This is a genomic window from Rhodopseudomonas palustris (genome assembly GCF_003031265.1).
Lineage (GTDB): Bacteria > Pseudomonadota > Alphaproteobacteria > Rhizobiales > Xanthobacteraceae > Rhodopseudomonas > Rhodopseudomonas palustris_H.
The window spans coordinates 4,918,771-4,975,131 of sequence record NZ_CP019966.1 but is presented as its reverse complement, the minus strand read 5'-3'; the positions used below and the strand labels follow the sequence as shown (position 1 = coordinate 4,975,131).

Genomic DNA, 56,361 nt, shown 5'->3' with positions numbered 1-56,361 from the left:
AGCGCGTGCGGTCGCCACCGCCCGAACAGATCGTCTGCGACGTAGATCGACAGCGTGTCGGAATAGCCGCCATCGTTATCATCGTCGCGAGTGGCGCCGAATAGATAATGCAGCCCCTCGTGCTGCAGGATGGTGGCGTCGGCAAGTTCAACGCCGGATAGCAGCGTCGCGTGGCGCTCCCAGCGCCCCGGAAACTCGACGCAGCGATAGATCGACACGGTCTTCTGCAGGCTGCTCTCCGGGATCATCCAGAGCTCGTCGTCCTGCACGATGAGGAACGGGTAGGACAAATGCCACGGCTCTTCGAGCACCGGCACCGCTTCGCTGATCGGGCCGGTCTTGCCGAATTCGATCGCGGAAATCGTGCCTTTGCCGACGCGATGGTCGAGATCTTCGAAGAAAACGAAGGTGCGGCCCTTCCAGGTCACCGCGAATGGATCGGCATAGAACCGGTTCGCCGGGCTCGGCAGCGCATGCCAGTTTGGTCCCGACAGATCGCCGGAGCTCCAGATCCCGGCATCGTCGGTGTAGCGCCAGCCGATCCGCCAATGCGGCGCATAGCAGCACAGCCGGTAGATTGCTTTGGCGATCGACATCGCGAGGTTGCGGGCTACAAAACCTGCGGCGGAGTGCGCGTGGCCGAGATGAGGGCCGTCGTGGCGGACGCCTTGTGCTCGCGGACCGCTTTCGAGGACGCCCCTCAGCAGCGTTCCGGTACGTGCCATGGTGGCGCCGAGCGCGCCGCCGAGGCCGCTGGCATTCTCACCCGACGGCTTTCCTGACCACACCACCGCGCCGCTGATCTCGTCCCGGATATCGATCACCGGCAGATCGCCTGCGAGGATGGCGGCCAGCGCGGCGTCTTCACCGGGCTGGCCATCGAACAGCGGGCGCAGATACAGCCGGGCAGGGCAATCAGGTTCGCGGGGCGCCGTGGTGAAGTCGATCACCACTTCGGGTGAGCCATAGGAGGCGCGAGAGGTTTCGAGCAGCGCCGGCTCGCGATCGCCGCCGCAGCGCTGGCCACGCCGCAGCAGCATCCGTTCGAGGTCGAGCAGCGTGTCGAGTCCGGCCGGCCGTTCCCCGGATGTGGAGATCCAGCTCACCTGCAACGTTCGGCCACTACCCGCCAGCAGATCGAGCAGATGGCGCATCCATGCTCGAGGTCTTTGCTGGTCGAAACGAAGCTCAACAATCATCAGACAATCCGTCAAAAAAACTATATCGCCTGTTCGAGAATGCGGACGTATTCATCGACCATGGCGTCGACAGAGTATCTATTCATCAGACCTTCGCCACTGCGCTGGAGTCGCACCCTGAGCGCAGGGTCGTTCAGCACGGCACTGATCGCGGCGCCGAGCGCGGTCGCGTCTGCAGCATCGACCAGCACTGCCGCCGGTTCGCCCTGATACGACAGCACCTCGCGTAGAACCGGCAGATTGTTGGCAACCACGGGCACCCCGGCATGGGCGGCCTCGACGGCGGCGAGCCCGAAGGTCTCGGCCAGCGACGGGAACACGAACACGTCGAGGCAAGCGAGGAAATCGGCGACCTGCTCAGGCGTGATTTCACCGACGAAGAACACCCGATCGGCGACACCGAGCTGGTCGGCGAGCGCGCGGAGCCGCGCTTCGTCCGGTCCGTGCCCCGCCAGCGCCAGCCGCCAAGTCGGATGCGCCGGCAAAACCCGGATGCTGGCGTCGAGCTGCTTCAGCGGATGCAGCCGCGCCGCGGTGCCGAGAACGACGCCGTCGACCGGCAAGGCGAACCGGCGTCGCGCGTCGGCTTTCGCCAGCGTTGAGTGCTTGCGATCGAAGCCGTGCGGAACATGGGTGAGGCGCCTACGGTACGAATCCGGATAGCGCGAATAGTCGCGCAGCATGTCTTCAGAATTCACCGTAATGGTGTGGAAGATGCCGAGCCGCCCCATCATCAGGTCGAGCTTCTGCAGCCAGCCCGGCATCGTCAGCCGCGCCGATACTTGATTGGCGATCACCGGCGCCGGGCTCACCAGCCGCGCGATCGCACCGCCGATAGCATTGCCATAGTGCTGAAACGTCAGGATGGCGTCGGGGCGGGCGGCGTGGATCTGCTGGCCAAGCGCCACCAGGAAGCGGAGGAACGACAGCGGATTGCCGGGACGCTGCGGGGCGCAATAGACGGTGTTCGCGGGCTCGTCGAACCCGCGCGATTGCCGGAAGAAGAACAGGTTCGCAACGTCGTAGCCGCGCGCCGCAAGGCCGGCGCCGACAAGACGAGAGATTTCCTGCGCACCGGCGTTCTCGGCCTGGGTCTGGATCAGAAGAACGCGACGACGGATTGATTTCGCCGACGCTCCGGCGGAAGCCTTCGGTACACGCGAGCTCGCAGTGCGTCCGCCGGTGACGAACGCATGCTCGGCTCGAGTGATCTGTTCGTTCACGTGCCTCGTCTCCCCGTGCGCTTTCCGTCTTGTTGAGCTTGCTGCAGGTGTGACGGTTAACGAAAAGTGCACGTCCTGACCGGGTCATTGTACACTCTCGCGGCCGCGCCTGGTCGATTTCGTTGTGGCGCGGTTAATTGATGCGGAAAGCACCAAGCGAGTTAGTCGCACTCACGCTTCGTCCGTATGGTTCCTTAATCATTTGGTAACGTTCCGTTCGGCTGGACTGGAGTAACCACGGATTAACCGTAGATATTTACTTTGTCCCGGTGGTGACGCAGGCGGTTCGTGTGGAGTGTGCGTATGTCGGGTAGCCAACCAGGCCGGGACAAGGCGGTCCCCGCCCCGCGTCCGACTGCGGACATCTGGGAGAGCCCTGATCAGCTTCCGACCGATCGAGGAGACCTGATCAAAGCCAAGCTGACGCCCGCCGTTATCAGCAAGTTCCTGCGTGACAATCTCAAGCGGATCGTGCTGCTTGCCGGTGCGCTGTTCGTGCTTGGCATGATCGTGCTGTGGCTGCTGCCGGTCCGCTATGCGGCCACCGCATTGGTGATGGTCGATCCACGTGAGCAGCGCGTCACGACCGATCAGGAGGTGCTGCCCGGGATTGGTCAGGACGCCGCTGCGCTGCAGAGCCTGATCGAAATTGCGAAGTCGGATGGTTTCCTGCGGCCCTTGGTCGAGAAGCTGAAAGTTGCCGAAGATCATGAGATCGCCGGCAGCGAGACCGATCCGGCCCGCGTGCTGGAGCGGTTCCGCAAGCATCTGGAGATCGCGCGGCGCGGCCTGACTTACGTGATCGAGATGACCTTCGTGGCGAAGGATCCGCAGCGCGCGGCGTATTATGCCAACGCGGTCGCCGAAGCGTTCGTAGCCAGTCAGACCCAGGTGCGCGCTGTTGCCGCCGACGAGGCCGCCGGCTGGCTCAACAGCCGCCTGAAGACGCTGAACGAAAAGCTGAGGGCGTCGGAAGACGCTGTCGCGGCGTTCAAGACGCAGTACCGCATTGTCGATGCCGGCCGCGAGAGTACGACGCGTCAACTCCGGGTCACCGAGCTGACCCAGCAGGTGTCCGCGGCGCGACTGCGCACCGAGGAAGCCAAAAACCGCTACGAGCAGGCGCAGCGCGACCTGAAATCCGAGGTCGATGGCTCGACCGGATCGAAGTCCGACCTCGTCAGCGTGCTGCGCACCCAGCGCACCCAGCTCAACGATCAGATCGCTCAGAAGCGCGCTGTCCTCGGGGATCGCCATCCGGAGCTGGTGATCGCCTATAATCAGCTTGCCGAGCTTAATCGCCAGATCGAGGCCGAGCGCAAACGCAACATCGCCAGCGCCAAGTCCGACTATGAGGCGATGCGCGACCAGCAGAAGGCGCTGGAACAGCAATTGAAGACGCTCGAGACCGAGATGCTCGGCGACGACCAGGCTTCTGTGAAACTTAAAGAGTTGCAGCGTGAGGCCAACGCCAATCGGGCGATCTACGAGCAATTCCTCGAGCGCTACAACGCCACCAATCAGCAGCGCCTGCTGCAGGCGAGCCAGACCAAGGTGGCTTCGTTTGCGACGCCGCCGACCCGGCCGACCCGCCCGCCGCTGCTGGTGCTGATCGCCGCCATCCCGGTGGCGTCGATCCTGGTGTCGATCGCCGTCACCGCAATTTGGGCGTCGATGTCGAACCAGCCGGAGCGAGCCGACAATTCTCGTCCGCCGGAAGGCGCGACCGCGCCTGTGCCGGTCGAAGCCGCAGCGCCGCAGGTGGAAGACAAGAAGCCCGCTGCCGACTATGCCAGCCTGCCGATTGTTGCGCGGATTCCCGATCTATCGGGCGGCCGCACCCTCGGCGGCAAGCTCGCGATGCTGGGCGGCGAGCGGCGGCTCGATCCCTACGTCGTCGGGCTGCTCGATGCGATCGGTGTTAAGCCATCGCAGCATGGCAAGGTGGTGCTGGTGACGTCGGTCGATCCCGGCGCCGGCAAGAGCTCGGTGGCGCGTGCGCTGAACGCGATCGCGGTGGATCGCGGGATGCTGAGCGTCGTCATCGAAGTCGCAGGGCAGTCGCGCACCGCGCCCGCTGCGCCGTCGAATCGCGCAGAGTCGGATGGGGGCGCTCTCGTTCGCGTGCTGAAGACGACCATCCCGTCCGTCGTCCGTCTGATCGCCGCGGCACCCGACGTAACGGTGCAGAACGATGTCCGCAGCGAGTTCGACCTAATTCTGATCGACGCCCCGGCGCTCGCCTCGCAGCCGGAGGTGGCCGAGATCGCTGCTCATACCGATCTCAATCTGCTCGTGATCGACAGCGCCGTGACCGAGGCTGGCGCCGCGCTGGAAGCGCAGGCGTTGCTGTCGCGGAGTGGCCACGCACCGGCCGGCGTGGTCGTCAACAAGGCCAGCGCGCAACCGGCCCCCGCCGCGGCGACCATCACCGCGCGGCTGGCGAGCTGACCGGCGTACGGCGCGTGCTCACCCGAGGTGCGATCGCTTGCACCGCCGTGGTGCTCTTCGCAATGTGCTGGAGCGCGCAGGCCGATGCGCAGGGCCGCTGCACGGGCCCGACATCCGGCGTTCCGCCTCAGACCATCGCCGCGCTGGCTCGCGGCGTGAATGTCTCGAATTGGACAGAGAACGAGCGGCTCCAGGCTCCGAGCCTTGAGTTACTCCGCGCCGTGCGTAGCGCGGGCTTTACTCATGTGAGGCTTCCGGTCGCCGGCGATCTGGTGATGCGGGCCTTCAGTCCGCGGGCCACGATCGAACGACAGCTCGCCGGCGTCGATACGGCGCTCACCGAACTGATCGGCCTGGGCTTTCATGTGTCGGTCGACCTGCATCCCGGGGATGGCTTCGGCCGCCTCCACCGCGACGACCCGAAGGCCGCGATGGCGGCGCTCACCGACGCGTGGAGCAGCCTTGCGACGGTGATCCGCAAGCACCCGGTGGAACGGGTGTTCGCCGAACTGCTGAATGAACCGGATATCGCGCCGGACCGATGGCAGAGTGAAGTCGAACAACTCGCTGCCTTTGTGCGGGGGCAGTTGCCGCAGACCACACTGATCGTTGGCCCGACCTATTGGCAACGCGCCGATTCGCTGCCGCAGTTCAGGCCGCTCGCCGACCGCAACGTCGTCTATGCGTTGCATTTCTACGATCCGATGGTGTTCACCCATCAGGGCCATTGGGATTCGGCCAACCCATCGAGCCGGATTCACGATCTACCGTTCCCGCTTGTCGCCGACGATCCCGCCGTAGAGCGACTGCGCAGCGAGCTGACGTCGCGCGGCGACAATGAAGCGCTGCAGGAACTGGACAACGCGATCGCGCAGGCCGGCTCGCCAAGCTATGTGGCTCGGCAGTTGATTCCGGCGGTCGCCTGGCAGGAGCGCTACGCGCGGCCGTTGATCATCAACGAATTCGGCGTATTCAAACCGGCGGCGCCGCGCGACAGCCGGCTCCGCTGGCTGGAGTCGGTGGTGGATTCGGCCGAAGCGAATTGCTGGGGCTGGACCTATTGGGAGCTGGATCAGGGATTCGGTCTGGCCGATCCGCGTACCGGCAGGTTGGACGCCGGTGTGATCGGTGCGCTGATGCATCCGCGTTAAGCGGAGAAGGAAAGGTCAGCGCGACCGCGTCAACAGCAGGTACATCGCGTACGGGTTGGTCTTCAGATAGCGCACCCCGAGGCGTCGCGGCTCCAGCGCCATGCGCCACAGCCATTCGAGGCCGATCTTCTGCATCCATTGCGGCGCGCGCGGCTTCGAGCCCGACAGGAAGTCGAACAGGCCGCCCGAGGTCTTGATCACGCCGACGGTGGTCAGGCGATGGCGATTGCGCACCACAAACGCCTGTTCGCGCGGCACGCCCATCGACACCCACAGGATGTCCGGCGCGAGCGCGCCGATCTCTCGGCACACTGCGATTTCCTCGGCCTCGTCGGCGAAATAGCCGTGGCGATGGCCGACCAGGCGCAGGCCGGGATAGCGGCGCTGCACGCGTTCGACCGCGCGGCGGTTGGAGTCTTCGTTGGCGCCGAGCATGTACATGGTCGCGCCGCGCTTGCTGGCTTCGCGCGCGACCTCGTGGAAGAGATCGGTGGTGGCGACGCGTTCAGGCAGCGATTGGCCGCAGCGGAATCGCGACACGAACACCAGCGGCATGCCGTCCGCATGGATGGCATCGGCCTCCGTCACCAGCTTGCGCTCGGTTTCGTCGACCGCGCAGCGATACGTCACTTCGCCGTTCGCAGACGTCATGTAGGCCGGATAGCGCCAAAGCCCGCGACGCTGCAGCGCTTCATCGACCATCGCGCGCGCAGTCTCGGTCTGGTCGCTGACGACGATCGGCAGTCCGCCGAGCACAACACGCGGCCACTGCCCGAACCGCTCGCGGCGGCGATCGCCGGAAACGCGGCGCTCGCCGTGCGGCAGATTTTGCTCGAACGGAATCCAAAACGCAGCTTTCCTGCGATCCGACTTGCGCCGTTCGGCACCCGTCGGCGCATTCGGCTGTTCGCCGCTGTCTTGCGTGTTGGACATTCCACTTCCTCTCGACCGTCAAGGTCGATCGACTTTGCGGCGGAACAATCGATCATTCGACTAATGGAAGCAACCTTTTGCCAACCGCCTCCATCCAACAAGGTAAAGTGGTTAAAGCCGCATCGCCGCGATCGTAGAAAGGCGGCCGTAGCTGTTCTGCGAGCGTCCGGTCCTGTACCGATCTGGTGCGTCGTCCCGCGGTGAGACAGCGGGCTGGCCGTGCTGTCTCAGCCGAGACGGCGCTCCCAAGCGAGCGCGTCGCGCACGATCTGCTCGAGATCGTCGTAGCGCGGCGTCCAGTTCAGCGCGGTCCGGGCGCGTTGGTTGGCCGCAATCAGCGCCGCGGGATCGCCGGCGCGCCGACCCTTGATCCGCACTTCGAAATCGACGCCCGACACCCGCTTCACCACCTCGATCACATCGAGCACGGAGTAGCCGTTGGCATAACCAATGTTGCAGGTGATGCTCGGCTTGCCGGCACGCAGATATTCTAGCGCATCGAGATGCGCCTGGGCCAGATCCGACACATGCACGTAGTCGCGGATGCACGAGCCGTCCGGGGTGAAATAGTCGGTGCCGTAAACGTCGAGGCCTGGACGCTTGCCGAGCGCGGCTTGCACCGCGATCTTGATCAGATGGGTGGCGTTCGGCGTGGATTGTCCGGCGCGGCCTTGGGGGTCGGCGCCGGCAACATTGAAATAGCGCAGCGCCGCGTAGCTGAACGGATAAGCCTGCGCGACGTCGGCCAGCATCCATTCGACCATCAGCTTGGAGCGGCCGTAAGGGTTGATCGGACGGGTGGGGTCATCCTCTTCGACCGGCGTACGGTCCGGCTCGCCATAGACCGCTGCGGTCGAAGAGAATACCACATGCGGCACGCCGCGCTTGACCGCACAGTCGAGCAGCGTGCGCGTGTTTGCGGTGTTGTTGCCGTAGTAGGCGAGGGGCTGGGTGACCGATTCCGGCACAACGACGCTGGCGGCGAAATGAATGATCGCCTCGATCGGGTGCTCGTCCATGATCCGGCCGACGAAGTCGGCGTCGCCGACATTGCCCTCGAAGATCGGCACCTCGGGTGGCACGATCGCGCGCGAACCGGTAGAGAGGTTGTCGATCACCAGCGGCCGCTCGCCGGCGCCGAGCAGGGCCAGCGTCATGTGGCTGCCGATGTAGCCGGCGCCGCCGGTCACGAGGATGTGGCGTTTCGTCATGCGCTGCTTTCGATGCTCTGTGGCGGGCCGTCAGCCCTCGGAAACGACCGGACTGGACTGGCCGCGTCGGAACCGAGTGCTGGCGATCGCCAGGCTCCAAGTCAAGCCCACCAGCATGAAATAGTGCCGCCAATGGTCGGTATCGATGATGAAACTCTCGAGTAGCGTGACCACCATCGCAGTCACCACGACGATCGTGACCCGCTGCCACGGCGTACGTACAAACACGTTGCGCAGCCCATAGGCCGCTGTCACGAACACCAGAGCCGGATACAGCGTGCCGCTGATCCAGCCGCCGGACATGAAAGCGTTGAGGAACGAGTTGTGAGTGTCCTCGGGGAAGAACCGCCTGAATTGCAACGGACCGATGCCGGTCGGATGGTCGAGCGCCATCTTGGCGCCGAGCAGATGCCGGCCGAACCGGCCGAACCGGCCGCTGTCGTAAGGCTGCGACAGGCTGGCACGCTCCTTGAACAGCGCGTCGATCTGGTCAAACGACAGCAGCACCGCAATCGTCGCGGCGAGCACGATCAGCGCCAGTGCGGCGAGGACGACGATCCGCAGCCGCCGCTGCTGCGTCGGCGCGGTGATGAACATCAACGCCACGGTGAGCAGCGATGCGCCGGCCAGCATGCCCCAGGCGGCGCGCGAGAAAGCCAAGAACACCGCAAGCGAAATGATGCCGAACGCGATGCCGTTGCGCACCATCGTCCAGAACGAACCTTCGATCGCCCGCTGCAGGCTGTAGATCGCCGGGAAGATCAAAAACGCGCCGAGCACGTTCGGATCTTTGAACGTGCCGCGCGCGCGCCCCACATAGGTCAGCAGATCCTGCCCGCCAGGCAGCAGATTGAAGTAACCAACGATGCCGGCCAGTGCCGCGATGAGGCCGCCGACCAGATAGCCATGGGCGATCGCTTCGGCGCGCTCGCGGGTGTCCTGCAGGCACACCATCGCGAAGAACATCGCGGTCACCGCCATGTACCACGAGGTCAGGATCCAGTTCAGAATGATGGGGTCGTCCATCAAGCCGACCGCGCCGATGCTGTAGCCGAGTTCGATGCCGATCAGCAGTCCGATCGGAACGATCAGCGCCGGCGCAAGTCGGAGCCCGCCGGTGACGGCGAGGACTCCCAGCGCCAGCACGATGGCGATTTCATAGGGGCTCGGCTCGATGAACACGATCGCGCCGCTGGCGCCGACCAGCCACAGAAGGCCGAGCTGCAGGGCTTTGAGACGGGGCGGGCTGGCTCGAACAGCGTCCTGCGGCGCGAGGGCAAAGTCGGTCATCGGTTCAACCTTGCATCGCTCGGTCTGTAAGGTCTCGTTAACCTTGCCGCAGGTGTGCCGTGACTCCGGCGCAGAACAGTTGGGCATATGGAGCCCGCCGGGCGAGTATGAAGCGGCGGAATTAACGACAACTTATCGCTAATCCCGAAGAACGGCGCCTCGCCGTTCATGCGCCTTTACCACGATCGCGGTCCGTGCATGCGCGAGGCGGTTCGTCTGCGCTATCGCAGTGTCCAGCGGGATTACATGGAGGACGCGATGACGATCAGCAGGAGAGCATTGCTTGGGACGGCGGCAGGCGCGGCGATATGTGCCGCTGGTGCGCGGCTGGTCGCGCCGGCGCTCGCGGACGCGGCGGCGTATCCGAATCGTCCAGTGAAGTGGATCGTGCCTTATGCGGCCGGCGGCGCCACCGACGTGCTGTCGCGCCTGGTGTGTCAGTATCTGTCCGAGAAGCTCGGTCAGAGCTTCGTCGTCGAGAACAAACCAGGTGCCGGTAGCACGATCGGCACCCAGGCGGTAATCAATTCGCCGGCTGACGGCTACACGCTGCTGCTGACCAGCACCGCGAATGCGATCAACGCCTCGTTCGACCGCGCGTTGCTGTTCGACTTCGCCAAGAGCATCACACCGGTCGCCGGCATCGCCCGCATTCCGCTGGTGCTGGTGATCAACAATGATATTCCGGCAAATAACGTCGCGGAGTTCATCGCCTATGCCAAGGCGCATCCGGGCAAGATCAGCGTCGGCTCGTCGGGCATCGGGACCTCGCTGCATCTGTCGGGTGAGTTGTTCAAGTTGATGGCCGGCATCGAGATGGTGCACGTGCCATATCGCGGCTCGGCGCCTGGCCTGACCGACCTGATGAGCGGGCAGATCCAGGCGATGTTCGACAATGTCACTTCGTCGTTCGCGCTGGCGCAGGCCGGCAAGATCCGCGCGCTCGGCGTCACCAGCCGCGAGCGCTCGGCGGTGCTGCCGGATGTGCCGCCGATCGGCGACACGCTGGCTGGTTACGATACCAGCTCGTTCTATGGCGTCGGAGCGCCGCACGGCACGCCGCAGCCAATCGTCGATCTGCTCAACCGCGAGATCAATGCGGCGCTGGACGAGCCGACGATCAAGCAGCGTATTGCCGATCTCGGTGCCATTGCGCTGCATGGCGACGCCAAGCAGTTCGGCGCGATGCTGGCGGCGGAGACCGAAAGCTGGCGCAAGATCGTCGAGGGCTCGGGCGTCCATAAGGAGGGCTGAGCCTCGGTCGGCCGGCGCTCCTTGCCGCCGTCCGCGGCACGGTGACGCTGGCTTGCAAATCGTCCCCAAGGCCCCGATATTTCCGGTTGCACGCGGTGTTGCGCAACAGGAGACGCCGGATGCCTTCGCTCCCCGAATGGAATGTCCCGGCCGCGATCCGGCCTCGCTCGTCCGATTTCGGCTTCGATCTCGATCGCGCACTGTCCGCGGTGGTCGGGCTGCACGCGATCATTCCGGCTGATGCCTATACGGCCGGGACGCTCGGCACCGAGCGTGCCGGCAACGGCGTGCTGATCGATGACGGCCTCGTGCTGACCATCGGCTACCTGATCACTGAAGCCGAAACGGTATGGCTGCATCTCGGCGATGGCCGCGTCGTCGAAGGCCATCCGCTTGGCTTCGATCAGGAGAGCGGCTTCGGCCTGGTCCAGGCGCTCGGCCCGATCGACCTGCCGCCGCTGCCGCTCGGCCGCTCTGCTTTTGCCAAGGCGGGCGAGCGCGTCATCATCGGCGGCGTCGGAGGGCGCACCCGTTCGGTCGCGGGGCGCATCGCCGCGCGCCAGGAATTCGCCGGCTATTGGGAATATCTGCTCGACGACGCGATCTTTACCGAGCCGTCGCATCCGAACTGGGGCGGCACTGCGCTGTTGTCGGCGACCGGCGAGCTGATCGGCGTCGGCTCGCTGCAGATCGAGCGCAGCGGCTCGAATGAGCATTACAATATGAGCGTGCCGATCGATTTGTTGCCGCCGGTGCTGAGCGACCTGCGCAAGTTCGGCCGACCGAACAAACCGGTGCGGCCTTGGCTTGGGCTGTATTCAACCGAGATCGAAGACAAGGTCGTGGTGGTTGGGATTGCGCCGAAGGGGCCGGCGGCGCGCGCCGAGCTGAAGACCGGCGATGTCATCCTCGCAGTTGCGGGCGACAAGGTGACCAGCGAAGCGGAGTTCTATCGCAAGGTCTGGGCGCTCGGCACCGCGGGCGTCGAGGTGCCGCTGACGCTGTTCAGCGGCGGCGCCACCTTCGACGTGGTGCTGCATTCCTCCGACCGTGCCAAGTTCCTGAAGGCACCGCGGCTGCATTGAGGAAACCGACCGACGCGACAGAAGTTCGTGTCGATCTTCCTGCGCCGTCATTGCCGGCTTGACCCGGCAATTCATCGTCCTGAAGTGAGTCAGCGTGCTGTCGCGCAAGATGGATACGCGGGGCAAGCCCGCGTATGACGTCAGCATCGGGGAAATGTGCTGCTCTCCTCTCCCGCGGTGAGTATCTGACTCACTTCCCCGGAATCTTGTCGTCGATGCCTTTGACGTAGAAGTTCATGCCGCGGATCTGGCCGTCGTCGAGCTGATCGCCGCCTTTGCATTCGACCTCTTTGCCCTCCTGATCGAGGATCGGGCAGGCGAACGGCTTGATGGTGCCGGCGGCGATACCGGCCTCGGTGTCGGCGGCGAGCTTCTTCACGTCGTCCGGCATGTTGGTGTAGGGCGCCATCTGGATCATCTTGTCCTTCAGGCCTTCCCAGACATCCTGCGACGCCCAGTTGCCGTCCATCACCGCTTTGACGCGCGACACGTAGTACGGCGTCCAGTTGTTGATAATGGCGGTGAGCTGCGCCTTCGGTCCGAACTTGATCATGTCGGAGTCCTGGCCGAACGCGTGGATGCCGCGCTCGTTGGCGATCTGCACCGCTGCGGCACTGTCGGTGTGCTGCATGATCACGTCGGCGCCCTGATCGATCAGCGCCTTGGCGGCGTCGGCTTCCTTGCCGGGATTGAACCAGGAGTTCACCCAGACGATCTTGACCTTGATGTTCGGATTGATCTTCTGCGCCGCCAGGATAGTGGCGTTGATGCCGGAGATCACTTCGGGCACCGGGAACGAGCCGATATAGCCGAGCACGCCCTTTTTGGAGATCTTTGCTGCGATCGTGCCCTGGATGGTGCGGCCTTCGTAGAACCGGCCCGCATAGGTCGAGACGTTAGGCTCGCGCTTGTAGCCGGTGGCGTGCTCGAATTTCACATCCGGATACTTCTTGGCGACCTTGATCACCGAATCCATGTAACCGAACGAGGTGACGAAGATCAGCTTGTTGCCGGCGCGGGCGAGCTGTTCGATCGAGCGCTCGCCGTCCGGGCCTTCGCTGACCTTCTCCAGGTAGGTGGTCTCGACCTTGTCGCCGAATTCCTTGACGATCGCCTGGCGCGCCTGATCGTGCTGATACGACCAGCCGAAGTCGCCGACCGGGCCGACATAGACGAAGCCGACCTTCAGCTTGTCCGGTTTGCTCTCCGGCTTGTCCTGCGCGCTCGCCACCGACAGCCCGGCGCAGCTCGCCGTCAGCACCAGCGCCGCCATGATCGCCTTGTTCATCCGAATCTCCGCTTCATCGCTCGGGGATCGTCCTGTGCGAGTCCCGCGCCCCCGCCGCGCGGCTCTCGGATCTCGTTTCTAGCGCTCCGGCACGAAGGCGGTTCCGAGCGCCGCCGGCGCCACAGACCCGCCGCGGCGGACGCGCGAGATCAGCACCAACACCAGCACCGTGGCAAGATAGGGCAACGCCGACATAAGTTGAGATGGCACCCCGAGACCGATCGCCTGGGCGTGCAGCTGCAGGATCGACACCGCGCCGAACAGGATGGCGCCGGCCACCAGCCGGCCCGGTCGCCACGACGCAAACACCACCAGCGCCAGCGCGATCCAGCCGCGCCCCGCCGTCATGCCGGGCGCGTAGAACGGCGTATAGGCGAGCGTCAGATAGGCACCGGCAAGCCCCGCGCAGCCGCCACCGAACAGCACAGCCCGCGTCCGGATCGCCGCGACGTTGTAGCCCAGCGCATGCGCCGAGGCCGGATCGTCGCCGACCGCGCGCAGAATCAATCCTGTCCGCGTGCGGGCGAGCACGTAGGCGATCGCGGCGATCAGCCCGATCGATAGATAGACGAGGGCGTCCTGGCCGAACAGCAGCTTGCCGATCAGCGGGATGTCGGTGAGCCACGGCAGCCACAGATGCGGTGCGGCGGTGATGTTCTCGCCGACGAACGGCGCGCCAATCAGGCCTGCGAGACCGGTGCCGAGGATCGTCACCGCCAGGCCGGCCGCGACCTGATTGATCGCAAGCCCGATCGCTGCCGCTGCGAACAGCGCCGAAAGCGCGACGCCGGCTGCGATCCCGCACAGCGCGCCGATCGCGGTAGACCCGGTCGCCCAGGCGCCGGCGAAGCCGCACACCGCGCCGATCAGCATCATGCCTTCGACGCCGAGGTTGAGGACGCCGGCGCGCTCAGTGATCAGCTCACCGCTCGCCGCCAGCAGCAGCGGGGTCGAGGCGGTGACGATCGACAGCAGGATGGCTTCAAAGAGGCCCATGCAGCGCCTTTCGTTGCGGGCTGCGCCAGCGGATCCGGTACAGAATCAGCGAGTCGCAGGCGAGCACGTAGAACAGCAGGATGCCCTGGATCACGCCGGTCATGTCCTGCGGCAGTTTCAGCGCAATCTGCGCCTGCTCGCCGCCGATGAAGGTCAGCGCGAGGAACAGGCCGCTGGCGAGAATGCCGAGCGGATTGAGGCGTCCGAGAAACGCCACGATGATCGCGGTGAAGCCGTAGCCCGGCGAGATATCCGGCTGCAAACGCCCGATCGGTCCGGCGACTTCGATGATGCCGGCGAGGCCGGCCAGGGCGCCGGAGATCGCAAACGTCGTCAGCACCAGACGATCGGCGTTGAAGCCGGCGAACCGTGCGGCGCGCGGGGCGGTGCCGACCACGCGGATTTCGAATCCTTTCAGCGTGCGGCCGAGCAGAACGGCGGCGGCCACGACTGCAATCATCGTCAGGATCAGGCCGGCATGAACGCGGCTGCCGGCAATCAGCAGCGGCAGCGTCGCTGCAGGGTCGAACTCGGCGGTGGTCGGAAAGTTGAAGCCTGCCGGATCGCGCCACGGCCCGCGCACCAGATAGTCGAGCAGCAGGCCGGCGACATAAACCAGCATCAGGCTGATCAGGATTTCCGACGCGCCGAACCTGACCTTGCAGAGCGCCGGAATCAGCGCATAAGCGGCGCCGGCCAGCGCTCCGACCAGCAACATCGCTGGCATCAGCCACGGGCCGGGATTTGTCCCGTGCGTCATCACCGCCAAGCCGCTGCCGGCGATGGCGCCGATCAGCAGTTGTCCTTCTGCGCCGATGTTCCAGGCGTTGGCGCGGTAGCACAGCGCCAGCCCGACCGCGATCATGATCAGCGGCGAGGCCTTCACCGCGATCTCTTGCAGCGAGTAGCCGTCGGTCAGCGGCGTGATGAAGTACACCGCCAGCGCCGCAGCCGGATTTTTGCCGAGCGCCACGAACACGATCGTCAGGGTCAGCAGCGTCAGCGTGATCGCGAGCAGCGGGGATAGAAGCGCAATCGCCACCGATCGTTCGCTGCGCCTCTCAAGCACCAGCGACATCGCGCACCTCCGTCGGCCAGCCGCTTCCGCCCATTAAAAGTCCCAATTGATCGCGGCCGATCTCGCTGACGGCACGCGGCGGCGACAGCCTGCCGTGAAACATCACCGCGACGCGATCGGCGATCTCGATCAGTTCGTCCAGATCCTGACTGATCACCAGCACGGCCGCGCCGCGCGCTGCGAGATCGAGCAGCGCCTGACGGATCGCGCTGGCCGCGCCGGCATCCAATCCCCAGCTCGGTTGATCGACGACCAAGAGACGCGGTTGCCGCAGGATCTCGCGGCCGACGATGAACTTCTGCAGATTGCCGCCGGAGAGCCGTGCAGCTTCCGGATCACGGCTGGCTTTGCGCACGTCGAAGGCATCGCTGACCTGATCGACCAGCGCCAGCGCGGCGCCGCGGTCGACCAAGCCGAACCGCGTCAGTCCCCCGGTCGCATGCCCGGTCAGCAGCGCGTTGTCGGACAGGCTCGTGGTCGGCACGGTGGCATGGCCGAGCCGCTGTTCCGGCACGAAAGCGGCGCCGAGCTGGCGCCGCTGGTTGATCGAGAGGCTTCCGACGGCCTCGCCGACAATCTTGATCGCGTCCGATTGTCCGATACTCGTCTCGCCGGACAGTGCCGCGAACAGCTCGTCCTGGCCGTTGCCGGCAACTCCTGCGATGCCGACGATCTCGCCGCTACGGACTTCGAGGGAGAGGTCGCGGAGCGTGACGCCATGTGGATCGTCGGGAAGCAGCGTCAGACCACTGACGCTCAGCAACGGGCCACCGATCGAATGGCTGGATTGCTTCGGCGCCGTCACGTCGCTGCCGACCATCATCCGCGCCATCGAAGCGGCGCTTTCCTGGCGCGGGTCGCAGCTGCCGACGACGCGGCCGGCGCGCAGGATGGTGGCGACGCCGGCAAGCCGCTTCACCTCGTCGAGCTTGTGCGAAATGTACAACAGCGCGCGGCCGTCCGCTTTCAGCCGCTCCAGCACGTCGAACAGCCTGTCGGCTTCGGCAGGTGTCAGCACCGCGGTGGGCTCGTCGAGGATCAGAAGCTGTGGGTCTTGCAGCAGTGCGCGGACGATCTCGATCCGTTGCCGCTCGCCGACCGACAGCCGCCATACTTCGCGCTTGGGATCGAGCGGCAGGCCGTAGCGCTCCGAGATCTGCTCCAACTCCGCCGCCAGCTTGCCGACCGAAACCCGGCGATCGAGCCCGAGCGCGACATTCTCGACCACGGTGAGATTGTCGAACAGCGCGAAGTGCTGCGACACCGCGGCAATGCCGCAAGCTCGCGCTTCCGCCGGGCCTGCGAACGCGATCGGCGTCCCGCGCCAGATCATCCGGCCCTCGTCCGGCTGCAGCAGCCCGGTGATCATCTTCACCAAGGTCGACTTGCCGGCGCCGTTCTCGCCGAGCAGCGCGTGAACTTCGCCGCCGGCGATGTCGAGATTGATCGCCTGATTGGCGACAAAGCTGCCGAATCGCTTGGTCAGCCCGCGGCCCTGAAACAGCGGCGGCGACGGCTCGTGCGGATCGGAATCAGAAGGGGGAGCCATTCACCATCACATCGGCGGCAGGGTAATTCCGTAAGGTCCACGACCGGGCAGGGACGCCCGCGCGCCGATAATGTAATGGAAATCCGCCGTGGCGGCGATCCGTCATCCGTTCGTCGACTCCACGGCGTAGGTCGTCCTCTGTACCCTGGAAACCATCATGGCCGTCCGTTTGATCATTGGCTGGGTGCTGCTCGCCGCCGCCGTCGGGTGGGGCGCTTGGTTCGTTGCGCGCGCGTCGCGCCAGGCGCTGTGGCTGAGAGTCGCGATCGCGGCGATCATCGTCGCCGGTTGTGCGGCCTCGTTCTGGATGTACGGCGACCACCTCGACAAGACGCTCGGCGCGGTGGTCGGCTATTTTCTGCTGTGGGGCTCGGTTTTCGTCCTGTCCGGCGCCTGCGTCGGCGTGGTCGTCGGCACGCTGATCGCGCTGCTGCTCGGCTAGAAGCTGCGGCCGAGGGCCGATGAAACCGAACGCCGGCAGGATCGTTGTGCAAGACCCGCGCGGCGGGGTTCTGCGCCGCTTGCTGTCGTTCGTCCTCCGGAGGCCCTCATGACCTTTCGTTTCGCCGCTCCCGCCCTCGCCGCCGGCTTTGCTGGTGCGCTGCTGCTCGCGCCCACTGCGGGTGTGGCCGCGGGGGCTTTCGACGGTTTGGCCGGATACTGGGCGGGCAATGGACGGGTGCAGATGTCGGACGGCTCGGCCGAGCGGATTCGCTGCCAGGCGTCTTACGCGGTTGGCGGCGACGGCCGTCTGATGCAGCAGAAGCTGACCTGCGCCAGCGACAGCTACAAGTTCGACATTTCGAGCAACGTCGAAGAGACCGGGGGACGCCTCTCCGGGACCTGGAGCGAGGCGACGCGCAACGTCACCGGCAATGTGTCGGGCACGGTGCGCGGCGGCAACATTTCGGCGCAAGTGGCGGGACCGGGCTTCAATGCCTCGTTGTCGGTCGCGTCCCGCGGTGCGGCGCAGTCGGTCACGATCGTGCCGCAAGGCAATGACGTGCGGCAGATCTCGGTCTCGATGAAGCGCCGCTAAGCGAGCAGGAGACGGCGTGTGCCAGCGCAGACGCCGTCACTCTCGCATGTGAGCCAATTTCGCATTTGATCTGCCCTTACAGAATCGTAAGTAAGCACCGCGTCTTCCATTTCTCTCCGCGCGAAACGTCCCGGTCGGTGCTCGCGTGCGCGTGATAGCATCTTGCCGAAGATTAATATCCGGCACAGCTCGCCGTAAGGTCGCTCTCCTATATTCGGTCTCATCGTTTCACGCTCACGATCGACCAGATGGAGACCACGTCATGCAAGGCGACCAGTTCGACCACGTATCAGCTCAAACCGAGGCTCATATCCGCAAAGTGTTGAGGCCGCGGCGTCTCTCGCTGCTGGCTTCCGCTGCCGGCTTGAGCATGGTGGTGGCGCTCGGCGGCGCCGGCTATCTCACCCGCGAGATGCCGTCGCTGACGTCTCCGGCCTACGCGGCCGAGAACGGCAAGCCGGCGCCGGCCGGGTTCGGCGATCTGGTCGACAAGGTGAAGCCGGCGGTGATTTCGGTCCGGGTCAAGATCGATGACGATCGCCAGACCACGCCGCTGGTGCGTGACGATGGTGACGGCGACCAGATGCAGATGCCGCGCGGCCTCGCGCCGTTCCAGCAGTTCGAGCGTCAGTTCGGCTTCCGCGGCCCTGAAGGCATGCCGAAGCGGCACCAGATGATCACCGGCGAAGGCTCCGGCTTCTTCATCACCGCCGACGGCTACGCAGTCACCAACAATCATGTGGTCGATCACGCCAAGTCGGTGCAGGTGACAACCGATGACGGCACCATCTATACCGCGAAGGTCGTCGGCACTGACGACAAGACCGACCTGGCGCTGATCAAGGTCGACGGCAAGACGGACTTTCCGCACGTCAACTTCGCCGATGCGCCGGCGCGAGTCGGCGACTGGGTGATCGCGGTCGGCAATCCGTTCGGTCTCGGCGGCACGGTGACGGCCGGCATCGTTTCGGCGCGTGGCCGTGACATCGGCTCGGGCCCCTATGACGACTACGTGCAGATCGACGCGCCGATCAACAAGGGCAATTCCGGCGGCCCGGCGTTCGACACCAATGGCAATGTGATCGGCGTCAACACCGCAATCTATTCGCCGTCGGGCGGCTCGGTCGGCATCGGCTTCGATATTCCGGCCGCGACCGCGAAGCTGGTGGTGTCGCAGCTCAAGGACAAGGGCTACGTCACCCGCGGCTGGCTCGGCGTCCAGGTACAGCCGGTGACGGCGGAGATCGCCGACAGCCTGGGCATGAAGCAGGCCCGCGGCGCCCTGGTCGACAGTCCGCAGGACGGCAGCCCGGCCGCGAAGGCCGGCATCAAGGCCGGCGACGTGATCACCGCGGTCGACGGCAAGGAGGTCAAGGACTCCCGCGCGCTCGCCCGCACCATCAGCACGCTGACGCCGGGCTCCTCGGTGAAGCTTGACGTGCTGCACAACGGCCAATCCAAGACTATCGATCTGACGCTCGCCGAAATGCCCGGTGATCATCAGAAGGTCGCCGACAACAGCGGTGATCGCGACGGCGCTCGCCCGTATCTCGGCCTGCGCGTAGCGCCGGCCAGCGACGTCGATGGTGCCGGCAAGAACGGCGTGGTCGTCACCGGCATCGATCCGGACGGACCTGCCGCCGACAAGGGCCTGCGTACCGGCGACGTCATTCTCGACGTCGGCGGCAAGGCGGTGACCAACACTGGCGACGTCCGCAACGCGCTGACCGAAGCCAGCAAGGACGGCAAGAAGACCGTGCTGATGCGGGTGAAGACGGCGGACTCGGCTGCCCGCTTCGTCGCGGTGCCGATCGCCAAGGGCTGAGCCACACGGCATCCATCTCGTGAACGATGACAAGGGACGGCTCAGCGCCGTCCCTTGTTCGTTTGCGCCGTCGTTGTGAGCCGCCTGGCCGAGATTTCACCTTCGGCAGAGCAACCTGGAACGTTGCTGCCGCGTTGTTGGGACAAATCGTCTTTGTCCGGATCGCAAAGGGAGTTCTGATGACCAGGCGCGACGTCATCGAAACGGTGGTGGTGACCGGCGCCAGTGCGGGCGTCGGCCGGGCGATCGCGGTGGCGTTCGGTCGCCGCGGCTGCAAAGTCGGCCTGATCGCGCGAGGGCGCGAAGGACTCGAAAGCACCCGGCGTGAGATCATTGGCCTCGGCGGCGAAGCACTGGTGATCGAGGCTGATGTCGCCGATGCCAATGCGATGCTCGACGCTGCCGCGCGCGTCGAGGCCAAGCTCGGTCCGATCGACCTTTGGGTTAACAACGCGATGGTGACAGTGTACGGCGCGAGCGTTGACCTGACGCCCGACGAATTTCACCAAGTCACCACGGTCAGCTATCTCGGCCAAGTGTACGGCACGCTGGCGGCGCTGCGTCACATGCGTCCGCGCAACCGCGGTGCGATCATCTCGATCGGTTCGGCGCTGGCGTATCGCTCGATTCCATTCCAGGCACCGTATTGCGCCGCCAAGGCTGCAACCCGTGGGTTCATCGACTCGTTGCGCAGTGAGCTGCTGAACGAGAACAGCGCCATCACCCTCACCATGGTGCATCTGCCTGCGGTGAATACGCCGCAGTTCGATTGGGCCCGCAACAAGTTCGATCGCAAGGCGGCACCGGTGCCGCCGATCTGTCAGCCTGAAGCAATTGCAGAGGCGGTGGTTCGCGCCGCCGAGCGGGCGCCGCGCGAATATTGGGTCGGTTCCTTCGCCGTCAAGGCGATCGTCGCGCAGATGCTGATGCCATCCGTCGCCGATCGCATTTTGGCGCGTGCCGGTGTCGACAACGAGACCAGCGACGCGCCGGAGATGCCGAACCGGCCTGATAATCTGTTTGCGGCCGGCCGCGGTGATCCCGGCGCGCATGGCAGGTTCGACCGGCAGGCGTCGCCGCGGGTGTTTCCATTCAATCCGGCTTGGCTCCGCGCCGGCTTGGCCCTGGGGGCGCTGGCAGCCGGTGCGGCTCTGCTCACTGCCGCTGCCCGCGCCGAGCGGCGAGGGAGCGGTGGCGTCCGAGCTATTCCGCCGCCTGTTGCGGCGCGGCGCTGATCGATATCCCCGCATCGGCGGCGCGGATCGCGACCGGCTGCGCATCGACCATCTGCTGGCGGTTACGCTTCCTCACGTATTTCGAGTCGCCGGGGACGCAGCGTTGCACCCGATGCAGGCAAAGGAACTTGATTGTGTGCGGTGGCGGCCCGCGCACTCCGTCGCAGCCAAATATCGGAACGGTCGGTGGTACCAGCCGTTGTCGGAGCAGACCGTCTGCGCAGCCGGCTCTCGGAGCGCCGGACGATGTCGAACGGATTTCGAGAAACAGGGAGAGTTCAATGATGATATCGCGCATGTTGCCCGCAGCCGCGCTGGTGCTGGGTTCGCTCGCCGTGGCGTCCGCGCCTGCGGCCGCCGCTCCGATGATGCCCGGTGCCGCGTCACAGCAGGCGCCGGCCGCCGTTCAGCAGGTGCAATGGCGCCATCATGGCTACCATGGTGGCGGGTGGCACGGCCACCGCGGCTGGGGCCATGGCGGCTACCATCGCCACGGCGGCTATGGCTGGGGCCCGGCGATCGGCGGCCTCGCTGCCGGCGCGATCATCGGCGGCGCGATCGCCAACAGTCAGGCACAGGCCGGTGCAGCCGACGCCGACGCGTACTGCTCGCAGCGCTTCCGGTCGTACGATCCGGCCTCAGGCACCTATCTCGGCTATGACGGCCAGCGTCACCCCTGCCCGTAACACCAGGGCCATCTGAAACGACAAAGCCGCGCGGACTAGGTCCGCGCGGCCTTTGTTTGTGGAGTTTGTCGAAAGCGACGATCAATCCGTGCCGTCGTCGGCGGTGTCGTGGTCGTCGATGAAGTATTTGATCGCCGCGATCATCGCCGTGAAAGTAGCGATCCAGACGATCCGCGAACCATAACGGTCATGCGGTCCCGAGATGATGCCGCAGATCAGCGCATTGCCGAGCAGCGCCAGCGTCACCGTGCCGGCCAGCAGGGTCACGTCGTCGAGCCGGTGCCGCCACAGCGCCGAGCCGAGGATCATCAGCATCAGTACCATCGATCCCAGCGCCACCGGCACGTGGACCAGGTTCACGGCGTCGAAGTTGATGTCCCAATGCTGCTGCTTGGCCGCCCGCATCGCCGCACTCTGCTCGGGCAGATAGCGCTCGATGATGCCGTAGGTGTGCGGCAGCCAGCCGTTGGTGCCTTCACCGGTTGCCACATGCACCAGCTGATCCCAAGTCGCCTTGGCAGCAGCCTTGAACTGCATCCACGGATAGGCGGTCACGGCCTGCTTGGAGATGAATTCCATCTCGTCGCTCATGCCCTCGAAGCGGCCGAGCTTGTCGAACATGTTGTTGCCGCCCCACAGGAAGTCGTCGCCGGTCGGCGGCAGCTCGTCCTTATAGGGGCACAGCTTGAGCTGTTGCTTGGGGCAGTGGTCGTCGAGGTAGCGCTTGACGATGCCATCCTGCAGCATCCGGCCGAAAGCAACGCCGGAGCCGCCCGGGGTCCAGGTGAATTTGCCCGACAGGGCGTAGTTGCAGCTGAGCACCAGCAGCGCGCCGACCACCAGGGCCGAGCTGGCAAGCGTGAGGCCCGACGCGGTGACCCGGCCGCGCAGCCAGGGCAGCAGCAGCCAACCGGCGACGCACACGCCGGTGAGCACGATCATGGTGGCGCTGTGGGTCGAGGCGGCGAACGCCGTGAAGGCGAACAGCAGAACCTTTTCGACCGCCGAGGTCTGGTCGCGATACGCGATCAGCAGGAACAGCGACAGTACCGACAGGCCGGCGAAGATATCGGTCAGCAGCATGCTGGTGATCCACGGCAGTGCCGTGGTGGCGATCAGGCCGACGCCGATCGCTGCAAGCCGAAACGGTTTGGTAATACCGAATACCCGCAGCGTCAGTTGGATCAGCCACAGCGAAACGATCGCCTGGAAGCCGAGGTTGAGCCAGAACTGGGTCTGCTCACCGAGATGCAGGTAGATGCCGTAGGAGGTCGCCCGGTTGATGACGAGGTAACCTTCGTACCAGCGGGCGAGGTAGCCGCCGGTGTCGTATTGGAGCAGCGGATAGCCGTTCCAGATCGCCGGAGCCAGCAGCAGCAGCGGCAGAACAAACAGCGCGATCCGCGCCGCGTTGCTCCGGCGCGCCTGCGCGGCGAGAACCTTACTAGGAATAGAAGTGTCCATCTCGACCGCTCTTATCAGCGCTGTGGACCGTCGGAAGCGACGGGTGCCGGCTCAGTTCGGCAACCGAGGCCGTCCGGGGCGGCCCGCACCATAGTGATTTCCGTTGACTACACAAGCGCTTCAGGCCGCCAGATAAGCCCTCAGGCCGGGCGCAGATGAAGTACAAATGAGGTCGCTTTATGTCGGGTGTGCACTTGGTGGCGCCCATACCCGGCCGGCTGCAACCATAGGGCGCCGATCATGAACGAAGCCTGACTAAGTTCAATGCCGTGGACGGGCCGGTGGCGGCCTCGCCGCGCAGATGGTTATAATTCCCCTGAACGGGAGACCGCCGGGGCGGCGGCCGGCCGGATCCCGGGTTCAGGACGTCGAGAGGACGGGAATGAAGATCAAGACCAAGCAATTCCGGGTCGAGGAGGGCGATAAAGTCGACCTCGGCAAATGGCCCACCAAGGTCGATCCGTTCTACGAATCCAAGGAGCACTACCACGAATTGCTCCGCGCCCAGGTCGAACGGCTGAGCGACCTGCAGCAGCTGCTTTATGCCAGCAACCGCCACGCCGTGCTGCTGATCTTCCAGGCTATGGACGCCGCCGGCAAGGATGGGGTGATCCGGCACGTGATGTCCGGGGTCAATCCGCAGGGCTGCCAGGTGTTCAGCTTCAAGCACCCGAGCGCGACCGAGCTGCAGCACGACTTTCTGTGGCGGACCACCCGCGACCTGCCGGAGCGTGGCCGGATCGGCATCTTCAATCGGTCCTACTATGAAGAGGTGCTGATCGTCCGGGTTCACCCGGACATCCTGCAGAGCGAGCAGGTGCCGAATGGCGAAAACTTCGGCAAATCATTCTGGCACAAACGCTACCGGTCGATCCGCAATCTGGAGGAACATCTGCACGCCAACGGCACCCGGATCGTCAAATTCTTTCTGCATTTGTCGAAGGAGGAGCAATGCAAGCGCTTCCTGGCGCGGATCGACGAGCCGGAGAAGAACTGGAAGTTCAGCGCCGCCGACCTCGAAGAGCGCCAGTACTGGGACGACTATATGGACGCCTACGAGAAGTGCCTCAGCGAGACCTCCAGTGATGACTCGCCGTGGTTCGCCGTTCCGGCCGACGACAAGGAAAATGCGCGACTGATCGTCTCGCAGGTGATCGTCGAGACCATGGAATCCCTCAAAATGAGCTATCCGGAGACCACGCCCGCCCGGCGCAAAGAGCTATTACGGATGCGCCAGCAATTGCTGAAGTGAGCGGTGACGTGCCAGCCGCGCTCGGCGGTTGGTCGCATGCACCTGTCATGGTGATGACACGGTGCTGAGGTTACGGAGAGCAAATGAACCTGCAGGGTAAGAAGGGCCTGGTCGTCGGCATTGCCAACGATCAGAGCATCGCATTCGGTTGCGCGCGCGCGTTTCGCGACGCCGGCGCCGAACTCGCCGTCACGTATCTCAACGACAAGGCCGCGCCTCACGTCGTCCCGCTCGCTGAACAGCTCGGCTGTCCGATCGTGGTGCCGTGTGACGTGCGCGAGCCGGGTCAACTCGAGGCTGTGTTCGAACGGATCTCCCAGCAATGGGGCCGGCTCGACTTCCTGCTGCATTCGATCGCGTTCGCGCCGAAGGAAGACCTCCACGGCCGCGTGGTCGATTGCTCGCAGGCCGGCTTCGCGATGGCGATGGACGTGTCGTGTCACTCGTTCATCCGCATGGCCAAGCTCGCCGAGCCGCTGATGCCGGACGGCGGCTGCCTGCTCACCGTGTCGTTCTACGGCTCGGAGAAGGTGGTCGAAGACTACAACCTGATGGGCCCGGTGAAAGCGGCGCTGGAAAGCTCGGTGCGCTACATGGCGGCCGAGCTGGCGCCGAAGAAGATCCGCGTTCATGCGCTGTCGCCGGGGCCGCTGATGACGCGGGCGGCGTCGGGTATCGCGCGGTTCGACGAACTGCTGGAGCGTACACGCGCCCGGCTGCCGGCGCATCAGCTCGTCAGCATCGAGGATGTCGGCGCGGTTGCCGCTTTTCTGGTCGGGGACGGCGCGCGGTCGCTCACCGGCAATATCGAATACATCGACGCCGGCTATCATGTGATCGGCTGATCGGAACTGGCTGGAGAAACATGATGGAGCAGATCCAAAACCGTACCTTCGATGAGATCGAAGTCGGTGACACCGCCAGTCTGGTTCGGACGCTGACCTATCGCGACATCGAGGTGTTCGCGGTGATGTCCGGCGACGTCAACCCGATGCATGTCGACGCGGCTTTCGCCAAAAGTGACATGTTTCATCAGGTGGTGGCGCACGGCATGTGGGGCGGGGCGCTGATCTCGACCCTGCTCGGTACGCAACTGCCCGGCCCCGGCACGATCTATCTCGACCAATCGCTGCGGTTCGCAAGGCCCGTGCTGCTCGGCGACACTGTGACCGTCACGGTCACGGTGAAAGAGAAGAACGCGGCCAAGAAACGCTTGCTGCTGGATTGCCGCGCCACCAATCAGCGCGGCGAAGAGGTGATCACCGGCCTTGCCGAAGTGATCGCGCCGGTCGAGAAGATTTCGCGGCCGCGGGTGCTGCTGCCGGAAATCGATCTCAATCGCACCGCTCAGCGCTACGAGCGGCTGATCGAAATGACGCGCGGGCTGCAGCCGATCCGCACTGCGGTGGTGCATCCGGTGGATTCCGCCTCGCTGCTCGGCGCCGTCGAGGCGGCGCGCGAGGGGCTGATCGTGCCGGTGCTGGTCGGACCGGAAGCCAAGATCCGCGCCGCCGCCGCCCAGGCTGCGGTTGATCTTGCCGGCTATGAGATCGTCGCGGTCGAGCACAGTGCGGCTGCTGCCGAAGCCGGGGTGGCGATGGCGCGGGCCGGCGAGGTCGAGGCGGTGATGAAGGGCGCCCTGCACACCGACGAGCTGATGCACGCGGTGGTCGATCGTGCCCGCGGTCTCCGCACCGCACGCCGTATCAGCCATGTCTATGCGATCGACGCGCCGGACTATCCCCGCGCGCTGCTGGTCACCGACGCGGCGATCAACATCTACCCCACGCTCGCCGATAAGCGCGACATCATCCAGAACGCGATCGATCTGGCGCATGCGCTGGGCATCGCCGAGCCGCGGGTGGCGATCCTGTCGGCGGTTGAAACCGTCACCGAGAGCATCCGCTCGACGCTCGACGCAGCCGCATTGTGCAAGATGGCCGAGCGCGGCCAGATCAAAGGCGGCATCCTCGACGGGCCGCTGGCCTTCGACAACGCGGTGTCGGAAGAGGCCGCCAAAACCAAGGGCATCGTCTCGCCGGTCGCAGGGCGCGCCGACATCTTCGTGGTGCCGGACCTCGAGGCCGGCAACATGCTCGCCAAGCAGCTCGAGTATCTGGCACACGCCCGCGTTGCCGGGATCGTGCTCGGCGCGCGAGTGCCGATCATCCTCACCAGCCGCGCCGACAAGACGCTGGCTCGGCTCGGCTCCTGTGCGATCGCGCTGCTACTCGCCCGCCACACCACCGCGGCGCCGCCGCGCTTTTCCGGAGGTGCCGCATGAGCGATGTTCTGCTGGTCCTCAATGCGGGGTCTTCAAGTATCAAATTTGCGCTGTATGAAGCGCATACCGAGCCGACCGCCGATCACCTGATCTGCGAAGGCGGCATCGGCAGCCTCGGTCACCGGCCGCATTTCAAGGTCGTGAACAGCGACGGCTCGACCCGCTACGACACCTATCTGCCCGAGGGCAGCAGCCACGACGACGCGATGGCGGTGCTGATCGGCTGGATCGAAACGACGTTTCCCGAGCACCGCCTAAGCGCAGTCGGTCATCGCGTGGTCCATGGCGGCGCGCTGTTCGACGGACCGGTGGATGTGACGCCCGAGGTGATCGCCCAGCTTCGCGCTTTCGACAGGCTGGCGCCGCTGCATCAGCCGCACAACGTCTCGGCGATCGAGGCTCTGGCCAAGCTGCATCCGTCGCTGACCCAGATCGCGTGTTTCGATACCGCGTTCCATCATCGCTTGCCGGAGGTCGCTACCGCTTTCGCGCTGCCGCGCGAGCTGACCGAACAAGGCGTCCGCCGCTACGGCTTTCACGGGCTGTCTTATGAGTACATCGCGGGCCGGCTGCCGGACGTCGCCGGACAGGCGGTCGCCGATGGTCGGGTGGTGGTGGCGCATCTCGGCGCCGGCGCCAGCATGTGCGCGATGCTGAGATGCCGCAGCATCGCCACCACGATGGGTTTCACCGCGCTTGACGGCCTGATGATGGGTAGCCGTTGCGGCGAGCTCGATCCGGGCGTGGTGCTGTATCTGCTCGAAGAGAAGAGCATGACGCCTCGCGAGATCGAGGATCTGCTGTATCGCGAGTCGGGATTGCTCGGCGTGTCGGGCATCAGCGACGACATGCGCACGCTGCTGGCCAGCGACGATCCGCGCGCCTGCGAGGCGATTGAATTGTTCGTCTATCGCATTTCCCGTGAGCTCGGCTCGCTCGCCGCCGCACTCGGCGGGCTCGACGCTCTGGTGTTCACCGGCGGCATTGGTGAACACGCCTCGGAGATCCGGCGCCGCGTGTGCGAGCAGGCCGCCTGGCTCGGTGTGAGCCTCGATCCGGGCCTGAATACGAGCCTGTCGGGGGCAGGGCGGATCAGCGCACCGGACAGCAAAGTGTCGGCCTGGGCGATCCCGACTGATGAAGATCTGATGATCGCCCGCCATGTCTGGCGGCTGGCCGATAGTGGGCGCTGATCAGCCGGCGTTGGCGTCGGTCGGCGTCGTGGCTGAGGTGGTCTGGTCGTGCTCCGGCATGGTGCCGATCTCCGGCACCAGCGGTGCATGGTCGGTCCAGGAAGTGACCTCGCGCACTCGGCCGGGCCGGTTGCGCTTCACCGCATACAGCGCCTCATCGGCCTTGCGCAGCAATTCGTCGAGCGTGACGCCATCGGTCGGCGCCAGTGCGCTGCCGAAGCTGGCGCCGAGCATTACGGCTTCGCCGGCGATCGCGTAGGGCTCCGATAGCGCCGCGACGATCCGGCGACCGAGGTCATCGGCTGCTGCCGTATCCGAGACGTTGGCCTGCACCACGACGAATTCGTCACCGCCGATCCGCGCCGCAAGGTCCTCGTCCTCCAGCAGTTCGGTCATCCGCCCGGCGACGGTGCGCAGAATCTCGTCGCCGGCCGCATGGCCGAAGCGGTCGTTGGCCTCTTTGAAGAAATCGAGATCGAGGCTGATCACCGCAAAGCCGTCGCCATGTCGGGCCAGCCGCTTGGCGAGTTCGTTGAAATGTTCGACCAGATGCCGCCGGTTCGGCAGATTGGTCAGCGCGTCGGCACGGGCGAGCCGCGTCGCTTCGGCGCGCAGCGTCAGTTGTTCGGCGGTGGTGGCGTGGATGTAATCGATCAGTTCGAGGCCGCCCAAGGCGAACAGCAGGAACAGCACCGCCTGAGCCACGTGCAGCAGGTCAAAATTCCACAGCGCTGCCGCGACTGCCGGGGTGACTGAGACCACCAGCGAGGCCTGCACGATCCACGGCCGGATCGAAAACCGCGTGGTGGTGCCGGCGCAATAGCCGAACACCAGGCCGCCGGCGATCATGTGCGCGGCGAGATCGGGCAGCAGGAAGCAGCGCACCGCGAAGGCGCCCACGCAGACGCCAGTAGAGATCACCCCAACCGCGAGCCGGCGCTCCCATTGTTTTGCGGTTTCGACATCGAGCGGGTGCTTTGCGACCGCGTGGTCAAAGGCGAAACACAGCGCGAGTCGTCCCAGTGTCACCGCCATGCCGGTGAGGCCGATCACCGCCATCACCACGTCGCGCGTCTGCCAGGCGACCGCGAGCCCGGTGGTCAGCATCGCGCAGCCCACCACCACGATGGGCCAGCGCGCGGTGTACAGCAATCGAACGAATTCGATGTAGACGGCGTTCGCGATCTTGCTGTTCGCGGTCATCAGAGGTGTCGATCTCGCAGCAGTGTGCCGCGTCAGACTTTCTGTGCCCGCTGCGACAGCGAGATACCTATTCCCACAATGCTGAATCCAGCGTGAAACCGATTCCGCCTGCCGGAGTGTGGTGAATCGCCGCTTAATCGGTGAACGGCAGCGGCGAATTCGACCAATGACAGCCGCGGTTTACTCCGCCGCGCCGGAGCGCAGCTTGAAGTGGCCGTAGCACGACGCGATCGGCTCTGCAGGATCGCGCTGATAGGCCTGCGCTTCGAACGCAACCACGCGGCGGCCCTGCTTGACGATCGACACCTTGGCGAAGGTGTCGAGCGGCCGGCCCGAGCGCAGATAGTTCACCGTCAGCCCGATCGGCTTCGGCGCGGTGGCGAGGCCGATCTCACGGCGCACGCTGACGATCGCGGCGGTCTCCAGGAAGGCCCCAATCACGCCGCCATGCAGCGCCGGCAGAATGGGATTGCCGACCAGCTTCGGATCATACGGCATCATCGCCTGGGCATCGCCGTCGACGCGGATGCCGAGGAAGCGCGGATACGGGCTGATCGCCAGCGGCCCGCCGTCCGGATCGTCCGGCGCCACCAGCTCGTGTGCGGAGTCGAGCGTCACCTTCGGGGTCTGCCGCAGCATGTCGGTGCGATTGGCGCCGACCATGAACATCGCGGTCGCGGTGGCGATCGGAGCGTCTTCGGCGTCCTGATAGGCGGTGGCGCGGACGAACGCGATCGAACGGGTGAGGTGATAGCAGTGCGCATGCGCCCGCATCACCTGTCCGGGCGTCGCCGGCCGCAAGTAATCGATCCGCAGGTCGAGTGTGGCGATTGCGGTGCTGCCGGGCAACGCGAGCTGCACCGCCATGCCGCAGCTCTCGTCGAGCATCGCCGTGACGACGCCGCCATGGATTACGCCGGTCGAGATGTCGCCGACGAACACGGGATGATAGGGCAGGCTGCTCCACGCCTCCGCGGGCGCGTAGCGGTCGAGTTGCAGGCCGATGATGGCGCCGTGGATCGAGCGGCGGTTCTGAATCATCCGCGCTTTGTCGTCGAACGACATCACCGGATCGGGGATCGATTGGTCGGACATGAATTGGTTCTAGCAAGCGCTTGCGAAGCCGCAAAGCCGTCCGGTGCTGCACGACTACCATTTCGGCGCACGGCTGGTATGACTGTGTCCGGCCGGAGCGGCCGGCAGACGGGACGAGGGTTCGGGAATGCGTCGACTGATCGTGATGGTGCTGGGGCTCTCGCTGGCGGCGCCGGCCTTGGCGGCGGAAGCGGTGGTGAAGGACGGAGACACCCTGCAGCTCGGCGACAAGGTCTTCCGGCTCGAAGGTGTCGATGCACCCGAGCTCGATCAGCGCTGCGTCAACCAGTTCGCCGATCCGTCGGCCTGCGGCCTCGAAGCCCGCGATGCGCTGGTCAAGCTGATCGGCGGCCGCAGCGTCACCTGCCGCGATCTCGGGCCGGACCCGGTGTTCAAGGGGCGCCGGCTCGGCACCTGTGCAATCGCCGGGGAAAGCGACAGCCTCAGCCGCCGCCTGGTGCAGGAGGGCTTCGCTCTCAACGCCGCTGCCGGCGGCAAGGACCGCTTTGCCGGCGACGAGACCAAGGCCAAGGACGAGCGCAAGGGGCTGTGGCAAGGCTGTTTCGTCGCGCCGAACGACTTTCGCCGCTGGGATAAGGATGCCCCGCTGCGCGGCGCCGCCTGCCGCGAGGACAAGCATAGCGAGCTGATCGACGTGATGTTTCCTGATCAGCCGGCGATGCTGCCGGGCTGCACTATCAAGGGCAAGCTGGCGCGCCGCGCCCGCATCACCGGCAATGTCGGCGTGTATCAGATCCGCGGCTGCCCGAGCTACGCCAGTCTGACCAAGCCGAACCGCTGGTTCTGCTCGGAGGACGATGCCCGCGCCGCCGGCTTCCGCAAAGCCTACAACTGCCGGATCAAGCTGACGCCGTAACTCACGAGGTGCCGATGTCGCGGCGGCTCTCGACCAGCTTGACCATGACGGTCAGCGCCAGATTGGTCGGCGTCGGCACCCCGTGCGCGGCGCCGAGGCGAGCGACGGTGCCGTTGAGAAAGTCGATCTCGCTCGGCTTGCCGCGCGCCAGATCCTGCGCAGTGGATGATTTTTGGCTCGGCATCGCGCCCGGCAGCGCCAGCGTCTTGGTAAGGACGTCGTCGGATACCCTGACGCCGCAGGCGCCGGCCACCGCGATGCATTCGTCGATCACGTTGCGGACAACCTGCTCGGTGCCGTCGATCGCCAGCAGCGCGCCGTAAGGCAGGTCGGCGACCGCCGACAGCGCATTGTAGGCGCAGTTCAGGATCAGCTTCGACCACAGGGCTTGATCGATATCGGGCGCCACGGTGGTCGGGATCTTCGCCGCCGTCAGCGCGGCCGCGATGGCATCGCTCTGCGCCGAGGCGCCGATCAGCAATTCGCCGCGGCCATGATGCTTGACGTGACCTGGGCCGGCCATTTCGGTGCCGACATACACCACCGAGGCGATCACCGGATGGTCGATCGCGGCTTGCAGTCTCGCTGCGTTGTCGACGCCATTCTGCAGGCTGAGGATCACGCTGTCCGGCTTCAACCGCCGCTGCAGCGCGCGGCCTGCGGCTTCGGTGTCGGCGGATTTGACGCAGAACAGCACCAGATCGGGCGGGGCGATCGCGGCCGGCTCGGAGGCGGCCTTCAGCGGAATCATCTGCGTGCCGGTCTTGGTCTCCAGCCGCAAGCCGTTCGCTTCGATCGCGGCGACATGGTTCGGACGCCCGATCAGCGTGACGTCATGGCCGTCCAGCGCCAGCAGCCCGCCGAAATAGCACCCGACCGCGCCGGCTCCCATCACCGCCACTTGCATTCCGTTCTCCCTTCCCGTGCGCCAACCAATGCGCAATGTTTCCTTCTTAAGGTCGGCGTTCCGCCGATGAAACCGGGAGTGGCGTGCGTGCACATCGATTTGAACCCGAAGCTCGACTTTCGCGACGTGCTGATCCGGCCCAAGCGTTCGGTGCTGTCGTCGCGGTTCGAGGCCAACATCAAGCGCGACTTCCGCTTCCGCCATTCCAGCCGGGCCTGGACCGGCTTTCCGCTGATCGCCTCCAACATGGACACCATCGGCACGCTGGAGATGGCGAAGGCCGTCAGGCCGTTCGGCGCGCTGGTCGCCCTGCACAAGTTCCATCATCCCGATCGGCTGGCCGAATATCTCGCCGGTGACGAGGACGCCAATGTGTTCGTCACCGTCGGCACCGGCTCGGCCGATTGGGAGCGGCTCGCTGCGGTGAAGGCCAAGGTCAAGGTACCGATGCTGAACATCGACGTCGCCAATGGCTACACCGAAGCCTTCGTGCGCGCGGTGGCCAAGCTGCGCGACGAGAATCCGGATGCGATCATCATGGCCGGCACGGTGGTGACCGCCGAGATGACCGAGGCGCTGGTGATCGCCGGCGCCGACATTGTCCGTGTCGGCATCGGCTCCGGTTCGGTGTGTACCACGCGCGATCTCACCGGTGTCGGCTATCCGCAGCTCTCGGCGGTGATCGAATGCGCCGACGCGGCACACGGCCTGAAAGGCCACGTCTGCTCCGACGGCGGCTGCGTCGTCCCCGGCGATCTCGCCAAGGCTTATGGCGGCGGTGCGGACTTCGTCATGCTCGGCGGCATGCTGGCCGGCCATGACGAGTGCGGTGGTGAATTGAAATATGCCGAGCAGGACGGGCAGAAGACCCCGACCAGCATGGTATTCTACGGCATGTCCTCAGAGACCGCGATGAACAAGTATCACGGTGGCGTCGCCGATTATCGCGCCGCCGAAGGCAAGACCGTGGAGGTGCCGTATCGCGGCGAGGTTCGCGCCACGGTCGAAAAGATCGCCGGCGGACTGCGCTCGGCGATGACCTATATCGGCGCCGAGAACCTCAAGGAAATTCCGAAACGGACCACCTTCATCCTGGTGAACGCCCAGCGCAATACGGTGTTTGATCGCTGATCCGGTTGCCGACAGGTCCCACTGGTCTCTCCTCGTCATTGCGAGCGAAGCGAAGCAATCCAGAGACTCAGTGCACGGCGCTGGATTGCTTCGTCGCTTCGCTCTTCGCAATGACGGGGCTGGTCGGCTGCGACGCAGAATGACTATTGCGCGCGAAACCGTTCGACGAACTGCTGCAGCGTGACGGCAATCGCCGCGGTCTTGTCGCCGATGCGATATTCGGGACCTGCGACCACCACCGACAGCCGGCGCTCGCCGATCGGCAGCGGCACCGCCACCCCGGCGAGGTCGCGGCTGTAATCGGCAAAGCTCTGGCAATAGCCGCGCTCGATGGATATGCGCAACTCTGCCTCGACCGCCTCGATGCTGATCGGGGTGGTGTGGTTGTATTGCTTGAACTCGATCTTGCGATACAGCGAGTCGCGCTCGTCCTTGGAGTATTGCAGCAGCAGCGCCCGGCCGCTCGACGTCGCGTGGATCGGCACGCGGTGACCGACCTTGGCGAAGTAGCGGATCGCGGCTGCGGATTCGACGACGTCGATGAACACCGCCATCACCCCGGCCGGCGCCGCGATCGCGACCGTCTCACCGGTCTCCGCCGACAGCGCCGCGATCAGCGCGTGAGTCCAGCCCGGCAGCGGTTCGACCTCCGCGACTTCCCGAGCCATTACCAGCCAGCGCGGCGTTGGATAATAGCCGGCGCGCGGCCGCGGTTCGTACAGATAGCCCTTCTCGGCCAGCGTGGTCAGCAGGTTGAAGGTCGACGAGCGCGGCCAGCCGAAATGATCGGCGATTTCCGCCAGCGTCGCCGGCTTCTTCACGCGCGCGAAGTATTCCAGGATGTCCAGAACATTTGCGGCTTGGCGAACGATCATCTGGGCCCCTCGGGGCGGCCGACCCGGCCACCCGCGGTTGTCATAGTCCGAGAATTTTCTGCGCGGCGCGCAGATGCGGCTTGTCGAGCATCTTGCCGTCGAGCCGCAGCGTTCCGGCGTTGGGATTGTCGGTGAACGCCGCAATCACTTTTTCCGCCCAGCTCCGTTCGGCCTCGGTTGGGGCGAAGGCGGCGTTGACGATGTCGACGTGCTTGGGGTGGATCAGCGCCTTGCAGGTAAAGCCGTCGCGCCGCGCGGCGCGGGTCTCGGCTTCGAGGCCGGCGAGATTGTCGATGTCGGTATAGACGGTGTCGATCGCGGTGACCTCGGCCGCCGCCGCGCCCATCAGGCACAGGTCGCGCGCGAGGCGGTACGGGCTGTGAAACACGCCGCCCGAGCCGTTCTCGGTGGCGCCGAGCGAGGCGGCGAGGTCTTCCGCGCCCCACATCAGCCCGGCAAGCCGCGGCGAGCAGTCCTTGTAGCTGCCGAGTCCGAAGATCGAGCCGGCGGTCTCGGTCGCGACCACGACGATCCGGGTCACTCCAGGCTCGATACCCGCGGCGGCTTCGAACGCATCGAGCCACAGCGCAACGTTGCGCACGTCGTTACCGCCGCGCGATTTCGGCAACACGATGCCGTCGGGCCTCGCCGGCATCACGGCAGCGAGGTCACCAAGCGTGCGGCCGGTGTCGAGCGCGTTGACGCGGACATAGAGCTTCTGCCGGCCGCGCGGCGCCTGCAGCATGGTGCGGGTCAGGCTGCGGGCTTGGTCCTTCTTCTCGGCGACGACGGAATCTTCGAGGTCGATGATCAACGCGTCGGCGGTGCCTTGCGACGCCTTTTCGAATTTGCGCGGGCTGTCGCCCGGCACGAACAGCATCGAACGCATCAGGCCGGCCTCTTGTGCATCAGCGCCGTGCGCAGGCACCTGCCGACGATCTCGTCGTTCTGGTTTAGCGCGTGGTGTTCGAACTCGACGATGCCGGCGTTCGGGCGCGACTTCGACTCGCGTTTCGACAGCACTTTCGTGGTGGCGCGCAGCGTATCACCGTGGAATACGGGCTTGGGGAAGGTCACGTCGGTCATGCCGAGATTAGCAACGGTCGTGCCCAGCGTCGTATCATAGACGGTCATGCCGATCATGATGCCGAGCGTGTACAGGCTGTTGAAAATACGCTGGCCGAATTCGGTCTTCTCCGCAAAATGCGCGTCGATGTGCAGCGGCTGCGGGTTCAGCGTCAGCAGGCTGAACATCGTGTTGTCCATCTCGGTGACCGTGCGCGTCAGCGCATGCCGGAATTCCTGGCCGACCTCGAACTCCTCGAAGTACATCCCCGCCATTGATCGTCGTCTCCCTGTGATTCAATTGGGCCCGCGGGCCGGTGTCAGTCGGGCAGATGCACCGCCTTGCTGTGGCCCAGGCGGTCGATCTCCGCGGCCGAGAACCCTGCTTCGATGAGGATGTCGCGGCCGTTGCCGCCGAGTGTCGGCGCTGGAGCGCCGGGCTCCGGCTGTGTCGCGCTCCAGGTCGACGGCACTTTCATCTGGCGTACGCGTCCTTCGACCGGGTGCTCGACGGTCTCGAAGAAGCCGACCGCACGCAGATGCGGATCGTCGAGGATCGACTCCATGCTGTGCATCGGCATCACCGGAATATCGGCGCGCTCCAGCAGTTCGCGCCAGTCCGCGGTGGTGCGGGTTTGGAAGATGGCGCCGATCTCTTCGTAGATCTCGTCGATGTGTCGGGTGCGCGCCGCGTGATTGGCGAAACGTGGCTGCGCCAGGAAATCGGTGCGGTCGATCGCCTCGAAGAAGCTGCGCCATTGCTTGTCGTTGTAGATCAGCACGCACAGATAGCCGTCGCTGGTGCGGTACGGCTTGCGGGAGCGCGACAGCAGGCGGGCGTAGCCGCCATGGTCGAGCGGCGGCTCATAGGTCAGTCCGCCGAGATGATCGACCAGCACGAATGAGGCCATCGACTCGAACATCGGCACGTCGATGCGCTGGCCTTCGCCGGTGCGCTGCTGATGCAGCAGTGCGCCGAGCATGGCGTTGACGGCCATCAGCCCGACGATGCGATCGGCGATGGTGATCGGCACGTAGCGCGGGGTGCCGTCGCCGGCCGCCGCGAGCAGCGTCGGCACGCCGGCCGCGCCCTGGATCAGATCGTCATAGGCCGGCTTGGCGGCGTAGGGGCCGTCCTGGCCGTAGCCGAATGCGCCGAGATAGATGATGCCCGGATTGACCGCGGCGACCTGCTCGTAGCTCAGGCCGAGCCGTGCCATCGCCTGCGGACGCACGTTGTAGATCAAAGCGTTGGCTCGCGCGGCGAGCTGCAGCAGAGCCTGCCGACCTTCCTCCTGCTTGAGATCGATAACGATGCTGCGCTTGCCGCGATTGGTGTTGAGAAACATCCCACCCATGCCGGGCGTGCGGCCGGGACCGATATGGCGAACGATGTCGCCCTCCGGGCTCTCGACCTTGATGACGTCCGCGCCCATGTCGGCGAGCGTCTGAGTGGCATAGGGCCCCATCAGCACCGAGGTCAGGTCGAGTATCGTAATGCCAGACAGGGGTCCCAACGCGCGATCCTTCAGTTCACACGCGTGTAGCTAGAATTCAAAAAATAACCCGGTCAACCGATTTGGCTGTTCGCGCGGCGCATAGCTCCATGCACTGTCCATCATATTGACTAAAAAATTCACCTGTATGTACGATCCCTCCATCAAAGCGGCACAAGCCGCCCCGGCCGCTGCTGCGGACGGACACAGGGAGGACTTCGGATGCGGACAAGCGTGGCTTGGGCGGTGGCGTTGTCGCTGCCGGTGACGATGGCGTTGGCGCCTGCTCAGGCGCTCGAACTCAAGGTCGCCGACTCGTTTCCCGCCGGGCACTATCTGGTCCGCCTGATGCTGAAGCCGTGGATGGACGACGTCACCAAGCGCACCAACGGCGCGGTGACCTTCAGCTATTATCCGAACCAGCAGATGGGCAAGGCGACCGACCTGCTGCGCCTGACCCAGTCGGGCGTTGTCGACATCGGCTACATCGCGCCGTCCTACGCGTCCGACAAGATGCCGCTGTCGGAAGTCGCGCAACTGCCGGAGTCGTTCACCACGAGCTGTCAGGGCACGATGGCCTATTGGAAGAGCGCACGTGACGGCGTGCTCGCCAAGCAGGAATACGCGCCCAACAAGATCAAGCTGCTGATGGCCGTGGTGCTGCCGCCGTATCAGGTGTTCACGGTGAAGCAGAAGGTCGACTCGATGGACACGATCCAGGGCCTGAAGCTGCGCTCGACCGGCGGCGCGCAGGACCTGACCCTGCGCGCGCTTGGCGCCGTGCCGGTGCGCATGGCGGCGCCGGATGCCTATGAGTCGCTGGCGCGCGGCACCATGGACGGGGTGCTGTTCCCGGCCGACAGCATCGCGTCCTACGGCCTCGACAAGCTGGTCAAGCACGCCACCGACGGTGTCAGCTTCGGCTCGTTCATCGTCGCTTATTCGATCAGCGAGCGGGCCTGGGCCAAGCTGCCGGACGACGTCAAGAAGGCGATGGAAGAAGCCTCCGAGGCGATCGAGCCGAAGGTCTGCGCCGACGTTGACAAGGAACAGCAGCAGACCCGCAAGCAGCTCAACGACGCAGGCGTGACCTTCGATCCGATCCCTGACGCCACCAAGGCGCAGATGAAGGACAAGCTGAAGGGCGTCGCCAAGGAATGGGCCGCCGGCATCGACTCCCGCGGTAAGCCGGGCACGCAGGCACTCGAAGAGTTCCAGAGCCTGCTCGCCGCTGGTGCCGGCAAGTAAGCGTCCCCTAGACAACGCGTGGAGACCGCGTGATGCAGCGAGCCAGTGCCGCTCTCGCCGCGCTCGAACGAGCGCTGACGTTGATCGCGGTCACCTTCATGTTCGCGATCATGGTGCTGGTAGTGGCGGACGTTTTCATGCGCTACGCGCTGAACCGTCCTTTCTCCTTCACCTACGATCTGATCGGCCTCTATTTGATGGCTGGCGTGTTCTTCCTGACGCTGTCGGACGCGCTGCGTGAGCACGTTCATGTCGGCGTCGACATTCTGGTGCCGCGGTTCTCTCTCGCGGGGCGGCGCCTCGCCGAGATCGTCACCGCGCTGACCGGCCTGTTCGTGTTCGCGCTGCTGTGCAAGGTCGGCTTCGACCGCGCGCTCGATAACTTCCAGCAAAACGACGTGCTCGCCGGCGCGATCCCGTGGCCGACCTGGATTTCGGCGGCGCTGGTGCCGTTCGGCTGCGGCGTGCTGGTGCTGCGGCTCGTGCTGATGCTCGCGGGCCATGTGGCGAGCCTCGTCACCGGCCGCGACCTCTATCCGTTGCCGCCCCTGGTCGGGGTCGGTGAAGCCAAGTCCTTCGAATAGCGGCGGCCGACATGACAACCTTGATCGTTCTCGGCTTGCTGTTCGTCCTGCTCGCGATAGGCACGCCGGTTGGCTTCGCGATGGCGTTCTCCGGCTCGGTCGGCCTGCTGATGGTCGGCGGCACCGGCACGCTTTTTGGCATCCTGGAAACTGCCCCGCTGTCGACGGTGTCGTCCTATGAACTGATCACCATCCCGATGTTCCTGCTGATGGCAGAACTCGTCCTGCTCTCCGGTGTCGCCGACGCGTTGTTCAAAACCGCCTCCGCCTGGGTTGGCCGCATCCCCGGCGGCCTCGGCATGGCGACCGCGCTCGCCGGCGCCGGCTTCGGCGCGATCTGCGGCACCAGCACCGCGTCGGCCGCGACGCTGTCGTCGACCAGCCTGCCGGCGATGATCAAGCAGGGCTACGAGCCGAAGATGGCGGCCGGCGTGGTGGCGATCTCCGGCACGCTGGCGATGCTGATCCCGCCCAGCGTGGCGCTGGTGATCTTCGGCCTGCTCGCCGAGGTCAACATCGGGCAGCTCTTGATTGGCGGCATCATTCCCGCCGCGCTGGTCACCGCGACCATCATGGCGACGATCTACGTCCTGGTCTGGCTCGATCCGTCCCACGCGCCTCGGGTGGCGTCGGTACCGTGGCGCGAGCGCTTCGTGCTGCTGTGGCAGATCGGCCCGATGCTGGCACTGTTCACGCTGGTCACCGGCACGATCTATCTCGGCGTCGCCACCCCGACCGAGGCCTCGGCGCTCGGTGCCGCCGGTGCGCTGGTGCTGGCGATCTCCAAGGGCAAGGTGACGCCGAGGACGCTGTACAAGGCGCTGCTCAGCGCCAGCTACGGCACCTGCATGATCGTGACCATCCTGGTCGGTGCGTCGATCTTCGGTTACTTCTTCACGCTCACCCATGTCACCCAGGATCTCGTCGCCTGGGTCGGGTCGCTGGAGACCTCGCGCTGGGTGATCATCACGCTGATCCTGTGCGGCTACATCGTGCTCGGCTCGTTCATGGATCAGATCGCCATCCTGGTGCTGACGGTGCCGATCGTGATGCCGCTGATCAAGTCGCTCGGCTTCGATCCGATCTGGTTCGGGGTGATCAAGATCGTCACCGCGGAAGTCGGGATGATCACGCCGCCGGTCGGGTTGAACTGCTTCATCGTCGCGCGCTACGCCAAGCGGCCGGTCGCCGAAGTGTTCCATGGCACGTTCCCGCACTTCATCGCCCACCTGATCGCGATCGCCATCATGGTGGCGTTCCCGAGCATCATTCTGTGGCTGCCGTCGCAGATGGCGCCCTAGGCCTCACGCAACGTCCGCTCGTCCGTCAAGCAACAACAACACAAAGAGCCAGTCATGGACTTCGCACTCACCGATCAGCAGGAAGCCATCCGCGATGCCATCGCCAAGATCTGCGAGGGCTTCGACGACGCCTATTGGCTGAAGAAGGATCGCGAGGGCGGCTTCCCGCACGACTTCCACAAGGCGCTGGCCGATGCCGGCTGGCTCGGGATCTGCGTGCCGGAGGCCTATGGCGGCTCCGGCCTCGGCATCACCGAGGCGGCGATCATGATGCGCGCGATCTCGGAATCCGGCGCCGGCATGTCGGGCGCATCGGCGGTGCATATCAACGTGTTCGGTCTCAATCCCGTCGTGGTGTTCGGCACCGAGGAGCAGCGCCAGCGGATGCTGCCGCCGATGGTCGAGGGCCGCGATAAAGCCTGTTTCGCCGTGACCGAGCCGAACACCGGCCTCAACACCACCCAGCTCAAGACCCGCGCGGTGCGGAAGGGCGACCGCTACGTCGTCAACGGCCAGAAGGTGTGGATCTCGACCGCGCAAGTCGCGAACAAGATCCTGCTGCTGGCGCGCACCACGCCGCTCGAAGAGGTGAAGTCGCCGACCCACGGCCTCAGCCTGTTCTATGCCGATTTCGATCGCACCAAAATCAAGGTGCATGAGATCGAGAAGATGGGTCGCAAGATCGTCGACTCCAACGAGCTATTCTTCGAGGATTTCGAGATCCCGGAAACCGATCGCATCGGCGAGGAGGGCAAGGGCTTCCACTACATCCTGGAAGGCATGAACCCCGAGCGGGTCCTGATCGCGGCCGAAGCGGTCGGGCTCGGCAAGCTGGCGCTGTCGCGTGCCGCCGACTACGCCAAGAGCCGGATCGTGTTCAACCGCCCGATCGGCCAGAACCAGGGGATCCAGCATCCGCTGGCAAAGAACTGGGTCGAGCTCGAAGCCGCCTGGCTGATGGTGATGTCGGCGGCGTGGCAATACGACCAGGGCATGCCGTGCGGCGCTGCCGCCAATGCGGCGAAGTATCTGGCCGGTGAGGCGGGCTTCCAGGCCTGCGAGCAGGCGGTGATGACCCATGGCGGCTTCGGCTACGCCAAGGAGTATCACGTCGAGCGCTATTTGCGCGAAGTGATGATCCCGCGGATCGCGCCGGTCAGCCCGCAGCTCGCGCTCAGCTTCATTGCCGAGAAGGTGCTCGGCCTGGCGAAGTCGTACTGAACGCGGGTCCGGCGCGAGGCCGCCGATGTCCGACGAGAGCGCGCCGATCGACTTCGCCGGCCTGATCCGCGCCGGCGATCTCGTGGTGTGCGGCCAGGCGACCGCCGAGCCGCTGACGCTGACCGAGGCGCTGATGGTGCAGGCGGCTGATCTGCCGCCATTCCGGCTGATGGTCGGGCCGGTGTTCTCGGACACGTTCGTGGCCGCGCTGCCGAACGTCTCGTTCGTCAGCTACGGCGTGATCGGCAACGCTCGGAAGCTGGCGCGCGCGGGCCGGCTCGATGTCATTCCCAGCAACTACTCGGCGTTCTGCGCCGACTTCGCCACCGGCCGCCACCGCGCCGATGTCGTGCTGGTGCAGCTCGCAGAAGCGCCCGACGGCCGCCTCAGCGCCAGCCTGTCGTGCGACTACGTCATCGATGCCGCGCGCCGCGCCCGGGTGGTGATCGCCGAGATCAATCCAGACGCGCCGTTCACATATGGCGCGGAGTGGCCGGACGAGGTGCCGATCCACATTCGCGTCGCCGCGCGGCGCCAGCCGCTGGAGCTGCCATCGGGCACACTCGACGACGTGTCACGCAGGATCGCCGCCAACGCCGCCGGGCTGATCGCCGATGGCGCCACGCTGCAGTTCGGCGTCGGCAAGATTCCGGATGCGATCCTGTCGTCGCTGGCGCATGCGCGCGATCTCGGCATCCATTCCGGCCTGATCAACGACGCGGTGGTCGAGCTGATCGAGTGCGGCGTCGTCACCAATGCACGCAAGGGCGTCGATCCCTGCGTCACCGTCACCAATCAGCTGATCGGCACACAGCGGCTGTATCGGTTCGCGCATCAAAATAGGTCGGTGCGGCTGCAGCCGGCCGCCTACACCCACGATCACGGCGTGTTGGGACGGATCAGCAGGCTGACTGCGATCAACTCGGCCTTGCAGGTCGGGCTCGACGGCAGCGTCAACGCCGAGACGCTGAACGGCACCGCCATCGGCGCGATTGGTGGCCAACTCGATTTCGTCCGCGGCGCCAATGCCTCGCCGGGTGGCCGGGCGCTGATCGCGCTGCCGGCGACGGCGCCGGATGGAGCGAGCCGGATCGTCGCACGGGTCGAGACGGTGACGACGCCGCGGGCAGACGTCGACGCGATCGTCACCGAATGGGGCGTCGCCGAGCTACGCGGCTGCAGCCTTGCGGAGCGCGCGCGGCGGATGATCGCCATCGCGGCGCCGGAGCATCGCGACCGGCTCACCGAACAGGCCCGGACGATCGCCTAAGTCTACGCGCCTGTGCGCGGGCGGATAGAACCGGACTTACGCCGCTTCGCTGTCGCCGTCGTCGTCGCTGAAGTCTTCCAGCATCGGCAGCGCCATGCCGTCGATCTCGGCCAGCGCCTTGCCGGCGATACCCTGCAGGTCGCCATACATTCCGGCGGTGGCTTCGAGAACGCCGCGGATCTGCGCCTCGCGCTTGGCCCACATCCGCATCATCGAGCGGCGTTCCTTGTCGAGATCGCTCTGCATCTCGGTGAACTTCTCGACGATCGCTTCGATCCGCTGCCGGAACGCGGGGCCGGTGAGGTACTGGTAGGTCAGCTCCATCTTGGTCTGCTGGCCGACGCCGGCCTGGCGCGCGGCGGCGAGCTCGATCAGCGACTGGCGCAGTGCGATCGCCACCGGGATCGCGCAGCGCGCTTCGGTGACCCAGACGCCGTCGATATGGTCGAAGGTGTGCACGCCCTTCGGCAATGCGTTGGAGACGATCAGCGCCAGCTCGGCCTTGGCCTTGCGCTGGTCGTCACGCAGCTTGGTCAGCCAGCCGTCCGACCAGTTTTTGGTGCGCTTGAATTCCCACAGGATGCTGCCGCACGGCTGCGCCGCGGCGCTCACCACCCGCTGCAGCACGTCGCCGCCGAACTCGCCTTTCGGCACCGGCTCGATCTGGTCGTGCGGAAACTTGGCGCGCAGTGAGGCTTCGAGTTCGAGCTCCAGCACCTCGCCCTGCAATTGCTGCGAGCCCTGTTCGGCCTTGCGCTTCAGATCCTCGATCTGCCGCTGCATCGCGGCGATCTGCTCTTCCTTCTCGGTGACCTTGAGCCGCAGATTATCCTCGGCGGCCTGCTGGGCCTTCTGCCGCGCCTCTTCGAGGCCGGCTTGGACCTGCTTCTCGATCGTCAGATGAAGCTCGCGCTTCTCGTCCTCGAGCAGCCGCTGCTTCTTCACAAACTCGGCCTGCGCCTGCTGCGCCTCGGCCAGCTTGGCGTCGCGACTCTTCAGCACCTCCTGCAGCTCGGCAAGCTGCCGCGCCTTGTCAGCGAGATCGTTTTCCGCGAGGCGCTTCGCCTTGGCGGCTTCCTCCGCGGCGATCCGCGCCCGCGCCGCCGTCACCTGGTCGGAGACCTGCTGCGCCACTGCAGCCTTGGCCTTCTCGACCTCCGCCTGCTGCGCCCGCAGCGCCTGCTCGCGCCCGGCGATGTCCTGATCCTTCTGCTTGATCAGCCGCTCGTATTTGGCCTGCGTGTCCTTCAGAAGCGGCGCCGCCAGCGACTCGGTCAGCGGCACCGACGAGGCGCAGTTCGGGCAGGTGATGGTCAGATCGGTCATGGGATTTGCGAATCTCGTGGCTCGGGAGCGATGCGGCGGAGTCTAGCCGAGGTTCATGGAATGTTCACGGAGAAAGAGCGCGGAACTCACCGGTGAGCCAGCCGGCTCGGTCTTACCACCTCTCGGCTACTTTGCGCCGTCGGCGGCCGTGTGCTCGGGAAAACGCGTCGCCAGCACCGTCTTGAGGAATTGGTAGTGGCCCATGCTGGTCTCCAGTTCGCGCAGTCGGCGTTCGCCATTGGCGATTTCGGTGCTGAACTGGTTCTGCAGTGCGGTGTCCTCGGGGGCGCGGTCGATATATTCGTCGGTCTCGGTGCCGACGGTGATCGCCGCCCGCGCCAGCACGTCGTGGAGCCGCTCGCTCAGTCCGGCATATTCGGCCTGCGCTGCCAGCAGCGCCGCTTCAATCGCGCCGACGATCGACCCGACCCGCGCCGCATCGGTCTCCGCGTCCCGCGCCGCATTGCGGGCCCGGAACTGATTGGCGGTTTTGGCGCGTGAAAACAGCTGAAACATCTCGGCAATCCACCAGCGGCAAAGACCGTATGAAATTCTACTGGCGGGCGAATTTCAATCGGAATACGCATCGGCATGCTCTCCCCGCAGTGTCCTGCCATCGCGAACGCCGACACAAGCCCGCGAAAAGCGAGCGCGCCAAGTGTTGAAGATGTTTGGGGAGTGACCGAGCCTGAGATGGCTGCCTACAAATCGCTGGTGCTGCCGGACAGGATTGAACTGTGGTGCTAGCTGCCTATCTAGTTGATTCTATTGATCTTCAAGGCCGGGAAGGGTTGAAGTTCGTGACAGTTGTCCGCGTCACCTTCTCAGCATGGACCTCCATTCGAAGGCTCGCACCAAAAAAGAGCTTGAGCGAGTGAGGCTAACCGACTGGAATCAAGGCGCCAACACAGCAGGCTGGGTCGGCGATATCGACGCCTGACGCCGTTGCTCCGCTAGACAGCATCGTTCGTCGATCTGAGAACGACCAAGCCGCTCTCGCGAGGCGAACAATCAATTCCTTCTTCTTGTAAGATCGATGCCGATGATCTCAATGTTGTCCACATTTGGATGCTTCCAAGCAATCCGCGTCCAATGTTCACGCAGCGCACCTATCAAGCCATCGAAATTGACCGCGTGCACTGATCCCGAGCTTGGATCGAGTATCTCCCAGGAAACCTTCTTACCTCTATACACGAGAACAAACAGTCCTCGGCCCGACCGATTGTCTCGAAGGTAGTCGCCGGCTAGCTGATTCTCTAATCGCTCCAAAAGTGCTGGACCACTCCATTTGTCTGCGATCTTTAACTCTGCTGGAACCGGCGCATCAATCCAGGCGCAATGAAATCTGAGATCAGGTCTCTTCGCGTCGGCGAGCTCTTCTTCCTGCGGTATGGAGTATCGTCCGAACGCCATTTGCCGAAGCTCTCGGCCAAGGAAATTCCTCAGCTTCGTCTCTTCGTCGACCGTCTGAATGATGTCGGCCACGCTATCGTCGCCATTCTCCAAACTGTCTTTCAAATCCAGTAGTCGCAGTGCTGCAAGATCGGCCAACTCTCGGTGAGTCGATGGCCTTCGGTCTAGCCGATCGTTGAACTCGCGAACATTTGTCTCCGACCAAGGCTCTAGATCAGCGTCTTGCTCAGCTCTTCTCAAACATAGCAGCTCGATCGAGTGGTGTGATTTATCAGTACGCCGAACGGACGCTATCTCGCTCAAAGCAACGAAGGTTTCCTTTCCCGGGAGCCTATTCAGTTCTTGGATAATCCGATCTCGTGCATCCTGCGCGTCATCGCGCAGCCCGGGCGAGTATGTGCCCGTCCCGAGACGATCAATGTCGTCTTCCTCACGTATGTATTGCCGCATCAGCAAGTAGAGCGACTTCAGATGCTGTGGCGTAATGAATCGCTTTCTAACCGTCAGCGCATCCGATCGCCTTCCGCCCCAAAGTTCTGTAACGAACTTCATGGCGAAAGTGGTCTTGTCCTCGCCGCTTTCCATCCCCGATAGAGTTTTGGCGAGCTGCGCAACTGCTTGATCAGGTTCGACGCTGACCCATAAAGCCAGCCATTCGGCGAGGTTCGCGGACTGGTCTTCAGTGACCTTTCTAGCGGCGAGGCTAGCAATGTCGAGGTCTTCAACCCTTGATCCTAGAATGACTGTCAGCATTTTCCGGAGAGTCGTTGAATTGGCCGGTTCAAACCGATCTAGAATCGAAAGGAGCACCGGTCCTACGTCCGGCCAGGACCACTCCCCTGAGGAGTAAATATCACTCAGAACATAGTAGCTAGCTTCACCAACTCTCTCTCTGTCCTGAGTTCATATTCGATCTCGCCAATTATGATTCTTAGCGCAGTCTCCTTGTGGAAACTATAAAGCCTCGGAAACCATTCCGGAAATCCGTTCATTTCAAGAAGGGCGTACCGTGTTGCCCGATCCGCATCCTTCGAATTTACTGCTTCAATCCAGCGGGGGTTTTCTTGAGATTCGATAGCCAGCCCCGAAAGGCCAAATATCACCTTATTAGGTGTTTCGTGAGGCTTGGCTCCCTCCGAGCGAAGGGTGGGTTGATAGTGTCTCCAATAGCGAATCGCGCTATCTCGATAAGCAGTCGCCACCTCCACGCCAAAGGTCGGTATGAGTTCGCGCCACCGGCTGTCCGCCCACTTGTTCGAGCTTTGCCCTGTCTCGCGCAACCTTTCGTGTAGGTACCATTGAATACGCGAGAGATCATCCGGATTTGGCAACTGTGAGTTTCGAAGCAGGTCGACATGCGCTATCACAAATTCTGTATCGCGCTGGAGTTGGTCGGATTGCCTTTTTGCGCGGGCAGCGTTCTTTCGTTGGTATTTTGCGAATTGACGCGTTTGTTGCTTGTATTGCGGCGATGGTGCTGAAAGATATCTCAGCATTTCTTTCAATTCGGGGTCGGAAGAGCCGACCTCAGTAAGACGATCAATCCAATCTTTGGGCTTGTCGTTCTGGGCATAAATCGCAAAGGCCAAAGTCAAAGATACGAGCCTATCGTCGCGATCGGCTCGTGCTTCGATCCAGCTAAATACACGGTCGAAGTCGTCGGCCACGAAGCGCCAGAGGGCGCCAAACATTTGAGCCTGCCGGTAATTGATGAGTCGCTCGCTAGGGGTCTTGTGGCTCAACATTTGCCGCCTAACTGAAACGTCGTGCCAAAAGGAGGCGTCGTTCAATTCGCGCCAATCTGAGATCGCGCGCTCAAGTCCTTCCTTCATTTCTTCGAAATGGTGATTCCAGTTCGCGGAGGCGCTAATCTTGTGAATTATGTCAAGGCTGCATGCGCTGAGTGCCTGAGGGCTGCGTTCGGCGGCTAACCTCTCAACCGCGTGAATGGCCGCCTTAATTGTCCAAGAATACTTCTGAGATATTTCGCAATCAAAGCGCTCAACGACAGGCGGACGGGTGAGAAGATCGTTTAGACGCTCGATCACATCAGGCAATAGAGATGTTCCCGTGCCCTCGATAAGAGTTGTGAAATCATCTTCAAGCCTATCGAATGACGATGCTTTCCGACCATCAATTTTTTCGATGAGGCCCAAGGCAGCAGTGATAACATCGCGTGATGACTGTAGGCCGCTGAGTAATTCGCAAGCCAATGCGCGTGGTAGAGGGGGCGGCTCATTCGCAATCTCAGTCAACAATCCGAACTGGTCGTCCGGAGTGCCGATATCGCGCAACGCGCGGACTGCTGCTACCCTTGAATATAAGGTGGTGGTCCTGGAAGTTGCAATCTGCTTAGCCTCTGGCAGAAGCGAGGTTAGGTGGCCCAATTGCACTACACGCATAAGGAGCCGCACGACCTCTTCCACGTCGCTGTAGCGAGCGAGGAGAGAGCGGACATGCTCGGCAATGTCGACCTGGACAAACCGCTGTATCGCCGCATATTCAGTAGCGGAGTTAGTGATCTTGTTACTAGAAATCTTGCCGCATATATCAGTAAGAATTTCTATGCGAAGAGCCAGCGGTAGTGCACTTGGATCGCCACCCTCGAAGAAGATTTCTGGGGAGATTGAGCGCAGTCGCTGCCTGATTCGTTCATCAAAGATCGCAAGCCACGGAAGGATTGGTCTCAGCGTTGGGACGATGACTTCGAGGTTGTATTGGACGCGGATAATCAGGGATTCTATCGCTCGCCGAGATGAAGGCCTTTCCAATAGCTGTTGTAACCAACTGGCCGCGAGATATTCACGGACCGAGCGATGATAGAAGCGGACTGATCCGTAAATTGCGTCGTCGAAAATAGGGCGTGAAAGGAGCGTTGCAATCTCAGCATCTGACCATGTGGGGAGCACCAATCGTGGATCGATGCCCTTAGAGGTCTCCGCGCCGTCTGGTACGCGTATCGTTGGATTCTGTGCTAGCGTTGTTGCAGCAGCCAACAGCGTTACCCCCTCTCGCGCCTTAGCGTCCGGTAGAGGGTACATTTCCGCTCGTTGTTGATCGCGTTCTATGAGACGGCGATCAATATTGTTCCGGACCATTTCAAGGCGGGTGCCGATCCGGCCCTTGTCTATCCAATAGGCAATAAGCTCATCGAGGTCTTGAGGGCGGGTAGTCGAAGGCCAAGCGTCGTGTCGGTCGATCTCCTTAACAAAGGTCGTGACATCGCGCAGCCCGCGTTCCGTAGCGAACGTGGTTACTTGTTGAGGAGATAGATCGTCCAGTCCGACGACTAAGAGTGCATTGGATGCGTCGTCGCTGGTCTGCTCACTGCCGACGGCTCCGCTGATGCCTACATTTTCATGACGCTGAACATCGAATTGCTCGTTCTCTGCAGTATCAGTAGATACTGTTCTGGGGAGCGGAAAGCCCAGTAGGCGCTGGCATAATTGAAGATCTGTCTTGGGGCGCCACGCATGGGTTCGTGCTGTCAGGATAATGTTGACGCGAGATTTCGCGTTCTCGATGAGCTTTCCAATCTTTCGTATGGCTCTCTCGAAATCCTTAGGGCTCCGAAGCCTTGCCTCATCAACGGAGTCGAGCAAAAGCCAACCATGGGTCGTGGAAGAGAGCCAAGTGAGAAAATCGTCCGATGTGCCCTCTTCAAACGCGATGTCAAAGTCATCAGGTACTAATTCAAGGCGGAGGAAGAATGCAGCCTTCCCATCTGAACGAAGCCGCCTTGCAGTTTGGCGTATTTCTTCGGTCTTGCCCGATCCTGCTTCGGACAATATTGCCACGCGCGGCCTTGATAGTAATTCGCTCCAGTCGAGTTGTTGCCGGAAATGCGGCGAACTAGTCAGCTCAGTGTCATCTGTCGTATCGGCGTTGTGCAATAGCTCGTGGAATGTGCGACGTAGTTCCACGAACTGACCGCGTTGAGCGCTAGAGATCACAATCGGGTCCTTTTTGGTATTCTAGGCGCACAGACGATCCCAACCGGAGCAACTTCTAGTTCTGCGAGATATCTAATTTGGGCTGATTTGCGATAGGAGTCGTCGCACCTGAGATTGCGGGTCTTCGATACCTCCCACCACGACTCGAACAGGCCCGTGATTGTCTGTCGAGGGGTGGCGGGGGGGGCATCGCATCAATCGGAGGAAACCTCTTGGCGTTAGGGTCGTCGCTATAATCGTTCTCACTGAAACGTCGTATCTGCCAGCCGGCATCAAGCGACGCTTGTGCGACAAGCTGCAAGAACTTCCGCCGAAGCTCTGGCGCTAAATTTATCTGGTGCGTGATCAACACCCAGTCAGCCAACAGGCCGAAGCGATCCTCAAGCCCGTCGTGTTGGCCTGGAGGAAGAGCGTCAACTGCGGCCGTCAAATCGCCCGTGCCGAGCATATCGACGGCAACAGTGGCATCTTCCGTGTTGAGTAATGCGGGCGGTGGAGTGGCTATCCGGCCTTGCATGACGGCGCGATGCAGCGCCTTGTGGTAGCGAACATGGATCGTTTCGCCAGGATTCTCGTAATGAGCTTTGACGTAAAGCCGGTACACTTCGCCGGCGTAAGCGTTCAGGGCTCGATGAGATAGATGGACGGGCTCGGTTCTCGTAAGTGCGATCAATCTGTTCAGATGCCGGAGGGCATCAAGCTCCCGAGCCTTCGCAACATATGTGTCCTTGGTCCTGTAAGAGAACTGAATCTCTTTGCCGATTTTCGCCACCGCAATGAACGGCGGTCCGGCTGTCTCGGAGAGGTAGAACAAGACCTTCTTGCCTCGCAGTGCAGGAAGAACGTCTCGATCGATGGCGACACGAAATTGAGGGATAGACGAGCCAGCTCGTTTGGCCATTTTGAACCGCAGTGAAACCATAGTTGCGTGACACTTTTGCGTGACACCCAAGCCATGAAATTCAACAAAATCAACAGTATCAGGGGGATGGCTGGTGCTGCCGGACAGGATTGAACTGTCGACCTCTCCCTTACCAAGGGAGTGCTCTACCACTGAGCTACGGCAGCATCGACCGGGCGGGGAATCAGCCAGTGGGGCTCCCGCGCGGCGCGGCCGTTCCTTGCCACAGGGCATCCGCCGGCGCAAGCGGATCGCGCCGGATGCCGGGGAAAAACCGGCCATGAGGTTCGCGAATTGGTCGCAGCATCCGAGCCGCTCGCCGGCTGGCGGGCTCTAGCCCTCGCCAACCAGGGTCAGCGGACCGGATCGCCGCGCTTGATCTGCACGAGCTGAGGCCCGATGCGGCGGCCGATTTCCTCGCCGAGCGCCGACAGCGCTCGCAACGGGCGGATCAGGACCTCGAATTCGGCGATTTCGCCGTCGTCGTTGAAGTGCATCAGGTCGATGCCCTTGAGATCCCAGCTGTCGATCGCGGCGCTGAATTCCAGTGCGACCTCCTGTGAACCGCCAACGTAGGTGCGATGGTAGCGAAACCCTTGAAAAATGCTGGAGACGGTGCACAGAACCAGCAGGCAGGCGGCGCGGCCAACGATCGGCGACCGCACCACCGGGGAATGCAGCACGACCGTTTCGGCGAGCAGCGGCCGCATCCGGTCGCAGTCCCGGCTGACGAACACGTCGTGCCAGACCGCCAGCGTGCGCTGCGCAGCCGGGGCGATCCCCGAAACCTCGATTGTCATGGCTGTCTCACTCGCGGCAACATGCCGAAGCCATTATGTCGAACAATGGAACCGAGAGTTCAGCAGTATTCACCATGGCCGATATGCAGAATTCGCCCCCGCGAGGCTCTGGTCGCGAGCAGCGGCTGGCCGAGGCGCTGCGCGCCAATCTGAAGCGCCGCAAAGCGCAGGCCCGCGGCCGCGCCGAGCCGGAGCCCGCACGCCCTGTCGCGATCGTGCAAGACACGCCGGATACCGGCGGTCATGATACCGCCAGCCAGCGCGGTGATGCTGGCGGCGACTGACAACCGGCGCGACCAAGCGAAGAGGCAGAGGCATGGCGGATTCCAGTTCTGAGAACGACCGGCCGGATGCCTCTCAGGTCAGGCCGGTCGATCGCCACGATCAGACCTTTCCGGAGCTGACACCGGCCGAGATCGATCGCATCCGGCGGTTCGGTGAGGTGCGGCGCTATGCCGACGGCGCGCGGCTGTTCGAGACCGGCCAGCCCGGTCCGGGGATGTTCGTGGTGCTGTCCGGCCATGTCGCGGTCAGCCAGCGCGACGGCCTCGGCCACATCACCCCGGTGGCCGAGCAGGGGCCCGGGCAGTTCCTGGCCGAGATCGGCCAGCTGTCCGGCCGCGTCGCGCTGGTGGACGGCATCGCCGAGGGTGAGGTCGAATGTCTTTTGATCCCGCCGGATCGGCTGCGCGGTCTTCTCGTTGCCGAGGCAGATCTCGGCGAGCGGATCATGCGGGCGCTGATCCTGCGCCGGGTCAATCTGATCCAGGGCGGCGTCGGCGGCCCGGTGCTGATCGGCTCTGCCAATGCGTCGGACGCGGTGCGGCTGATGGGCTTCCTCACCCGCAACGGCTGGCCGCATCATCTGCTCGATCCTGCGAACGATCACGACGCCGCCGAGCTGGTGGCGCGCTATTCGCCGGCGCCGCGCGATCTTCCGCTGGTGGTGACGCCGGACGGTACGGTGCTGCGCAACCCCAGCGAGGCCGAGCTGGCGCGGGCGATGGGGATGAACGGCCACATCGATCGCTCCAAGCTGTACGACGTTGCGATCGTCGGCTCGGGGCCGGCAGGGTTGTCGACCGCGGTGTACGCCGCTTCCGAGGGGCTGGCCGTCGCGGTGTGCGATCAGCGCGCGTTCGGGGGCCAGGCCGGCGCCAGCGCGCGGATCGAAAACTATCTCGGTTTCCCGACCGGCATTTCCGGCATGGCGCTGACCGCGCGCGCCTACAATCAGGCGCAGAAATTCGGCGCCGATATCATGATCCCGACCGAGGTGAAGTCGCTGGTCTGCGGCTGCAATGACGGCACCTTCAAGCTGGCGCTCGACGACGGCGGCGAGCTGCGCGCCCGAGCCATCGTGGTCGCCAGCGGTGCACGCTATCGCCGGCCGCAGATCGAGCGGCTGCCCGAGTTCGAAGGCCGCGGCGTGTACTACTGGGCTTCGCCGATCGAGGCGCGGCTGTGCAAGCAGCAGGACGTGATCCTGGTCGGGGGCGGCAATTCGGCCGGGCAGGCCGCGGTGTTTCTGTCCGGCCACGCCGCGCGCGTGCACATGGTGGTTCGCGGCGGCGGGCTTGCCGCCAGCATGTCGCGCTATCTGATCGAGCGGATCGAATCGACGCCGAACATCGAGCTGGTATTCAACACCGAGGTGGTGGCGCTCGATGGTTCCCCCGAAACCGGCCTGAGGCAGGCGACACTGCGCAGCCGGCTCTCCGGCGAGGACCGTACTATGGCGGTCAGCAATCTGTTTCTGTTCGTCGGCGCCGATCCGGCGACCGGCTGGCTCGACGGCTGCGGCGTGACGCTGGATCGCGCCGGCTTCGTCGTCACCGGCGGGCCGTTGGCGGATGAAGGCCAGCGGCCGGCGCAGGCGCTGGAGACTTCGGTGCCCGGCGTGTTCGCGGTCGGCGACGTCCGTTCCGGCTCAGTCAAGCGGGTGGGCGGCGCGATCGGCGAGGGCGCCCAGGTGGTCGCCGCGCTGCACAGCTATCTGGCCGGTTGATCCCACCAACGAAAAGAGCCCCGGCCGAAGCCAGGGCTCTGAAGTAATCCGGTCCGCCTGAGCGGTTAGCGGCCGGCGTTGCCGCTGATCGTGCCGTTGTTGTTGCCGCGCGGGCCGGTGTCGCCTTGGGTCGAGGACGGGGTGGGATGATTGGCGCCGTTCATGCCCTTGCCGCCCATGCCGGTTGTGGTGCCGGGGGCCATCGTGGCGGTGTGCGGGGCGCCGTTGCCGACGTTCTGCGAGCCCATCGCGTTGCCGCGGGAATCGGTCTGGCTCTGCGCAGCCGCGGCCATCGTGGTCGCCAGCAGCGCGGCGGCAGCAACACCAGTCAATCGAGTCAGTCGGGATGTCATAGAACCTCCATCGGGTGAATGGTGCGATTGCACCGACTGGCTCACCAACCGCGGCCTAGCGACGTCGTTCCGGCGCGCACGACGGAATGCGGTCACATCGGCAAAACTCGTGGTATCAAAACGTGATGCGGGGCGGCGGCCGAAGCTTGCGCTGCTATCACGGTGCTGCGAACCATTCGCCGAGCAGGAACGACAAAGCCGAAGCTCGGTTGGTGCGGCAGATCACGGAGGATCAAGGAATGCTATCGAAATTGAAGAGTGGCGCGACGCCGCGCACAGCCGCCCTCGCGTTCGCCGCCGTCCTTGCCGGTGCCGGTCTGTTCTCGGCGGCAACCCCGGCTGAAGCGCGCGACTATCCCTACTGCCTGACCTCGCCCGGCTACGGCTATCCGGGCGACTGCAATTACGCCTCGTATGGGCAGTGCCGGGCCGCTGCCTCGGGCCGGCTGGCCGATTGCATCGTCAACCCGCGGGCTGCGTTCCGCGAGCCGCGCCACCGCGACTACCGGACCTACGGCCAGCGCTGGTAAGGCGGATTTCGGCCCCTCGTCGACAAAGCCGGCAGGCCGCTCAGGGCCTGCCGCGACCGCCCCGCCCTTGAAATCGCCTCAAATTCCACGCTTTTGCCACGGGCGGCGCTCCTGCCGTATAATTCCACAGCAAATCAGCGGGAATCGGCATGGATCGGATCAAGATCATCGGCGGCAACGAGTTGCGGGGCACTATCCCGATTTCGGGGGCCAAGAACGCGGCGCTGCCCCTGATGATCGCGGCCCTGCTCACCGACGAGACCCTGATCCTCGACAATGTGCCGCGGCTCGCCGACGTCGCGCTGCTGCAGCGGATCCTCGGCAACCATGGGCTCGACATCATGGCGGCGGGCAAGCGCCCGGGCGATCATGAATATCAGGGCCAGACCCTGCACATCTCCGCCAAGACCATCGTCGACACCACCGCGCCCTATGATCTGGTGTCGAAGATGCGCGCCAGCTTCTGGGTGATCGCGCCGCTGGTGGCGCGGATGCATGAAGCAAAGGTGTCGCTGCCGGGCGGCTGTGCGATCGGCACCCGGCCGGTCGACCTGTTGATCATGGCGTTGGAAAAGCTCGGCGCCGAGATCACGATCGACGGCGGCTACGTCATCGCCAAGGCGCCGGGCGGCCTCAAAGGCGCGACCATCACGTTTCCCAAGGTCACGGTCAGCGGCACCCATGTGGCGGTGATGGCGGCGGCGCTCGCCAAGGGCACCACCATCATCGACAACGCCGCCTGCGAGCCGGAGATCGTCGACGTCGCCGACTGCCTCAACAAGATGGGCGCCAAGATCACCGGCGCCGGCACGCCGCGCATCACCATAGAGGGCGTCGCCAAGCTGCACGGCGCACGCCACACCGTGCTGCCGGACCGGATCGAGACCGGCACCTATGCGATGGCGGTGGCGATGGCCGGCGGCGAGGTCCAGCTCTCCGGTGCCCGTCCCGAGCTGCTGCAGGCGGCGCTCGACGTGCTGAGCCAGGCTGGCGCCACCATCACGGTCAACAACGACGGCATCAAGGTTTCGCGCAACGGCGCCGGCATCAGCCCGGTGACCGTCACCACCGCGCCGTTCCCGGGCTTCCCGACCGATCTGCAGGCGCAGCTGATGGCGCTGATGACCCGCGCCAAGGGCGCCTCGCACATCACCGAGACGATCTTCGAAAACCGTTTCATGCACGTCCAGGAGCTGGCGCGGTTCGGCGCCAAGATCTCGCTCGACGGCGAGACCGCGACCATCGACGGCGTTGATCGGCTGCGCGGCGCACCGGTGATGGCGACCGACCTGCGTGCCTCGGTGTCGCTGGTGATCGCGGCGCTCGCCGCCGAAGGCGAGACCATGGTCAACCGCATCTATCATCTCGACCGCGGTTTCGAACGGCTCGAAGAGAAGCTGTCGGCCTGCGGCGCGAATATCGAGCGCATCAGCGGCTGACGCCGCGAAGGGGCCGGCCGTGGGCGATCTCAAGCTGCTTGCCTTCGATCCCGACGATCTTGCGGTGATCTCCGCGCATGTGCAGGACGCCCGGGTCGAGATCGGCGATATCGTCTGGCGCCAGGCCGAGAAGCGCCTGGTGATCGGCCTCCACCGGCTCGACTGGGAGCAGACGCTGTCGGGCGAACCGGTCCCCGGCCGCTTGATCGCGGCGCTGCGGTTCGAGCGCGTGCTGGCCTGCAAGTCGCGCGCGATCGACATGAACGCCAAGGATGAGGCGCTCGAATTGATCGGCCTCGAATTTTACATCGCGCCGGAGCCGCCCGGCGGCAGCGTGGTGCTGATGTTCTCCCGCGGCGGCATGCTGCGCCTCGACGTCGAATGCCTCGAATGCGCCCTGACCGATCTCGGTCCGGACGCGCTCGGCGTCGGCGATGGCGAGGCTCCGCCGGAAAACCTCGGTGGACTCGGCTGAGTGCGCTGCAGGGTCGCTCCGCGGTGTCCGCCAAACCCCGCAGGTTATGAGGGTTGACGGCGGTAAGGCGCCGCGCCATTGAGCAGAGGCCGCCCCGCCGCAGCCGCCTGCCGGATCAATCGACATGCCCCTTCGTCTCGATAACGCCAGTCCCGATTTTGCTTCCAAATTCAAAGCCTTCCTGGCGATGAAGCGGGAGGTCGCGGCGGATATCGAGGCCGCCACCCGCGCCATCGTCGACGATGTGGCGCATCGCGGCGACGCTGCCCTGCTCGAGGCGACCGAGAAGTTCGACCGGCTGACGCTGGATGCCGCCGGCATGCGGATCAGCGAGGACGAGGTCGAAGCCGCCGTGAAGGCGTGCGATTCCGAGACGGTCGACGCGCTGAAGCTGGCGCGTGACCGCATCGAGTTCTTCCATCGCCGGCAGCTGCCGAAGGACGATCGCTTCACCGATCCGCTCGGTGTCGAGCTCGGCTGGCGCTGGAGCCCGATCGAAGCGGTCGGCCTGTACGTGCCCGGCGGCACCGCGGCCTATCCGTCGTCGGTGCTGATGAATGCGATTCCGGCTAAGGTTGCCGGGGTGGAGCGTGTGGTGATGGTGGTGCCGTCGCCCGGCGGCACGCTCAATCCGCTGGTGCTGGCTGCGGCGAAGCTCGGCGGTGCGACCGAGATCTACCGCATCGGCGGCGCCCAGGCGGTGGCCGCGCTGGCCTATGGCACCGCGACGATTCAGCCGGTTGCCAAGATCGTCGGCCCCGGCAACGCCTATGTGGCCGCTGCCAAGCGCCTGGTGTTCGGCCGCGTCGGCATCGACATGATCGCCGGCCCGTCGGAAGTCGTCGTGGTCGCCGACAAGACCGCCAATCCGGATTGGATCGCGGCCGATCTGCTGGCGCAGGCCGAGCACGACGCCAATGCGCAATCGATTCTGATTACCGATAGCGCGGTGCTCGCCGCCGACGTCGAACGCGCGGTCGCGGCGCAGCTCAACACGCTGTCGCGGGTCAAGATCGCGCGCGCCTCGTGGGACGAGTTCGGCGCCATCATCAAGGTCGCCAAGCTCGACGACGCGATCCCGCTCGCCAACGCGATTGCGGCCGAGCATCTCGAGATCATGACCGCCGATCCGGAAGCGTTCGCCGCCAAGGTTCGCAACGCCGGCGCGATCTTCCTCGGCGGCCATACGCCGGAAGCGATCGGC

Annotated in this window: 51 protein-coding genes and 1 tRNA gene (2 of these 52 cut by a window edge); 26 read left to right on the top strand and 26 right to left on the bottom strand. The window is 64.5% G+C overall.

Annotation, left to right across the window (positions count from 1 at the left end):
- On the bottom strand, positions 1-1,199 hold the 5' portion of the coding sequence (locus tag RPPS3_RS23095) for a glucosamine inositolphosphorylceramide transferase family protein (protein WP_107346133.1). Its footprint begins 331 nt before the window's first position; the window shows 1,199 of its 1,530 coding nt (coding positions 1-1,199); the start codon lies at positions 1,197-1,199; its stop codon lies beyond the left edge, outside the window.
- Positions 1,200-1,219: 20 nt separating this feature from the next.
- Positions 1,220-2,320, bottom strand: coding sequence for a glycosyltransferase family 4 protein (locus tag RPPS3_RS23090; protein ID WP_234820250.1), 1,101 nt, complete (start codon positions 2,318-2,320; stop codon positions 1,220-1,222).
- A 405-nt stretch (positions 2,321-2,725) separates the two neighbouring features.
- Here RPPS3_RS23090 and RPPS3_RS23085 point away from each other — a divergent pair, with 405 nt between their 5' ends.
- Positions 2,726-4,873 (top strand): GumC family protein, encoded by a 2,148-nt coding sequence (locus RPPS3_RS23085; protein ID WP_107346131.1) that lies wholly within the window; start codon positions 2,726-2,728, stop codon positions 4,871-4,873.
- Between the two features lie 14 nt (positions 4,874-4,887).
- Positions 4,888-6,024 (top strand): glycoside hydrolase family 5 protein, encoded by a 1,137-nt coding sequence (locus tag RPPS3_RS23080; protein ID WP_107346130.1) that lies wholly within the window; start codon positions 4,888-4,890, stop codon positions 6,022-6,024.
- A 15-nt stretch (positions 6,025-6,039) separates the two neighbouring features.
- Here RPPS3_RS23080 and RPPS3_RS23075 read toward each other — a convergent pair whose 3' ends face one another.
- The 3 genes from RPPS3_RS23075 to RPPS3_RS23065 form a co-directional block, all read right to left on the bottom strand.
- Positions 6,040-6,957, bottom strand: coding sequence for a WecB/TagA/CpsF family glycosyltransferase (locus RPPS3_RS23075; RefSeq protein ID WP_107346129.1), 918 nt, complete (start codon positions 6,955-6,957; stop codon positions 6,040-6,042).
- A gap of 227 nt (positions 6,958-7,184) precedes the next feature.
- Positions 7,185-8,168 (bottom strand): UDP-glucose 4-epimerase GalE, encoded by a 984-nt coding sequence (gene galE / locus RPPS3_RS23070; RefSeq protein ID WP_107346128.1) that lies wholly within the window; start codon positions 8,166-8,168, stop codon positions 7,185-7,187.
- A gap of 30 nt (positions 8,169-8,198) precedes the next feature.
- Entirely contained in the window at positions 8,199-9,458 is a 1,260-nt protein-coding gene (locus RPPS3_RS23065) for an O-antigen ligase family protein (RefSeq protein WP_107346127.1), read from the bottom strand.
- Between the two features lie 258 nt (positions 9,459-9,716).
- On the opposite strand from RPPS3_RS23065, the gene RPPS3_RS23060 reads away from it, so the two are divergent.
- Together RPPS3_RS23060 and RPPS3_RS23055 are read left to right on the top strand one after the other, a co-directional pair.
- A complete protein-coding gene (locus RPPS3_RS23060) occupies positions 9,717-10,712 on the top strand; it encodes a tripartite tricarboxylate transporter substrate binding protein (RefSeq protein WP_234820036.1) in 996 nt (331 codons plus the stop codon).
- 119 nt (positions 10,713-10,831) lie between these two features.
- Entirely contained in the window at positions 10,832-11,797 is a 966-nt protein-coding gene (locus RPPS3_RS23055; protein ID WP_107346126.1) for a S1C family serine protease, read from the top strand.
- 190 nt (positions 11,798-11,987) lie between these two features.
- On the opposite strand, the gene RPPS3_RS23050 is transcribed toward RPPS3_RS23055, so the two are convergent.
- From RPPS3_RS23050 to RPPS3_RS23035, 4 genes are all read right to left on the bottom strand, one after another.
- Positions 11,988-13,085, bottom strand: coding sequence for a BMP family ABC transporter substrate-binding protein (locus RPPS3_RS23050; protein ID WP_107346125.1), 1,098 nt, complete (start codon positions 13,083-13,085; stop codon positions 11,988-11,990).
- Positions 13,086-13,163: 78 nt separating this feature from the next.
- On the bottom strand, positions 13,164-14,081 hold the full coding sequence (locus tag RPPS3_RS23045) for an ABC transporter permease (RefSeq protein WP_107346124.1): 918 nt from the start codon (positions 14,079-14,081) through the stop codon (positions 13,164-13,166).
- Positions 14,068-15,159, bottom strand: a complete 1,092-nt coding sequence (locus tag RPPS3_RS23040) for an ABC transporter permease (RefSeq protein ID WP_107346123.1) — start codon at positions 15,157-15,159, stop codon at positions 14,068-14,070. Before RPPS3_RS23040 ends, RPPS3_RS23045 begins: the two co-directional genes overlap by 14 nt.
- Positions 15,143-16,708: an ABC transporter ATP-binding protein gene (locus RPPS3_RS23035; protein ID WP_107346122.1), complete on the bottom strand. Its 1,566-nt coding sequence runs from the start codon at positions 16,706-16,708 to the stop codon at positions 15,143-15,145. The genes RPPS3_RS23040 and RPPS3_RS23035 overlap by 17 nt, the downstream gene beginning before the upstream one ends.
- A gap of 157 nt (positions 16,709-16,865) precedes the next feature.
- Here RPPS3_RS23035 and RPPS3_RS23030 point away from each other — a divergent pair, with 157 nt between their 5' ends.
- The 4 genes from RPPS3_RS23030 to RPPS3_RS23015 all read left to right on the top strand — a co-directional run bounded on the left by RPPS3_RS23030 (position 16,866) and on the right by RPPS3_RS23015 (position 20,807).
- Positions 16,866-17,150, top strand: a complete 285-nt coding sequence (locus tag RPPS3_RS23030; RefSeq protein WP_107346121.1) for a hypothetical protein — start codon at positions 16,866-16,868, stop codon at positions 17,148-17,150.
- Between the two features lie 108 nt (positions 17,151-17,258).
- Positions 17,259-17,747: a hypothetical protein gene (locus RPPS3_RS23025; RefSeq protein ID WP_107346120.1), complete on the top strand. Its 489-nt coding sequence runs from the start codon at positions 17,259-17,261 to the stop codon at positions 17,745-17,747.
- A 262-nt stretch (positions 17,748-18,009) separates the two neighbouring features.
- A complete protein-coding gene (locus RPPS3_RS23020; RefSeq protein WP_107346119.1) occupies positions 18,010-19,572 on the top strand; it encodes a Do family serine endopeptidase in 1,563 nt (520 codons plus the stop codon).
- Between the two features lie 179 nt (positions 19,573-19,751).
- Entirely contained in the window at positions 19,752-20,807 is a 1,056-nt protein-coding gene (locus RPPS3_RS23015; RefSeq protein WP_107346118.1) for an SDR family oxidoreductase, read from the top strand.
- On the opposite strand, the gene RPPS3_RS24555 is transcribed toward RPPS3_RS23015, so the two are convergent.
- Positions 20,776-21,105, bottom strand: a complete 330-nt coding sequence (locus RPPS3_RS24555) for a hypothetical protein (RefSeq protein WP_159060708.1) — start codon at positions 21,103-21,105, stop codon at positions 20,776-20,778. The two genes, RPPS3_RS23015 and RPPS3_RS24555, sit on opposite strands and share 32 nt — an antisense overlap.
- Between RPPS3_RS24555 and RPPS3_RS23010 the strand changes: the two genes are divergently transcribed.
- Positions 21,089-21,493, top strand: coding sequence for a BA14K family protein (locus RPPS3_RS23010; RefSeq protein ID WP_107346117.1), 405 nt, complete (start codon positions 21,089-21,091; stop codon positions 21,491-21,493). The two genes, RPPS3_RS24555 and RPPS3_RS23010, sit on opposite strands and share 17 nt — an antisense overlap.
- Before the next feature lie 81 nt (positions 21,494-21,574).
- Here the strand turns inward: RPPS3_RS23010 and RPPS3_RS23005 are convergent, their stop codons facing one another.
- On the bottom strand, positions 21,575-22,957 hold the full coding sequence (locus RPPS3_RS23005) for a hypothetical protein (RefSeq protein WP_107346116.1): 1,383 nt from the start codon (positions 22,955-22,957) through the stop codon (positions 21,575-21,577).
- 382 nt (positions 22,958-23,339) lie between these two features.
- Here RPPS3_RS23005 and RPPS3_RS23000 point away from each other — a divergent pair, with 382 nt between their 5' ends.
- The 4 genes from RPPS3_RS23000 to RPPS3_RS22985 all read left to right on the top strand — a co-directional run bounded on the left by RPPS3_RS23000 (position 23,340) and on the right by RPPS3_RS22985 (position 27,686).
- The gene (locus tag RPPS3_RS23000; protein WP_107346115.1) at positions 23,340-24,209 is read left to right on the top strand and encodes an ADP-polyphosphate phosphotransferase; all 870 of its coding nucleotides are present in this window, start codon (positions 23,340-23,342) and stop codon (positions 24,207-24,209) included.
- Between the two features lie 83 nt (positions 24,210-24,292).
- Positions 24,293-25,054 (top strand): enoyl-ACP reductase FabI, encoded by a 762-nt coding sequence (gene fabI / locus RPPS3_RS22995; RefSeq protein ID WP_107346114.1) that lies wholly within the window; start codon positions 24,293-24,295, stop codon positions 25,052-25,054.
- Between the two features lie 23 nt (positions 25,055-25,077).
- Positions 25,078-26,493 (top strand): bifunctional enoyl-CoA hydratase/phosphate acetyltransferase, encoded by a 1,416-nt coding sequence (locus RPPS3_RS22990; protein ID WP_107346745.1) that lies wholly within the window; start codon positions 25,078-25,080, stop codon positions 26,491-26,493.
- Positions 26,490-27,686 (top strand): acetate/propionate family kinase, encoded by a 1,197-nt coding sequence (locus RPPS3_RS22985; protein ID WP_107346113.1) that lies wholly within the window; start codon positions 26,490-26,492, stop codon positions 27,684-27,686. The genes RPPS3_RS22990 and RPPS3_RS22985 overlap by 4 nt, the downstream gene beginning before the upstream one ends.
- Here the strand turns inward: RPPS3_RS22985 and RPPS3_RS22980 are convergent, their stop codons facing one another.
- Both RPPS3_RS22980 and RPPS3_RS22975 read right to left on the bottom strand, forming a co-directional pair.
- Complete coding sequence (locus RPPS3_RS22980) at positions 27,687-28,889, bottom strand: GGDEF domain-containing protein (RefSeq protein ID WP_107346112.1); 1,203 nt, start codon at positions 28,887-28,889, stop codon at positions 27,687-27,689.
- 180 nt (positions 28,890-29,069) lie between these two features.
- Positions 29,070-29,984, bottom strand: a complete 915-nt coding sequence (locus tag RPPS3_RS22975; protein WP_107346111.1) for a PaaI family thioesterase — start codon at positions 29,982-29,984, stop codon at positions 29,070-29,072.
- Between the two features lie 127 nt (positions 29,985-30,111).
- Between RPPS3_RS22975 and RPPS3_RS22970 the strand changes: the two genes are divergently transcribed.
- Positions 30,112-30,861: a thermonuclease family protein gene (locus RPPS3_RS22970; protein WP_107346110.1), complete on the top strand. Its 750-nt coding sequence runs from the start codon at positions 30,112-30,114 to the stop codon at positions 30,859-30,861.
- 1 nt (position 30,862) lies between these two features.
- Here the strand turns inward: RPPS3_RS22970 and RPPS3_RS22965 are convergent, their stop codons facing one another.
- The gene (locus RPPS3_RS22965; protein ID WP_107346109.1) at positions 30,863-31,768 is read right to left on the bottom strand and encodes a ketopantoate reductase family protein; all 906 of its coding nucleotides are present in this window, start codon (positions 31,766-31,768) and stop codon (positions 30,863-30,865) included.
- 87 nt (positions 31,769-31,855) lie between these two features.
- Here RPPS3_RS22965 and RPPS3_RS22960 point away from each other — a divergent pair, with 87 nt between their 5' ends.
- Complete coding sequence (locus RPPS3_RS22960; protein WP_107346108.1) at positions 31,856-32,899, top strand: GMP reductase; 1,044 nt, start codon at positions 31,856-31,858, stop codon at positions 32,897-32,899.
- Between the two features lie 143 nt (positions 32,900-33,042).
- Here the strand turns inward: RPPS3_RS22960 and RPPS3_RS22955 are convergent, their stop codons facing one another.
- The 4 genes from RPPS3_RS22955 to RPPS3_RS22940 are packed head-to-tail and all read right to left on the bottom strand — an operon-like array spanning position 33,043 to position 36,356.
- On the bottom strand, positions 33,043-33,774 hold the full coding sequence (locus RPPS3_RS22955) for an IclR family transcriptional regulator (RefSeq protein ID WP_107346107.1): 732 nt from the start codon (positions 33,772-33,774) through the stop codon (positions 33,043-33,045).
- 40 nt (positions 33,775-33,814) lie between these two features.
- Entirely contained in the window at positions 33,815-34,663 is an 849-nt protein-coding gene (locus RPPS3_RS22950) for an HpcH/HpaI aldolase/citrate lyase family protein (protein WP_199852172.1), read from the bottom strand.
- Positions 34,663-35,115 carry a MaoC family dehydratase gene (locus tag RPPS3_RS22945; protein WP_107346105.1) on the bottom strand — a complete coding sequence of 151 codons (453 nt, stop codon included), beginning with the start codon at positions 35,113-35,115 and terminating at the stop codon, positions 34,663-34,665. Before RPPS3_RS22945 ends, RPPS3_RS22950 begins: the two co-directional genes overlap by 1 nt.
- Positions 35,116-35,159: 44 nt before the next feature.
- A complete protein-coding gene (locus tag RPPS3_RS22940; protein WP_107346104.1) occupies positions 35,160-36,356 on the bottom strand; it encodes a CaiB/BaiF CoA transferase family protein in 1,197 nt (398 codons plus the stop codon).
- Between the two features lie 201 nt (positions 36,357-36,557).
- Here RPPS3_RS22940 and dctP point away from each other — a divergent pair, with 201 nt between their 5' ends.
- The 5 genes from dctP to RPPS3_RS22915 are packed head-to-tail and all read left to right on the top strand — an operon-like array spanning position 36,558 to position 41,959.
- Positions 36,558-37,583, top strand: a complete 1,026-nt coding sequence (gene dctP, locus RPPS3_RS22935; protein ID WP_107346103.1) for a TRAP transporter substrate-binding protein DctP — start codon at positions 36,558-36,560, stop codon at positions 37,581-37,583.
- Between the two features lie 32 nt (positions 37,584-37,615).
- A complete protein-coding gene (locus RPPS3_RS22930) occupies positions 37,616-38,167 on the top strand; it encodes a TRAP transporter small permease (RefSeq protein ID WP_164638118.1) in 552 nt (183 codons plus the stop codon).
- A gap of 11 nt (positions 38,168-38,178) precedes the next feature.
- Complete coding sequence (locus RPPS3_RS22925; RefSeq protein WP_107346101.1) at positions 38,179-39,468, top strand: TRAP transporter large permease; 1,290 nt, start codon at positions 38,179-38,181, stop codon at positions 39,466-39,468.
- A gap of 54 nt (positions 39,469-39,522) precedes the next feature.
- Positions 39,523-40,689 (top strand): acyl-CoA dehydrogenase family protein, encoded by a 1,167-nt coding sequence (locus RPPS3_RS22920; RefSeq protein WP_107346100.1) that lies wholly within the window; start codon positions 39,523-39,525, stop codon positions 40,687-40,689.
- A 25-nt stretch (positions 40,690-40,714) separates the two neighbouring features.
- Entirely contained in the window at positions 40,715-41,959 is a 1,245-nt protein-coding gene (locus RPPS3_RS22915) for an acetyl-CoA hydrolase/transferase family protein (protein WP_107346099.1), read from the top strand.
- Positions 41,960-41,995: 36 nt separating this feature from the next.
- Here RPPS3_RS22915 and RPPS3_RS22910 read toward each other — a convergent pair whose 3' ends face one another.
- From RPPS3_RS22910 to RPPS3_RS22880, 7 genes are all read right to left on the bottom strand, one after another.
- Positions 41,996-43,285 (bottom strand): DUF2130 domain-containing protein, encoded by a 1,290-nt coding sequence (locus RPPS3_RS22910; RefSeq protein ID WP_107346098.1) that lies wholly within the window; start codon positions 43,283-43,285, stop codon positions 41,996-41,998.
- Positions 43,286-43,411: 126 nt separating this feature from the next.
- Positions 43,412-43,801 (bottom strand): hypothetical protein, encoded by a 390-nt coding sequence (locus RPPS3_RS22905; RefSeq protein ID WP_107346097.1) that lies wholly within the window; start codon positions 43,799-43,801, stop codon positions 43,412-43,414.
- 495 nt (positions 43,802-44,296) lie between these two features.
- Complete coding sequence (locus RPPS3_RS22900; RefSeq protein WP_107346096.1) at positions 44,297-45,451, bottom strand: hypothetical protein; 1,155 nt, start codon at positions 45,449-45,451, stop codon at positions 44,297-44,299.
- A 104-nt stretch (positions 45,452-45,555) separates the two neighbouring features.
- Positions 45,556-48,651, bottom strand: a complete 3,096-nt coding sequence (locus tag RPPS3_RS22895) for a hypothetical protein (protein ID WP_159060707.1) — start codon at positions 48,649-48,651, stop codon at positions 45,556-45,558.
- 55 nt (positions 48,652-48,706) lie between these two features.
- Positions 48,707-49,552 carry a hypothetical protein gene (locus tag RPPS3_RS22890; protein WP_159060706.1) on the bottom strand — a complete coding sequence of 282 codons (846 nt, stop codon included), beginning with the start codon at positions 49,550-49,552 and terminating at the stop codon, positions 48,707-48,709.
- A gap of 92 nt (positions 49,553-49,644) precedes the next feature.
- A tRNA-Thr gene (locus tag RPPS3_RS22885) sits at positions 49,645-49,719 on the bottom strand.
- 186 nt (positions 49,720-49,905) lie between these two features.
- Positions 49,906-50,352, bottom strand: coding sequence for a nuclear transport factor 2 family protein (locus RPPS3_RS22880; protein ID WP_107346093.1), 447 nt, complete (start codon positions 50,350-50,352; stop codon positions 49,906-49,908).
- Between the two features lie 74 nt (positions 50,353-50,426).
- Here RPPS3_RS22880 and RPPS3_RS22875 point away from each other — a divergent pair, with 74 nt between their 5' ends.
- Together RPPS3_RS22875 and RPPS3_RS22870 are read left to right on the top strand one after the other, a co-directional pair.
- On the top strand, positions 50,427-50,636 hold the full coding sequence (locus RPPS3_RS22875; RefSeq protein WP_107346092.1) for a hypothetical protein: 210 nt from the start codon (positions 50,427-50,429) through the stop codon (positions 50,634-50,636).
- 32 nt (positions 50,637-50,668) lie between these two features.
- Positions 50,669-52,360, top strand: a complete 1,692-nt coding sequence (locus tag RPPS3_RS22870; RefSeq protein ID WP_107346091.1) for an FAD-dependent oxidoreductase — start codon at positions 50,669-50,671, stop codon at positions 52,358-52,360.
- A 65-nt stretch (positions 52,361-52,425) separates the two neighbouring features.
- Here RPPS3_RS22870 and RPPS3_RS22865 read toward each other — a convergent pair whose 3' ends face one another.
- Complete coding sequence (locus RPPS3_RS22865; RefSeq protein WP_107346090.1) at positions 52,426-52,713, bottom strand: hypothetical protein; 288 nt, start codon at positions 52,711-52,713, stop codon at positions 52,426-52,428.
- 239 nt (positions 52,714-52,952) lie between these two features.
- Between RPPS3_RS22865 and RPPS3_RS22860 the strand changes: the two genes are divergently transcribed.
- From RPPS3_RS22860 to hisD, 4 genes are all read left to right on the top strand, one after another.
- Positions 52,953-53,243, top strand: a complete 291-nt coding sequence (locus tag RPPS3_RS22860) for a DUF3551 domain-containing protein (RefSeq protein WP_107346744.1) — start codon at positions 52,953-52,955, stop codon at positions 53,241-53,243.
- A 149-nt stretch (positions 53,244-53,392) separates the two neighbouring features.
- Positions 53,393-54,682: a UDP-N-acetylglucosamine 1-carboxyvinyltransferase gene (gene murA / locus RPPS3_RS22855; RefSeq protein ID WP_107346089.1), complete on the top strand. Its 1,290-nt coding sequence runs from the start codon at positions 53,393-53,395 to the stop codon at positions 54,680-54,682.
- Positions 54,683-54,701: 19 nt separating this feature from the next.
- Complete coding sequence (locus RPPS3_RS22850) at positions 54,702-55,157, top strand: DUF2948 family protein (RefSeq protein ID WP_107346088.1); 456 nt, start codon at positions 54,702-54,704, stop codon at positions 55,155-55,157.
- 124 nt (positions 55,158-55,281) lie between these two features.
- Positions 55,282-56,361, top strand: partial view of a histidinol dehydrogenase gene (gene hisD / locus RPPS3_RS22845; RefSeq protein WP_107346087.1) — the 5' portion only. It continues 216 nt past the right edge of the window; the window shows 1,080 of its 1,296 coding nt (coding positions 1-1,080); its start codon is at positions 55,282-55,284; the stop codon falls past the right edge of the window.

Excerpts from the sequence above, each read along its gene's own strand:
- RPPS3_RS23085 (WP_107346131.1), top strand. The coding sequence starts at position 2,726 with ATGTCGGGTAGCCAACCAGGCCGGGACAAGGCGGTCCCCGCCCCGCGT.
- RPPS3_RS23075 (WP_107346129.1), bottom strand. The coding sequence starts at position 6,957 with ATGTCCAACACGCAAGACAGCGGCGAACAGCCGAATGCGCCGACGGGT.
- galE (WP_107346128.1), bottom strand. The coding sequence starts at position 8,168 with ATGACGAAACGCCACATCCTCGTGACCGGCGGCGCCGGCTACATCGGC.
- RPPS3_RS23065 (WP_107346127.1), bottom strand. The coding sequence starts at position 9,458 with ATGACCGACTTTGCCCTCGCGCCGCAGGACGCTGTTCGAGCCAGCCCG.
- RPPS3_RS23060 (WP_234820036.1), top strand. The coding sequence starts at position 9,717 with ATGACGATCAGCAGGAGAGCATTGCTTGGGACGGCGGCAGGCGCGGCG.
- RPPS3_RS23055 (WP_107346126.1), top strand. The coding sequence starts at position 10,832 with ATGCCTTCGCTCCCCGAATGGAATGTCCCGGCCGCGATCCGGCCTCGC.
- RPPS3_RS23050 (WP_107346125.1), bottom strand. The coding sequence starts at position 13,085 with ATGAACAAGGCGATCATGGCGGCGCTGGTGCTGACGGCGAGCTGCGCC.
- RPPS3_RS23045 (WP_107346124.1), bottom strand. The coding sequence starts at position 14,081 with ATGGGCCTCTTTGAAGCCATCCTGCTGTCGATCGTCACCGCCTCGACC.
- RPPS3_RS23040 (WP_107346123.1), bottom strand. The coding sequence starts at position 15,159 with ATGTCGCTGGTGCTTGAGAGGCGCAGCGAACGATCGGTGGCGATTGCG.
- RPPS3_RS23035 (WP_107346122.1), bottom strand. The coding sequence starts at position 16,708 with ATGGCTCCCCCTTCTGATTCCGATCCGCACGAGCCGTCGCCGCCGCTG.
- RPPS3_RS23030 (WP_107346121.1), top strand. The coding sequence starts at position 16,866 with ATGGCCGTCCGTTTGATCATTGGCTGGGTGCTGCTCGCCGCCGCCGTC.
- RPPS3_RS23025 (WP_107346120.1), top strand. The coding sequence starts at position 17,259 with ATGACCTTTCGTTTCGCCGCTCCCGCCCTCGCCGCCGGCTTTGCTGGT.
- RPPS3_RS23020 (WP_107346119.1), top strand. The coding sequence starts at position 18,010 with ATGCAAGGCGACCAGTTCGACCACGTATCAGCTCAAACCGAGGCTCAT.
- RPPS3_RS23015 (WP_107346118.1), top strand. The coding sequence starts at position 19,752 with ATGACCAGGCGCGACGTCATCGAAACGGTGGTGGTGACCGGCGCCAGT.
- RPPS3_RS23010 (WP_107346117.1), top strand. The coding sequence starts at position 21,089 with ATGATGATATCGCGCATGTTGCCCGCAGCCGCGCTGGTGCTGGGTTCG.
- RPPS3_RS24555 (WP_159060708.1), bottom strand. The coding sequence starts at position 21,105 with ATGCGCGATATCATCATTGAACTCTCCCTGTTTCTCGAAATCCGTTCG.
- RPPS3_RS23005 (WP_107346116.1), bottom strand. The coding sequence starts at position 22,957 with ATGGACACTTCTATTCCTAGTAAGGTTCTCGCCGCGCAGGCGCGCCGG.
- RPPS3_RS23000 (WP_107346115.1), top strand. The coding sequence starts at position 23,340 with ATGAAGATCAAGACCAAGCAATTCCGGGTCGAGGAGGGCGATAAAGTC.
- fabI (WP_107346114.1), top strand. The coding sequence starts at position 24,293 with ATGAACCTGCAGGGTAAGAAGGGCCTGGTCGTCGGCATTGCCAACGAT.
- RPPS3_RS22990 (WP_107346745.1), top strand. The coding sequence starts at position 25,078 with ATGGAGCAGATCCAAAACCGTACCTTCGATGAGATCGAAGTCGGTGAC.
- RPPS3_RS22985 (WP_107346113.1), top strand. The coding sequence starts at position 26,490 with ATGAGCGATGTTCTGCTGGTCCTCAATGCGGGGTCTTCAAGTATCAAA.
- RPPS3_RS22980 (WP_107346112.1), bottom strand. The coding sequence starts at position 28,889 with ATGACCGCGAACAGCAAGATCGCGAACGCCGTCTACATCGAATTCGTT.
- RPPS3_RS22975 (WP_107346111.1), bottom strand. The coding sequence starts at position 29,984 with ATGTCCGACCAATCGATCCCCGATCCGGTGATGTCGTTCGACGACAAA.
- RPPS3_RS22970 (WP_107346110.1), top strand. The coding sequence starts at position 30,112 with ATGCGTCGACTGATCGTGATGGTGCTGGGGCTCTCGCTGGCGGCGCCG.
- RPPS3_RS22965 (WP_107346109.1), bottom strand. The coding sequence starts at position 31,768 with ATGCAAGTGGCGGTGATGGGAGCCGGCGCGGTCGGGTGCTATTTCGGC.
- RPPS3_RS22955 (WP_107346107.1), bottom strand. The coding sequence starts at position 33,774 with ATGATCGTTCGCCAAGCCGCAAATGTTCTGGACATCCTGGAATACTTC.
- RPPS3_RS22950 (WP_199852172.1), bottom strand. The coding sequence starts at position 34,663 with ATGCGTTCGATGCTGTTCGTGCCGGGCGACAGCCCGCGCAAATTCGAA.
- RPPS3_RS22945 (WP_107346105.1), bottom strand. The coding sequence starts at position 35,115 with ATGGCGGGGATGTACTTCGAGGAGTTCGAGGTCGGCCAGGAATTCCGG.
- dctP (WP_107346103.1), top strand. The coding sequence starts at position 36,558 with ATGCGGACAAGCGTGGCTTGGGCGGTGGCGTTGTCGCTGCCGGTGACG.
- RPPS3_RS22930 (WP_164638118.1), top strand. The coding sequence starts at position 37,616 with ATGCAGCGAGCCAGTGCCGCTCTCGCCGCGCTCGAACGAGCGCTGACG.
- RPPS3_RS22925 (WP_107346101.1), top strand. The coding sequence starts at position 38,179 with ATGACAACCTTGATCGTTCTCGGCTTGCTGTTCGTCCTGCTCGCGATA.
- RPPS3_RS22920 (WP_107346100.1), top strand. The coding sequence starts at position 39,523 with ATGGACTTCGCACTCACCGATCAGCAGGAAGCCATCCGCGATGCCATC.
- RPPS3_RS22915 (WP_107346099.1), top strand. The coding sequence starts at position 40,715 with ATGTCCGACGAGAGCGCGCCGATCGACTTCGCCGGCCTGATCCGCGCC.
- RPPS3_RS22910 (WP_107346098.1), bottom strand. The coding sequence starts at position 43,285 with ATGACCGATCTGACCATCACCTGCCCGAACTGCGCCTCGTCGGTGCCG.
- RPPS3_RS22905 (WP_107346097.1), bottom strand. The coding sequence starts at position 43,801 with ATGTTTCAGCTGTTTTCACGCGCCAAAACCGCCAATCAGTTCCGGGCC.
- RPPS3_RS22900 (WP_107346096.1), bottom strand. The coding sequence starts at position 45,451 with ATGCTGACAGTCATTCTAGGATCAAGGGTTGAAGACCTCGACATTGCT.
- RPPS3_RS22890 (WP_159060706.1), bottom strand. The coding sequence starts at position 49,552 with ATGGCCAAACGAGCTGGCTCGTCTATCCCTCAATTTCGTGTCGCCATC.
- RPPS3_RS22880 (WP_107346093.1), bottom strand. The coding sequence starts at position 50,352 with ATGACAATCGAGGTTTCGGGGATCGCCCCGGCTGCGCAGCGCACGCTG.
- RPPS3_RS22875 (WP_107346092.1), top strand. The coding sequence starts at position 50,427 with ATGGCCGATATGCAGAATTCGCCCCCGCGAGGCTCTGGTCGCGAGCAG.
- RPPS3_RS22870 (WP_107346091.1), top strand. The coding sequence starts at position 50,669 with ATGGCGGATTCCAGTTCTGAGAACGACCGGCCGGATGCCTCTCAGGTC.
- RPPS3_RS22865 (WP_107346090.1), bottom strand. The coding sequence starts at position 52,713 with ATGACATCCCGACTGACTCGATTGACTGGTGTTGCTGCCGCCGCGCTG.
- RPPS3_RS22860 (WP_107346744.1), top strand. The coding sequence starts at position 52,953 with ATGCTATCGAAATTGAAGAGTGGCGCGACGCCGCGCACAGCCGCCCTC.
- murA (WP_107346089.1), top strand. The coding sequence starts at position 53,393 with ATGGATCGGATCAAGATCATCGGCGGCAACGAGTTGCGGGGCACTATC.